Raw genomic sequence first — 46,851 nt, forward strand, 5'->3', positions numbered from 1 at the left:
CCGGATGAAAACGGCGAAACGGACGAACCGGGGTATGTTGCCCGCGAAGACGGTTCCATCCTGGTCGACGGTGCGTACAATGTGGATGATTTTATGGAAGAAATGGGCGTCGTGGCTTTCGACGATTTGCAGAAAGAGGACTTCAACACGTTGGGCGGACTGGCGATGTTTCTGCTGGGTCGCATCCCGGCCGAAAGAGATACATTCGATTACCGGAATCTCCATTTTGAAGTGGTGGATATGGACGCGAGCCGGGTGGACAAGCTGCTCGTCACCGTCGAAAAGCCGGCATAAAGACAAGGAGGAATGTTTCCAACATTCCTCCTTTCGTTCGCCAGCAAATTCTGATCCGTGCAGCCCAGCTTATAAATGGATCGCCTCCTCGTGCGAGGCCGCAGCCGCCTCCATAATCCCTTCCGACATCGTCGGGTGCGGGTGTATCGTCCGGATTATATCCTCCGCCGTGGTGCCGAGCGTCATACCTATCGACGGTTCCGCCACCATCTCCGTCACATTCAGCCCGAACAGGTGCGCCCCGAGCAGCTTGTCGGTATCCGCATCGAAAATCAGCTTTACCATTCCGTCCCGATTGCCCGCCGCCGTCGCCTTGCCGGAAGCCGTGTACGGGAATCGTCCGATCCGCAGCCGATAGCCCTGTTCCTTAGCCTGCGCCTCAGTCAGCCCGACCGACGACACCTCCGGCGTCGTGTAAATGCACGACGGAATCACCGCATAGTCCACCGCCTCCGGATTCCTACCTGCGATAAACTCCGCGCAATGAATCGCCTCCGCCGTCGCCACATGCGCCAGCGCAGCCGTCGGAATCATATCCCCGATGGCATAAATCCCCTCCGCCGAAGTCCGGTAATGCTCGTCCACCACCACCTTGCCCCGTTCGACCCGCACCCCGGCCGCCTCCAATCCGATCCCCTCGATATTGGCCGCAATCCCCACCGCCGACAGCACCACGTCCGCCTCCAAAACCTGCTCCCCTTTCTTCCCCGCCACCGTGACCAAACACTCTTTGTCCGTCGTTTCCGCTTTCTTGACCTCGGTACCCGTCATCACCGTGATTTTTGCCTTGCGGAACGAACGCTCCAGCAATTTGGAAATCTCCTCGTCTTCTAACGGCGCCAGCGCCGGCGCATATTCCACGATCGTGACCCGCGTCCCCAACGTGCTGAAAAACGTAGCGAACTCTGCGCCGATAGCCCCCGAGCCGATCACCACCATCGTCTCCGGCAACTCCGTCAAAGTCAAAGCCTGCCGCGAGGTAATGATCCGCTTCCCGTCCACCGGAATAAACGGAAATTCCCTCGGCCGCGCCCCCGTCGCCAGGATGATATGCTTCGCCTCGTACCGAGTCACAGTCCCGTCGGCAGCCGTAACGTCAACCGTATGCGGCACTTCGGTCAGCGATCCCGTTCCGATAATAACATCCACCTGATTCTTCTTCAGCAGGAAATCGATCCCTTTGCTCATCTGTTCCGCCACGCCGCGGCTCCGTTCTACCATGCGCGCCAAATCGGGCCGCACGGCCCCCTCTGCAATCTCCACTCCATAATCCGCCGCATGCGACGCATAGCGGTAAACCTCCGCACTTTTAAGCAGCGCTTTGGTCGGAATGCACCCCCAGTTCAGGCAAGTCCCGCCCAGTTCGGCCCGTTCGACCACCGCCGTGCGCAGCCCCAACTGCGCGCACCGTATCGCCGCCGCATATCCCCCCGGCCCGCTGCCGATCACCATGACATCGTATGACATATCTTTCTCGTTTTATGTAAATTATTTGGGCAGAATACTCTGTTCCGACCGCGGATTATAGAGCGGATTGACCTCGAACTTGCGTTTCTGCTTCGGCATTCCGTCCAGATAGTCCGGCCGCCGTTTGTAGACTTCGCTGTAATCGAAATAGTAGCCTTTGGCCCGTTTGGATCGCCCGTTCGTCGCCGCCTCCGGCATATTGTATACCGGAGCGTATTCCACCGTCCGGGACAGAATGATGAACTTGTTGTATTTCGCCCCGATCAGGTTCAGCACATCCTCCGCATCGCGCATATAGATCACATACCACGGCGCCTCCTCCCGCAGCCCCGTCCCCGTTGAACGGATCGCTTCCAGCACTCCGCTGATCTTAAACATCTGCACTGCCGCCCGCTCCGGCTCGTCGAGCATCTGGCAGGCGAAAGCCAATACGTTCAAGTCCCGCATACTGAACGGCTCTTCGCGCAGAATCTCGCGGGCGAACCCCGCGATCCGGCGATAATCGTCCGCCTCCAGTCGGGTTTTCTTGCCGAAAGCCATCTCCAGGCTGTCCGCATAAGGCGAGGTCAGCAAAGGCTTGTAATCCGGCTGTCCCGGATAACCGTAATAAAGATGCCGGAAATCGTCGAGAGTCAGTGTCGTATCCCCCCGTTCATACCGCGTCATCAGTTTCGGATAATAATACGGCGAGGCCGGATCCGCAACTTCGGTCGCAATCCGCGCATAATCCGGAGCCGACACGGAATCCGATCCGGGAACCGGTTCCTGCGCCTGTGCGCTAAAAAAGCTATGACAAAGAGCGGCGCAAACCGCCACGATGAATTTTCGCATATATCTGATCATGGAAAAACAAAAAGCCTGCTGCGCCGGAGCTGTGTGAAGCACCGTCCGCAACAGGACAAATATACGAACAAAATATCAGCCGAAAAATGCGAGGAATCACAACCCGTACCGGTCGATTTGGTACTTGAGTTTCGCCACCAATCCCTCGCTGGCCGGCACCAGCGGCAGCCGGAGGTTGTTGCCGATGATCCCTTTGATCGCCAGCGCCGCTTTCGCCCCCACCGGATTCCCTTCCGCAAACAGCAGGTCGGTCGCTTCGTGCAGATGCAGATTCAGCGGAGCCGCTTGTTGCGTGTTCCCCGCCAGCGCCGCATGGATCATGCAGCACATCGTATCCGGAAAAACATTGGCCGACACGGAGATCACCCCGTCGCCCCCCATAGCCACCATCGCCAAAGCCAGGTTATCCTCGCCCGACAAGACAAAGAAACCTTTCGGCCTGTCCCGCAGGATATAAGCGGCCTGCGACAGAATGCCCGATGCCTCTTTCACGGCGATCGCCCGGCCCGGAAAAGCATGCGCCAGCCGCAGCGTCGTTTCCGCCGTCATATTGACCCCCGTCCTGCCCGGAACATTGTACAGGATCACCGGCAGCGGCGCCGCCTCCAGCAGCGCACTGAAATGGGCGTACAATCCCGCCTGGTTCGGCTTATTGTAGTACGGCGTGACCGACAGGATCGCGCTCACTCCGGACAAGTCGAACGTCTGCATAGTCCGGATCACCTCCGCCGTATTGTTCCCGCCGATGCCCACGACGATCGGCAAATGGCGCGGATTGTGCGCCACGCAGTGCCGCACGACCTGATGCCGCTCCTCTGCCGTCATAGTGGCCGGTTCGCCCGTGGTACCCAGCACGACCATATAATCGACACCTCCCGCCGTGATATGGTCGATCAGCGAAGTCAGGGCAGGGTAGTCCACCTCCCCGCCGTCCGTGAACGGCGTTACTAAAGCGACGCCTACACCCCTAAGATTAATCGACATAGTCTATTGAGTTGGTTATTTATAACATTTCATTGAGCCTTGCGGGGAGTGCTGTTCGATACTCGAACCGATCGGTTTGCTTAGTAAAGCGGGTCGCCGCCAGCAGAAAGAGCAACGAGCTCCGCCGCAATTCGGAGCTACAACAACACATTTGAACTCTTTTGCGTGCCGAATGCCTCCTCCTATGCCGCCTCAAAAGTCTTCTTACATAGAAAACGGCAGTACCGCACGCGTAAAAAGAACAATGTCCGGCACAAACAAACCTTTACCGTGTGCAAAGGTACGGTTATTCCGTTCGGATGGCACCGGCGGGAAGCGATTTTACACTAAAACAACGTCTGTTGTTTAATTTCCAACACTTTCCCCGCGTTTTCCGTCCCCTCCCCCGCATCGTCAATCAGGTGCATGAAATCCGCCTCGGAAATAATCCGCACCCCGAGTTTCGTCGCCGTTTCGAGCTTTTTCGGCCCGATCCCCGCCCCCGCCAGCAAGTAGTCCGTCGTTTTCGAGACGCTGCTCTGATTCGTTCCCGAATGCAGCTCGATGAGTTCTTTCAGCTCCGGCCGCGAATGGTGCTCAAAAGTTCCCGAAATCACGATCTTTTTTCCTGCCAAAGCATCCGAAAGTTTCGCCCTCTGCACCGCTTCGAGTTGCACCCCCGCCCGCCGCAGCCGTTCGATGATGGCCACATTCCGCGGATCGGCGAAATAGGCGAGGATGCTGTCCGCAATCTTTTCCCCCACCTCCTCGACCTCCAGCAATTTCTCGCGCGGAGCCGCCATCAGCGCATCGACCGACGGAATGGCCGCCGCCAGCTTCTTGGCCGTCGTCTCGCCCACATACCGGATCCCGATCGCAAACAACACCCGCGCATAAGGCACCTCCAACGACCTGGCGATGCTGCCTATGATGTTCTCCGCCGACTTCTGTCCCAACCGTTCCAGCGGCACCAGATGTTCCACTTCCAGATCATATAAATTGGCAATATCGCCCAGCAAACCGTTATTATACAAGAGTTGCACCGTCTCGTCCCCCAACCCCTCGATATTCATCGCCTTGCGCGAGATGTAGTGGACGATCCGCCCCACGATCTGCGGCGGACAGCCCGTCGCGTTCGGACAATAGTGCTTCGCCTCGTCCGCCTCCTTCACCAACCCGGTGCCGCACTCCGGACAATGCGTGACGTAGCGGAACGGCACACTGTCCGCCGGCCGCCGGTCGAGATCGACCCCCACGATCTTCGGAATGATCTCGCCCCCCTTTTCGACCAGCACCGTGTCGCCGATCCGAATGTCCAGCAGCTCGATCTGTTCGGCGTTGTGCAGCGAAGCGCGCTTGACCGTCGTCCCGGCCAACCGCACCGGCTCCAAGTTGGCCACCGGCGTAATGGCCCCCGTCCGTCCGACTTGGAAATCGACCGACACGAGCCGCGTGGCCGCCTGCTCCGCTTTGAACTTATAGGCCACCGCCCACCGCGGAGCCTTGGCCGTCGCCCCCAGATCCCGCTGCAGTTTGATACTGTCCACCTTGATGACCGCTCCGTCCGTTTCGTAAGGCAGCTCGTGCCGCGCCGTATCCCAGTAATGGATATAATCCATAATCTCGCCCACCGAACGGCACAGCCGCACCGCCGACGAAGTCTTGAACCCCCATATTTTCAAACGCTGCAGCGTCTCGTAGTGCGACGCTGCCACCGGCTCGTCCGACTGCACGGCATACAGCACCGCATCCAGCCCCCGCTGCGCCACGACCGCCGAGTTCTGCTGCTTGAGCGTCCCGGCCGCCGCATTGCGCGGATTAGCGAACGGCTCCTCGCCGATGTCCGCCCGTTCGGCATTGAGCCGCTCGAAACTCTCGTGCGGCATGTAAATCTCGCCCCGCACCTCCATATACGCCGGCCACCCTTCGTCCTGCAAAGTCATCGGGATACTGCGGATCGTCCGCACATTGGCCGACACATCGTCCCCCACAGTCCCGTCTCCTCGTGTCACCGCCCGCACGAACCGCCCGTTTTCGTAGGTCAGGGAAATCGCCGTGCCGTCGAATTTCAGTTCGCAGCAGTAGCCTGCCGCCTGCGAAGCCTCCGCCTCTTTCTCGATCCGCGCCACGAACTCCCACACCTCCTCCTCCGAATAGGTGTTCCCTAACGAGAGCATCGGATAGCGGTGCCGTACCTGCTCGAACTCTTTGGTCAGGTCGCTGCCGACCCGCCGCGTGGGCGAATTGGGATCGGCAAACTCCGGATGGGCCGTTTCGAGCGCCGTCAGCTCGGCCATCAACCGGTCGTACTCCCTATCCTCAGCCGACGGAGCATTCAGTACGTAATAATTATAGTTCAGCCGGTCGATCACCCGGCGCAAATGGTCTATTTTTTGCTTTACCTCGTTCATGGACAGACATTCTGTTGTGTAGAGCCGCAGGGCGGCTCCCAAAGGTAAACAATAGCTTGCTCAAAGAAAAATGCGCCGACCTTTTGGAGCTTCTAATTTTTGCTTATACTTGCAGAAAATTTTAACGATAAGACCTTACGAAATCACATTATGACAAGCAAAGCGGCAAATGCAAAGAAGCGTGTGATAGTCAGCCATCTGAATCTGAGCCCTGAATTGCTCGAGGCGTTCAAGGCGACCTATCCGTCCGGCTACGGCGAGGCTTTGATCCGCATCGACAAACCGGGCGGCGATTTCTTCTATGCAGTGCCGTTCGAAACCGAACAGATCAGCTACTTGGTCAAGGTCGACGTCAAAATCGACACCAAACCGGAAGAGGAACTCGACAAGGACTATTACGCAGACGACGAAGACGAAATATCGGGTGCCGAGCAGATAGCAGACGACGCAGACGACGACGATGAATAGAAACCGGAAATACAGCAACGGAACCATTACTGTGGTATGGCAGCCTGCCGAATGTATCCATTCGGGGGAGTGTTTTACGTCGCTGCGCAAAGTGTTCGACCCGACCAAACGGCCGTGGGTGGATATGGAAAGGGCTTCGACCGAGGAGATCATCGACGTGGTGGAGCGCTGCCCGACCCGCGCACTGACCTTTTTCTGGAACGATCCCGCTGCCGTTATCGCGGAAAAGGAACATTCACCGAAATTATTCGACACCAGAACATTGGATAGCCTGTTTCCTGCGCCGACCGCTGAAAAAGAAGCCGCCGAAGCGAACGGAACGGCTCCTGCGGCCAAAATCACGTATCGTCTCGGAGGGCCGCTGGTCGTGGAAGGGCATTTTCATATTATCGGTCAGGACGGCCGTATGATCCAGTCGAAACTGACCATGGCCTCTTTGTGCCGGTGCGGGCTGTCCGACAATCAGCCGTTCTGCGACGGCGCGCATTTCAAAGCAGGATTCCGCCGATAATTGCCGACTCCGAACGGGGCTGCATCTTTTTCCTCTGCAATGCCTCGTCGATCTTTTTCCCTCACAACTTATTATTTCGTTATCGCTCGATAAACGACGGAACTCCGGCCGATCGCCGAAAAGCGTTTTTGGGGGAGGGAGGAATCCGAATCGAATACCCGCTGTCGCAATCGAACGAAAAACATTATCTTTGGACGTCGATCGGCAAAGGATACCGGTCGAATGAATCTTTTTTCGAGGGAAAACCGACTACACACACGTTATGGCAGTCACGAATAACACTATGATTCTGCGTCGTGAATTGCTCACGCGCATTGTCAAGTTGCTGAACGACAATACGCTGGAGGAGAATATCGACCGCATCCCGTACCTGATGCGGCCGAAAGGGTCTGCCGAGGTGTCGCGGTGCTGCATCTATAAAGACCGCGCGATGCTCAAATACCGGGCCATGGGGGTGCTCGGATTCGGGATCGACGAAGAGGAGGACGAGATGACCTCGCTGGCGGATTATGCGCGGATGGCCTTCGCCCGGGATCATGTGTCGGAAAATCCGCTGTCGGTGATGACCGACGCCTGCTCGGCATGCGTGAAAGTCAACTACGTGGTGACCAATATGTGCCGGGGTTGCGTGGCACGGCCGTGCGAAGTCAACTGCAACAAAGGAGCGATTCATTTCGTGAACGGACAGGCCAACATCGACTCGTCCCAATGCGTCAACTGCGGACTGTGCATGAAGAACTGCCCGTTCCATGCCATCGTTTACATTCCGGTGCCGTGCGAAGAGTCGTGTCCGGTAGGAGCTATCAGCAAGGACGAACACGGAAAGGAACACATCGATCCGGAAAAGTGCATATACTGCGGACGGTGTCTGTCGGCCTGCCCGTTCGGCGCGGTGGTCGAAAAGTCGCACTTGGTCGAGCTGTTCAAGGCATTTCGGTCGCCGCGGCCGGTGGTTGCGCTCGTGGCACCGGCGGTGGCGGGGCAGTTCAAGACTTCGCTGGAGAATATTATAGGGTCTATACGGAAACTGGGCTTCGACGACGTGATCGAAGTGGCGAAAGGGGCCGATGTGACCACGAAGAACGAAGCGGCGGAATTTGCGGAACGAGTTTTGGAACAGGGAGCTCCGTTTATGACGACATCGTGCTGCCCCTCATACTACAGGCTGGCCCATAAGCATATTCCGGAGGTGGCGCAGTTCGTGTCGCATACGCGCAGTCCGATGTACTATGCCGCGGAAATCGCGCGGCGGCAATATCCGGATGCGACGATCGTTTTCGTCGGGCCGTGCGTGGCAAAACGGAAGGAGGCCTACTATGATCCGAACGTGGATCTGATGCTGAGTTTCGAGGAGCTGGGAACGATGTTCGTGGCCATGGGCGTGGACGCCTTTACCAACGGGACGGCAGTCGCTTTGGACGAGGACATTATGCCGAGCAGCCGGGGATATGCGGCCAGCGAAGGGGTGATGGGCGCCGTGGCTGCGGCTTTGCCGGAGGAATGTAAAGACCGAATCAAACCGGTAGTCATCAACGGAATCGACCGGCAGGCCATCAAAGACCTGCGGAGCTATGCCAAAAGTTGTCCGGGGAATATGGTGGAGGTCATGGCGTGCGAGGGAGGATGTGTCAATGGCTGCAATGTCATCGCCAATCCGAAAGTCGCGGCGCGTCAGGTCAAAGAACTGGCCAAGTAAACACGAAGTAATTTCTATACTAACGATATGAACCTGAAAGTAAAAGTAACCGACCGGATTTACTGGTTGGGAGTCAACGACCGGCGTAAGGAACTGTTTGAAAATCTATGGCCGCTGCCGGACGGGGTGAACTACAATTCTTATCTGATTACGGACGAAAAGACCGCCTTGCTGGATACCATAGAAATGGGAACCGGCGGGGATTATGTGGGCTGGATCGAGCATCTGCTGGGCGAGCAGGGGCGGACGGATCTGGACTATCTGATTATAAACCACATGGAACCCGACCATTCGGGCGAGATCGGAGAGATCGTGCGGCGCTGGCCGAACGTGCGGATCGTGGGGAACGGGAAGACATTCAAGATATTGGAGGGATATTACGGCATCACCGAAAACCTGGTCGAAGTCAACGACGGAGAGACACTGGATTTGGGACACCATAAACTCCAGTTCGTGATGACCCCGTGGGTGCACTGGCCGGAAACCATGATGTCTTACGATACGACGGAACAGATTCTGTTTTCCGGCGACGCTTTCGGGACATTCGGGACATTGGACGGAGCGGTTTTCGACGATGAGATTCCGAACTTCGACGAAAAATATCTGAGCGAAATGCGGCGGTATTACTCCAATATCGTGGGGAAATACAGCAATATGGTGCAAAAAGCCTTCTGCAAACTCAACACGGTGCCGCTCCGTGTGATCTGCCCGCTCCACGGGCCGGTATGGCGGAGCAACCCGGGCAAGGTGATCGAACTGTACGACAAGTGGAGCCGGTACGAAGCGGAAGACGGAGTGGTGATTATTTACGGCTCGATGTACGGCAACAATGCCGCGACGGCGGACTATATCGCCCGGAAGTGCGCCGAGGCGGGCATTCGGAAAATCAAAGTGCACGATGCTTCTAAAACGCATCTTTCATACCTGATTAACGACATCTGGCGGTACCGGGGGGTGATTCTGGGGAGCTGTGCATATAATACCCACATGTTTCCGACCGTCGAACGCTTGACCACCGAACTGCTGCATATGGGCGTGAAGAATAAAGTATTGGGCCTGTTCGGTTCGTACAGCTGGAACGGCGGCGGAGTCAAGAACCTCAAGACTTTTGCAGAGGCCATCTGCTGGCCGCTGGTGGCGGAACCGGTGGACGTGTTCGGCACGCCGACCCCGGAAAAACTCGCGGCAGCGGATGCAATTGCCACGGGTATGGCAGAGGCGTTGAAACTTAAAGATTAGATTCTGATGCGGGAGATCATTGCGGGCACCTCGCACACGGCCTCTCTTACGGTTGCAGAGGCTCATACCGCCGTAGCCTTGGGCTCGGGGGATTTGCCGGTGCTGGGGACACCGGCCTTGGCTGCCCTGATGGAGAATGCGGCGATGAAGGCCATAGCTCCGTTCCTGGATCGTACGCCGGAAGCAATGAGCAGCGTGGGCATTGCACTGAACATCTCCCACGAGCGGGCGTCCTCAATTGGCGAACAGATTCGGGCTACGGCTACCGTGACAGCGGTCGACGGGCGGCGAGTCGATTTCGATATTCAGGCTTCGGACAGCTCCGGCCGTATTATCGGTCGGGGTACGCATACTCGATTTATCGTGAATACCGAAAAATTTATGGCCAAAATCCGATAAATAATCGTAAATTTGAAGATAGATTCCGGATGCGGAAACATAATTACTTAAAACCCAATACATAATGAGCGAAAAAAAATTTCCGGCAGGAGTTCTCACGGGAGACAAAGTAGGACAGTTGTTCGCCTATGCCAAAGAAAAAGGATTTGCCATTCCGGCGGTGAACGTGACCGGCACCGACACGATCAATGCGGTGCTCGAAGCCGCTGCAACGATCAATTCTCCGGTAATTATCCAAATCTCGAACGGCGGCGCGGCTTTCGTTGCAGGGAAAGGATTGAAATTGGAAGGGCAGGAGGCACAGGTGCTGGGGGCTATCGCTGCGGCCAAACACGTGCACACGGTGGCTAAGGCATACGGGGTGCCGGTGATTCTGCACACCGACCATGCGGCCAAGAAATTGCTGCCGTGGATCGACGGCTTGTTGGATGCCAGCGAAAAACACTTTGCGGAAACGGGAACGCCGCTCTTCAGCTCCCACATGCTCGACCTGAGCGAAGAACCGATCAACGAAAACCTCGAAATCTGCTCGAAATACCTGACCCGGATGTCCAAGATGGGGATGACCCTCGAAATCGAACTCGGGATTACCGGCGGGGAAGAGGATGGGGTGGACAACTCGCACGTCGATTCGTCGAAACTCTACACCCAGCCGGAAGACGTTTGCAAGGCTTACGAAACCTTGATGAAAATCAGTCCGAACTTTACCATCGCCGCTTCGTTCGGGAACGTACACGGGGTTTACAAACCGGGGAACGTGGTGCTCGAACCGAAGATTCTGCGCGACTCGCAGGCATATATCCACAAGACCTTGAAGACGGCGACGGACAAACCGGTGAACTTCGTCTTCCACGGCGGCTCGGGCTCGGAACCGGAAAAAATCGCCGAAGCCATTACCTACGGGGTCATCAAGATGAACATCGACACCGACACCCAATGGGCATTCTGGAACGGAATCCGCCAGTTCTACAAAAAGAACGAGGCTTACCTGCAAGGACAGCTCGGCAATCCGGAAGGACCGGACAAACCCAATAAAAAATACTACGATCCGCGGAACTGGCTGCGGGCAGGGGAAACGTCGATTATCGAACGCCTGAAAATCGCGTTTGAAAACTTGAACTGCGTCAATGTCCTGTCATAATATCGACTGCTCTTCACACCAACCATGAAGCGACACGGAACAGCCCTTGACTTATCCTGCATAAGTCGTACAGGGCTGTTTCTGTTATGATTCCGCCTACACGATTTTTTCACGAAATTCACTCAAATTCATTCCAACCGTTTTCAACCATGAAAAATGCAGTAGCCATACTTTGCGCCGGAGGTCCTGCACCGGGCATCAACACCGTCATCAGCGCCGTGACCAAGATTTTCAGTCAGAACGGCTATCAAGTCATCGGACTCAACGGCGGATACAAAAGTCTGGTGAGCGACGAACCGGATTTCGTCTACCTCGATTTCGAGACCGCCGACACCATTTACTGTCGGGGAGGGTCGGCCTTGGTGATGAGCCGGTACAAACCGACCGACAAAGAATTCCGCACCGACTTTTTTGAACGGTACAACGTCAAAGTGCTGGTCACGATCGGCGGAGACGACACGGCATCGACCGCCAACCGGCTGACCAAATTCCTCAAGCAGAAAGGGGTCGATGTGGCCAGCATCCATGTGCCGAAGACCATTGACAACGACCTGCCGCTGCCGGCCGGGTATCCGACCTTCGGGTATAATTCGGCGAAAGAAGAGGGGGTCAAGCTGGCCACGACCTTGTATGAAGATGCGCGGACCAGCGGAAACTGGTTCGTCGTGTCGGCCATGGGGCGCGAAGCGGGGCACTTGGCTTTCGGGATCGGAGCGGCCTGCCACTACCCGATGATCGTCATCCCGGAAATGTTTAACAAGACCCCGATCACGTTCGACAAGATCACGCGGCTCGTCATCTCGTCGATGGTGAAACGGCGCCTGATGGGGATTCCGTACGGGGTGGCAGTGATTTCGGAAGGAGTTTTCCACTTCATGAACGACGAAGAGGTGATCAACACCGGCGTGCAGTTTACCTACGACGAACACGGACATCCGGAGCTGGGTAATGTCAGCAAGTCGCACATCTTCAACATGCTCGTACAGCAGAAACTCAAGACGCTGCGCATCAAGGTAAAGAGCCGGCCGAACGAGATGGGGTACGAACTGCGCTGCTGCCGGCCGATCGCTTATGACTTGTCTTATGCGACACAGTTGGGGCTGGGGGTTTACGAGTTGTATCAGGCGGGGCATAGCGGCTGCATGGTCACCGTCGGACGCGACGGCTCGGTCGAACCGCTCTTCATGGACAGCGTGGCGGACAAGGACGGAAAGATCATGCCGCGGCTCGTGGACGTGAACTCGCGGAAAATCCAGCAGATTATCCAGAACAACCTGCACTATATCACGCCGGAAGATTACAAAGGGGCGTCGAAGTACGTCGATAATCCGGAAGAGTACGACTTCATGAAGATTCTCGAATGGGATAAATAGCTTCCTCTTTTTTCGAGGATCTTTGTTGTTATGAAGAAAAAGCCTTTCCTGCGAGTTGCGGGAAAGGCTTTATTGTATATTTATTTCAGGTGCGCTGCAATGCGTCCGAAAATCCGTTCCGGAGGCAAATCGTTCAGACAAGCGTAATCGCCGCGCCAACACTCCTTGTGTCCGTACACCGAGCAAGGCCGGCACGGCATGTCCAGCCCCACCGCATCCGCCAACGATTGTCCCAACCCTAAGAAACCCGCATACGGATGCGTCGCTCCCCACACCGATACCACCGGCACCCCCACAAGCGACGCCATGTGCATCGCCGAAGAGTCCATCGACACCATCAAGTCCAGATTGGCCATCAGATCGATCTCTTCCCGCAGGCTGAACCTCCCGACAACCGATACGAAACGTCCCGTGGAATCTTCCGCCACAATCGCTCGAGCCAGTTCGCGCTCTTCTTCTCCGCCTCCGAAAATGAACACCCTTGCCGACGGATACCGCTCGACCAGCATCAGCGCCAAAGCCTGCATCTTTTCGACCGGATACACTTTCCCTTTATGCTGAGCGAACGGCGCAAAGCCGATCCAATATTCACCCGGTTCCCGTTTCAGTCCCAATCCCGCCGGAATCGGCCGCGACTGACGATATGCTGCGAGATCCGTCCCGATAACCGGAATGTCGAAACCCGCCGCACGGAATACGTCCGCATACCTTTCGATGCTCGTCCGCAACGGACGGAGCACTTTCCCCTGGCCGGGCATCGCCGTCAACGCTTTCTTTCCGGCGCGTCCCTTGTCGATATGATGATAAGATTTCCCGCTCGCCAGCCGGTAAAGTTTCCGCAGCAGCTTGGAATAGATTTTATCCTGAAGGTCGATCACCTGCTCGACATCCGGATGGGCTTCGCGCAGTTCCCGGAAAAGCCGTATCAACCCTTTGAGCCCCCGGTGATAATGGGCCAAGTCGATATTATGCAGTTTCAGATTCGGAATCCCGTCGAAAAAAGGCTCGTAAAACCTGCGGGTCAACAGCACGATCTCGGTCTGCGGATAACGACGCATCACCTCGGCAATCACCGGAGCGGTCATTGCCACATCCCCCATCGCAGAGGAACGGATCACCAATATTTTATTCGGCGCAGCCTTCACCTCAACGTGTAAAGAATTCTATTTTCGGGCATACAACACCGGATTCAAAGCCGGATCGTTGTACATCTTCATCTGTTTATAAAGTTTCATATATTTCCGCCCCGCCTCGATGTCGGCCAGCAGTTCCTCGATCGCCTGCGACAGATCGGTACGCTGGGTCACCAGCACAGCCAGTTTCGTCCGGCAGGACGAACGGTGTTCGTCGGAAACATCCGTCCGCTCCGTTTCCTGCTGCATGTGGTAAATCTTCAGAGCCAAAATCGAAAGTCTGTCCACCGCCCATGCCGGGGTCTCCGTATTGATCGTCGCTCCGGCAAGCGGCACAACCGTTTTGTATTTATCCAGGAAATAGCCGTCGATATATTCGACCAGATCGGTCCGCTCCTGGTTCGAGGCATCGATCCGCCGTTTGATCGCCAGTGCCGCCACAGGATCGATCTCCGGGTCGCGGATGATGTCTTCAAGATGCCACTGCACCGTATCGATCCAGTTCTTGTGATAGAGCAGGTGTTCGACACTTCCGGCCGGATAAGGGTTTGCTATCGGGGTATCCACGTTGTCTTGCCGGTGGTAGTCCCCGATGGAACGTTGAAAAATCTGGTTACAAAGTGCAGTGAAAATCATAGTTTTTCGTTTGCCGCCATTTGCCGCGCAAAGAAAGTGGCAAGCAGAGTGCGCTCCGGACCAGTCCCGAGCGCCGAGGCCCAGTCTATTCCAGCCGGCGCATGTCGGCTGCAAAGATAAAACAATTTTGACGGAAAGCCCCTTATTTTCTATTTTTGCCAAGCACCCGAACCGAATGATCTTCATGAACCGAATCATCCTGTACATCTTCTTCCTGCTGTTGCCAGCCGTATGCCGGGCACAGTACAAAATGACAGCGCAGGAATACATTGACACCTATAAATACATGGCTGTGCGATCCATGAAAGAGTTCGGCATTCCGGCCAGCATCACACTGGCGCAAGGGCTGCTCGAATCGGGCAATGGCGGCAGCCGGTTGGCTGTGGAGGGGAACAATCACTTCGGGATCAAATGCAAAGGGTCGTGGACGGGTGCCAAGATTTATCACGACGACGATGCGAAAGGGGAGTGTTTCCGCAAATACCGCAACGCCGAGCAATCCTACCGCGACCACTCCAAATTTCTGACCGAATCGCCTCGGTATGCCGCTCTGTTCAAGCTCGACGCGACGGACTACAAAGGGTGGGCCTATGGTCTGAAAGCAGCCGGATACGCTACCAATCCGAAGTATCCGCAGCTGCTGATCGACATCATCGAAAGAAACAGGCTTTACCAGCTCGATCGGCCGGCCGGAGCAGGCGGCTTGCTGTCGCGGCGCGCAAACCGCAGGGAAGCGAAAGCGGAACTCAACGAACCGTTGAAACCGAAGCATGCGGTCGAGAGAAATAACGGCGTGCGGTATATCGTTTCGCAGGAAGGCGAGAGTTTCGCTTCGGTGGCGGCTCAATACCACATGCCGGTCAAACGGCTGCTCAAGATCAACGATCTGAAAAGCGCCTTTCCGCTGCCTGCGGGAACCGCGCTTTATGTCGAGCCTAAACGGGCGCGGTCTTCTTCGGCAAGAAGCCACACGATAGCGAGCGGCGAGTCGTACCACTCCGTCGCGCAGCAGTACGGGATCAAACTGAAAAAACTCCAGAAAATGAATCCCATCATCCGCCGGTTCCCGCCCCGGGTGGGTCAGGAGTTGCGGTTGCGGTAATCGGCAGGAAGACAAATGAAAAGCGTCCGCATGCTCAGCGGACGCACCGATAACAACCGAACGGAAGTCGGGAAACTATTTCCCGTAATGGAAAATCACGGTCTGTTTCAGATCCGGATGCAGCGAATTGGCCACCGGACACTCATGCGCAGCAGCCTCCAGAATCTTCTTCACCTTCGGCTCGTAATCCGACGGGAAAGTCAACTCCACGACCACCTCCACAATCCGCCGCGGAGCAGTGCCCATGATTTTGGAAATATTCACCTCCGTGCCGTCGATATCGAACCCGTGCACCTGGGCGGCTTTCCCCATGATCGTCAGCATGCAGCTGCCCAGCGCCGTAGCCAAAAGGTCGGTCGGCGAGAAAAATGCCCCCTTGCCCCCGTTATCCGTCGGCGCATCCGTCATGATCTTCGTCCCCGACTGCAAATGTTCCGCCTCGGTGTGCAGCCCGCCGAGGTAGCGCGTATGAACCGTAATAGCCATAATGCTTTGAATTTATTGATTTTTCAATACAAAGGTAAAATCTATTTTCCTATCTTTGCAACCCTTTTTCGCCTACAAGTCCGATGATCACCTACACCAACCGCAATATTTGGCACGTGGCCTTTCCGATCCTGCTCAGTCTGCTGATGGAGCACCTGATCGGACTGACCGACACCGCCTTTCTGGGACGTCTCGGCGGCCATAACGGGGAGATCGCCCTCGGCGCATCGTCGCTGGGAGGTGTGTACTATATAGCCGTCTTCATGCTCGGTTTCGGATTCAGCGTCGGAGCGCAAATCCTCATGGCCCGCCGCAACGGCGAGGAACGCTACCGGGAGATCGGGCCGGTATTCCAACAGAGCGCTCTGTTCCTGCTGTTCTTGGCGACCGTCGTATTCGCCTTTTCCAAATTTTTCGCCCCGCAGATCCTCGACCGCCTGATCTCGTCGACGGAAATTTACCAAGCCACGCTGGAATATCTGAACTGGCGCATATACGGCTTTTTCTTCATTTTCCTCGCCGTGATTTTCCGGGCCTATTATGTCGCTATCACCCGGACGAAAATCCTGACGATCAACTCGATCGTGATGGTTCTGAGCAATGTCGTGCTGAACTACGGCTTGATTTTCGGCCGTTTCGGATTGCCGACTATGGGCATTGCGGGCGCCGCTGTCGCATCTGCGGTGGCCGAACTCGTTTCCCTGCTCTTTTTCATCGTTTACACCTCGAAAAAGATCGACTGGCGCAAATACGGCCTTTTTCGACGCACACGACTGAATATCAAAGAATTGGGACACATACTGCGCCTCTCTTCCTGGACTATGGTGCAACAGTTTGTGGCTGTCGGCACCTGGTTCCTGTTTTTCGTCGCCGTGGAACATCTCGGCGAACAGCCGCTGGCCGTCACGACTATCGTGCGGAGCGTCTCGTCGCTGCTGTTCATTATCGCCAGTTCGTTCGCCACGACAAGCAGTTCGCTGGTCAGCAATATGATGGGAGCGGAGCAGAGCCGCGACGTGATGTCCACCGTGTGGCGGATCATTCGGATGTGCTACATGCTGATCGTGCCGCTGCTGGCTGTCATTCTGCTTTTCCCCCGGCAAGTGCTTCGCATCTATACCGACAACCCCGCCCTGATCGCCGCTTCGGTTCCTGCCCTGTTAGTCATGGCCTCGGCTTACCTGATCCAGACCTCGGCATTTATCTGGTTCAACACCGTATCCGGAACCGGAAACACGCGGGCCGCTTTCACGCTCGAAATGACCGCGATCGCAACCTATGCCCTGTATGTTTATTTCGTCGTCATCCACCTGCGCGCCGACGTCGCCTGGTGCTGGACGACGGAACACTTGTACGGCGTGGTCGTGTTCGCGCTGGCCTATCTGTATATGCGGAAGGCCGACTGGCAAAGCAAAAAAATTTAACTATTTTAGCCCCATGAATATAGCATCCGCAACATTCGTGTGCAGCAGCCAGAAGCTGTCGCAGTGTCCGACGGGCGACATGTGCGAATTCGCTTTTATCGGCCGCTCGAACGTCGGCAAATCGTCGCTCATCAACATGCTCACCCGGCGGACGGGACTGGCCAAAGTATCGGGCACGCCGGGAAAAACCCGGCTGATCAACCATTTTGTCATTAACGACACGTGGGCCTTGGTCGATTTGCCGGGCTACGGGTATGCCAAAGTGTCGCGCAGGGAGCGGAGCGGATTCTCGTCGTTGATCACGGATTACGTTTTGAACCGCGAACAGCTGTACTACCTGTTCGTTTTGGTCGATGCGCGACACGAACCGCTGCGGATCGACATGGAATTTGTCCGGTTTCTCGGGGAGCACGGCGTGCCGTTCGGCATCGTTTTCACCAAAACGGACAAGCTCTCGCAGGCGCAGCTGAACCGCAATACCGACCTCTATCGGCGACAGTTGGCGGAGGAGTGGGAAGAACTGCCCCGGATGTTCGTCATCTCGTCGGAGAAGGGCACGGGTCGGGACGAAATTCTGGATTTTATCGAAAATTGTTTAGAACAGAGTTAAAAAAAAGCTACCTTTGCGGCTGTCAAAAACAACTTCTGTTCACATACAAACATCCGAATCGCAATCATGGGCGAACCTCAGAAAATTAAATTTTTCACCTGCCGGAACTCGCGTTACCTGGCCGAAAAGATCGCGAAACACTATGGTTCGGAGCTGGGAGACTCCGTCGTGCTGGAATTCAGCGACGGCGAATTTCAGCCGGCTTACAACGAGAGTATCCGCGGATGCACCGTATTCGTCGTTTGTTCGACTTTTCCGCCGGCGGACAATATGATGGAACTGCTGCTGATGGTGGACGCCGCCAAACGGGCTTCGGCCAAGCGGGTGGTGGCGATCATGCCCTATTTCGGATGGGCGCGGCAGGATCGGAAAGACCGGCCGCGGGTGTCGATCGGGGCGAAATTGGTGGCCAACCTGCTGCATGCGGCGGGGGTGGACCGGATCATGACCATGGATCTGCATGCGGATCAGATTCAGGGATTTTTCGACGTGCCGGTGGATCATTTGTATGCCAGCGGGGTTTTCGTACCGTATATCAAGAGCCTCTGTATCGATAATCTGACCGTGGCGACGCCGGACATCGGGGGGTCCAAACGGGCGAATGCTTATGCACAGTACCTGGGGGCGCCGATGGTCATCTGCCACAAGCACCGCTCGAAACCGAACGTGGTCAGTGAAATGACCGCGATCGGGGAGGTCAAGGGGAGGAATGTCATTCTGTTCGACGACATGATCGACACGGCGGGGACGATTACCAAGGCGGCGGATATGATGAAGAATATGGGCGCCTTGTCGGTGCGGGCGGTGGTGACCCATCCGGTGCTTTCGGGGCCGGCATACGAACGGATTGCGGAAAGTGCGCTGGACGAGATTATCACGACCGATACGATTCCGCTCAAGGAGGGAAAAGACATTTCCAAATTTAAGGTATTGACCGTTGCCGATATCTTTGCGGATGTGGTGGAACGAGTGTATAACTACAAGGAAATCAGCTCGATGTTTATTTTCTAAACATCCGGGACTTTCCTGTTGACGATAACTGCGATTTTTCCCGCCGACACACACTTTCGATTTGCGCGCCCCCACTTTGCGAATCGGAAGGTCAGCGGGATTTTTTATACTCGAAAGACTTTATGGTAGAAGTACTTTACGAAGACAATCACCTCATCGTGGTGAACAAACGGCCCGGGGAGTTGGTGCAACCTGACGCTGCGGGCGAGGGGCCGGCTTTGGAGGAGACTGTAAAGGCTTATATCAAAGCGAAATACGCCAAGCCGGGAGCGGTGTTTCTGGGTGTCGTGCACCGGATCGACCGTCCGGTGGGAGGGGCTGTGCTGCTGGCGCGGACATCCAAAGCGCTGGTGCGGCTCAACGAACAACTCAAACAGCGCCGGTTCCGGAAAATCTATTGGGCGATCGTCGAAAACAAACCGGCTGCTGCCATTTCGGGGCAAAACAGCTCATCGGCGGGGATGGAAACCGGGACATTGCGCCATTTCATCGTCCGGAACGGGAAAACCAACAAATCGACAGCTTACGATACGATAACGGCTGTGCCGGAACGTTTGCGTTCCGAGGCGAAAGAGGCGGCGCTCAATTACCGATTATTGGCTTCCGGTGATCGGTACCACCTGCTGGAGATCGAACTGCTGACCGGACGGCACCACCAGATCCGGTGCCAGTTGTCGAAAATCGGATGCCCGATCAAAGGCGACCTGAAGTACGGAGCGAAACGATCCAATCGGGACGGTAGTATCTCTTTGTGGGCCAGGAGATTAACCTTTGAACATCCGGTCACACACGAAATGATCACGGTAGAGGCGCCTACACCGCAACACACGGACAAACTGTGGGCCTTTTTCGAGACGACCGTCGCAACCGGGGCGGCGGCGGAATAGCCCCGATATGATATACCAATGAAGAAAAAACGTCATTTCCCGTGAAACTCGAACGCCCAAGGCAATAACTCCGTCGCCATCGCCTCCCGCACCGTTGTTCCGGTGCGATCGGCCATAATCACCTTTATATCCCGTCCCGCTTGCGCCCGCACCGCTTCCATCAAGACCTCGCGACAGCCGCCGCAGGGCGATACCGGTACCTCCGAATCCGGAGAAACGATCGCAACGGCGACGATAGGCAGGGCAGGGTAGGCGGCCCGTGCATAATTCACCGCCACCCGTTCCGCGCAACTGCCCAACGGATAAGCCCGATTCTCCTGATTATTGCCGCACACGACCGTCCCATCCTCCAACAGCACCGCCGCACCGACCCGAAATCCGGAGTAGGGCGCCCACGCCTTTTCTGCCGCCTCGAATGCTCGTTCAATCAATTGTTTATCTCTCATAATCCAAACGATTACTTCATTGGTTTGACAGCCCGTACCATGTGCCGTTTTCCCAACGCCCCCGGCAGCCGGAAGACCTCGAAACCGACCGCCCGCAACGCCTGTTTGACTATGCCCTTGGCCGAATAAGTGACCCATATGCCCCCCGGCCTGAGAATGGCAAACATCTGTCGCATAATCGTTTCCGACCACAGTTCCGGTTGCGCGTCCGGCGCGAAAGCATCGAAATACACAACATCGAACCGCCCGACTAACGGCGAAAAATCGAATGCCGATAAATCCGCCTTGTATTTTGCAAGCGTAAATACCTGATCCCTATCTATTTCATGGACTATTCCATCCCATGGCACAGCATGTAGCCGCATGAAAACCGGATCCGCCGTATAGTTCAACTGCGCGACAGTCTCCGGCGCCAACGGATAGAGATCGATCGCCGCATAATCGACCCGCCGATGCTCCCGAACAGCTCGCCAATAGGTTAAGTAACAGTTTAGCCCCGTCCCGAAACCAACCTCAAAAACAGCTGTTTCCTCTTTTTTAGGTATAGCGTCGAACCCTGCGCGGATATAGACATGTTCCGCCTCCCCGACAGCTCCGCGATCCGAATGGTAAAGCTCACCGAGCACCTCATGCCGCAAGGTCAGCGAACCGTCATCCGTTTTCAGAAATTCCATAACGAACTGAAAAAACGATATTAACGTCGTACCAGCTGAACTACATTTTCGACATGGTGCGTATGAGGGAACATATCCACCGGCTGTACCTTCGTCACCCGGTACGCCTCGTCGAAAATCGCCAAATCCCTCGCCTGCGTCGCCGGATTGCAGCTTACATAAACGATTCGTTCAGGTGCAGCGGCCAGAATCGTCGTCGCCACATCGCCGTGAATCCCTGCCCGCGGCGGATCCAAAATAATGACCTCCGGCCGTCCGTATCGCTCGATAAACGCCCCGTTCAGCACATCTTTCATATCCCCCGCAAAGAACAGTGTGTTGTCGATCCCGTTCAAGGCCGAATTTCGTTTGGCATCCTCGATCGCCTCCGGCACATATTCGATCCCCACGACCCGCTTGGCCCGCGCCGCCACGAAATTGGCGATCGTCCCCGTCCCCGTATAGAGGTCATACACCACCTCGCCGCCCGTCAGCTCCGCAAAGTCGCGCGCCACCTTATACAAGTTGTATGCCTGCTCCGAATTGGTCTGGTAGAATGACTTCGGATTGATCCGGAAAGTCAGCCCCTCCATCCGTTCTTCCATATACGGTTTCCCGGCGAAACAAAAAGCCTCCAAATCACCGATCGAATCATTGAGCTTGTTGTTTATTATGTAGTTAAGCGACGTTATCTGAGGAAACTGTTCAACTAAAAAATTGAGCAGTTTTTCGCGTTTCGGATCGTCGTCGGCAAAAACCACCGTAACCATCACTTCCCCCGTACTTGAAGTGCGGATGACGATGTTCCGCAGAAACCCCCGATGTTCCAGCAAGTTATAAAATTCAAATCCGTTTTCTTCGGCAAAACGTTTCACCGCCAACCGGATCGCATTCGACGGCTCCTCTTGCAGATGACACCACTCCACATCCAACACCTTGTCGAACATCCCCGGAATATGGAACCCCAGCGCATTCCCATCGCCCGCAGCCGCCCCTGCTGCCACCTCCGAACGGGGCACCCACCGTTTGTCCGAAAAGGTAAATTCCAGCTTGTTACGATAGTATTCGCTTTTCGCCGCCCCGATGATCGGCGAAATCTCCGGCAGTTCGATCCCGCCCAACCGCCGCAGCTGTTCCTCCACCTGCCGCTGCTTGTATTCCAGCTGCATCGGGTAGGGAAGCGCCTGCCACTTGCACCCCCCGCACTCTCCATAATGCTTGCAGAAAGGCTCGACCCGGATCGGAGAATACTTCACGAAATCAAGGACATACCCTTCCATGAACCGCCGCCGTTTCCGATTGATCTGCACATCGACCACATCGCCCGGCACCGTATGAGGCACAAAAACCACCACGTCGTTGTATTTTCCTAACGATTTCCCCTCCGCGGCTATATCGGTAATTTCCAGCCCTTCGATCTGCGGATATTTGTTCTTTCTCGGCTTCATAAATGATGATTCATCGTTCGGATACGGACAAAGATACAGGTAAAATTCGTAAATTTGGAACCGGACAACCATACATCGCCCCTGCTATGATCAAACTGGCCACACTCACTTTCAACCCGTTCGGCGAGAACACCTATATCCTGTTCGACGAGACCAGAAAATGCGTGATTGTCGACGCCGGATGCAACTCCGACAAAGAGCGGCAGGCGCTCGCCTCGTTTATCGAGAAGAATGAATTGCAGCCGGTACTGGCGCTCAATACGCACGGACACGTGGATCATATCTGCGGCGTGGAATTCGTCAAGCGGAAATGGGGAGTTCCATTCGCCTTGCATCGGAACGAAAAGCCGATCATGGAGATGGCACACTGTTATGCCGATATGGGTTTCGACGTCGATCCGATTCCGTCTCCGGACATCGATTTGGCAGAAACTCAAACCCTATCCGTGGGCAACAGCACGCTGCATATCCTGCAAACACCGGGGCATTCGCCGGGGCATGTGGCGATCCACGCGCCGGAAGCGGAACTGCTGCTGACCGGAGATTTGCTTTTCAAGGAGAGCATCGGGCGAACCGATTTGCCGGGCGGCAGCTACCCGACCTTGATGGACAGCATCATCGAACGGGTGATTCCGCTGGGCGGCAATACTCGGATTTTTCCGGGGCATGGGGCGCAGAGCACCATTGCGCACGAGGTGATGTTCAATCCGTTCATCGTCGAGGCGCTGCGGGGCGATGTGAACTACAAAGAGGACACCGCTAAGCATGAGAATTGACATTATCACCTTGCTGCCCAAGCTGTTGGACGGCGCGCTGAGCGAATCAATCATCAAACGGGCGCAGGACAAAGGGCTGGTCGAGATTCACATCCACAACCTGCGGGAGTATTGCGAGGACAAGCATCGGACGGCGGACGACTATCCTTTCGGGGGGGAGGCGGGGATGGTGATGAAGGTCGAGCCGATCTACAAAATCATTACGCACTTGAAATCCCAGCGGGAATACGACGAGGTGATCTATACCTCGCCGGACGGGATCACCTATAATCAGCAGGAGGCCAACCGGTTGTCCACGTTGAACAACCTGATGATCCTCTGCGGGCATTACAAGGGGGTGGATTATCGGGTGCGCGAGCATTTGATTACGCGGGAAATTTCGATCGGGGACTATGTCTTGACGGGGGGCGAGCTGGCGGCGGCGATTATTACGGATAGTGTGGTTCGGATTCTGCCGGGGGCGATCGGCGACGAGTGTTCGGCCTTGACAGACAGCTTTCAGGACAATTTACTTGCACCGCCGGTTTACACGCGTCCGGCGGAGTTCAACGGGTGGCGGGTGCCGGACGTATTGTTGTCGGGGAATTTCGCCGAAATTTCGCGTTGGCAGGAGGATCAGGCTTACGAGCGGACACAGAGGCTAAGACCTGATTTATTGGAAATTAAATAGAATGATATGAAGTATTACATCATAGCAGGTGAAGCGTCGGGCGACCTGCACGGATCGAACCTCATCAAGGGCCTGCTGGCAGCCGATCCGGAGGCGGAGATTCGGTTCTGGGGCGGCGACAAGATGATTGCGGCGGCGGGAATGTACGGGACATTGGTGAAGCATTACAAGGAGGCTTCGATCATGGGCTTCTGGGAAGTGCTCAAGAACCTGCGGCGGATCGGACAGCAGATGCGGTTCTGCCGGGAGGACATCGCGGCTTATCGGCCGGATGCCTTGATTCTGATCGACTACCCGGGCTTTAATCTTCGGATGGCGAAATTTGCCAGAACTTATTTAGGATCAGGGAATAACACATCACGACCTAAAGTATTTTATTACATTGCTCCGAAGGTATGGGCATGGAAGGAAAAACGGGTCGTCCGGATTCGGAGGTATGTGGATAAGTTGTTCATTATCTTTCCGTTCGAGATCGAATATTTCCGGCGGCACGGGATCGAGGCTTTCTATGCGGGCAATCCGATCATGGATTCGGTGACGGAACGGCCGGCGGTTACGGCGGAGAGTGCAGCGGCTTTCCGGCAAGCGAACGGCTTGGACGAACGCCCGATCATTTCGTTGGTGGCGGGAAGCCGGAGTTCGGAAATACGGTATAACCTGCCGTATATGGTGGCTGTTGCGCACTCGATGCCGGAGTACCAGTTCGTGGTGACGGGGGTCTCGTGGCTCGATCGGTCGCTGTATGACAAATATTTGGCGGGGAGCGGGGTACGGTTCGTCTGCGACAAGACATACGAGACGATCGCTCAGTCGGCGGCGGCGCTGGTTACCTCGGGGACGGCGACGCTCGAAACGGCATTGCTGAATGTGCCGGAGGTGGTCTGCTTCCGCAGCTCGGCGATCAGCATCTGGGTGGCGAAACGGTTGGTGAAACTGCGTTTTATCTCGTTGGTCAACCTGATTTTAGACAAAGAAGCGGTTCGGGAACTGATCCAGGAGGAATTTACTCCCGAAATCGCGGCGGAAGAGCTGAAGGCTGTATTGCCAGGAGGGGATAAACACGGGCCTATGATGCAGGATTTCAGAGAATTGCACAATGCTTTGGGGGCACCGGGGGCGTCGCGACGGGTGGCGGAAGAGATGGTACGATTATTACAGTAAGTTATTCGGGATGAAGATTATCTGCATCGGCATGAACTATGCGGAACACGTCCGGGAGCTGCCGTCCGTCTGGGACGGGAAAGAACAGGCGATTCCGCAGGAACCGGTTTTCTTTATCAAACCGGACACGGCGCTGCTCAGGAACAACGATCCGTTTTATATCCCCGATTTTTCGGAAGATGTGCAATACGAGTGCGAATTGGTGGTGCGGATCAACCGGTTGTGCAAGGGGATCGAGGAGCGGTTTGCCCACCGTTGCTACGAGGAGGTGGGATTGGGGATCGACTTCACGGCCAGAGACTTGCAACGCGAATGCAAAGCGAAAGGGCGGCCGTGGGAGATCGCCAAAGGGTTCGACCATTCGGCGGCCGTTGCGCCGGCTTTCATTCCCAAAACAGAACTGCCCGACGTGCAGAACCTCCGTTTTTCCATGGATTTGAACGGCGAACGCAAACAAACCGGCTATACCGGAGATATGATTTTCAGCATCGACCGGATCATCGCCTATGTTTCGCGATTCGTTACCTTGCGGATCGGCGATCTGCTCTTTACCGGGACGCCGGTGGGGGTGGGGCAGGTGCATATCGGCGACCGGATTACGGCGGAATTGGAGGGGCGGACAATGTTGGATTTCGACATTAAATAGCCCATGCAAATGCGGTAAATATCAATATGATACCGGATTATATAAAGATTATCTTAGCCAGCGGATCACCGCGGCGGCGGGAGTTGTTGGCGGGGATGGGGATTCCGTTCGACACGGCCCGGCCGTATCCGGTCGATGAACGTTATCCGGAATCTTTGGCGCCGCATGACGTGCCGGCTTATCTGGCGGAGTTGAAATCGAGGGCCTATCCGAACGCATTGACGGATAATCAGATACTGATTACGGCAGATACGGTGGTGATTCATGGCGGGCGGGTGATCGGCAAACCGAAGGGGCGGGAGGACGCGATCGAAATCCTCGGTTCTTTGTTGGGCTCGACGCATGAAGTGACCACGGGAATTGCGATCCGGAACCGTTCGGCACAGAAAGTTTTATCGGAGACTGCGCGGGTGGTTTTCGGCCCTTTATCGCCGGCGGAAATCGAATATTACGTGGACAACTTCCGGCCATACGACAAGGCGGGGGCCTACGGGATTCAGGAATGGATCGGCTACGTGGGGATTGAACGGATCGAAGGGTCGTTTTATAACGTCATGGGGCTGCCTACGCGGCTTTTATACACCGGTTTGACCGAATTCATCAAAACGCATTACACAGAGACAATCCATAAACAGACATGAGAAAGCCCGTTTTTTTTACGCTGACCCTCGCTTTACTGTTCACCGTCGTATTCGCCCGTGCCGACGAAGGGATGTGGCTGCCGAGCCTGATCGGCCAGGGACGTATCCAAGACATGCGTTCCAAAGGATTCCGGCTCACGGCGCAGGACTTGTACGCCGTTAACCAAGCCAGTTTGAAAGATGCGATCGTGCGGTTCGGGAGCGGATGCACCGGCGAACTCATCTCCGACCAAGGGCTGCTGATTACCAACCACCACTGCGGATACGGACAGATTCAGCAGCACAGCTCGGTGGAACACGATTATCTGACCCACGGGTTTGCGGCGATGAACCGATCTGAAGAACTACCCAACCCAGGGCTGGTAGTTAGCTTTTTGGTTGAGATGCGGGACGTTACCGATCAGGTACTCAAAGGGATAACGCCATCGACGAACGAAACGGAACGGATGCGGATCATCGATGCCAATATAAAGACTGTCGTCAAAAAGGCGACCAAGGGCAATCATTACCACGCTTCGGTAGAGGCATTGTATTATGGGAATCAATACTTTCTGTTCGTTTACGAAGTGTTCGAGGATGTCCGGTTAGTGTTTGCTCCGCCGTCGGCGGTGGGGAAATTCGGCGGGGATACGGATAACTGGATGTGGCCGCGGCATACGGGCGACTTCTCGATCTTCCGGGTTTATGCGGGAAAAGACAACAAACCGGCGCCGTATTCGCCGGACAACGTGCCGTATGTGCCGAAAAAATCGTTCACCATCTCGCTGAAAGGGATTCGGGAGGGGAATTTCACCTTCGTCTACGGTTTTCCGGGGCGGACTTACCAGTACTTGCACTCCGAGGCGGTGCGGTATACGCAGGAAATGGGAGATCCGCATAAGGTGAAGCTGCGGACGTTGCGGCTCGATATTATGAACCGGGCGCAGGCGGCCGATCCGGCGGTGCGGATCCAGTATGCGGCCAAGAATGCTAATGTGTCGAACGCTTGGAAGAAATGGCAGGGAGAAATGAAAGGATTGAAACGTTTGGGGACGGTGGCCAAGAAACAGGCGTTTGAACGGCGTTTCGAGGCATGGGCGGCGGACAAGCCGGAGTATGCGGGAGTTACGACCCGGTTGGCGGCGCTGTACGATTCGCTGGAACCGTACGCTTTGGCGCGCGATTATCATACGGAGGCGGTGCTGGCGATCGAGCTGCTCAAATTTGCCGGGCAGTTTGCCGATGCCCGAGACCTCGAACCGGAGACGATCGACCGACTGCGGGTGGCGGCGGAGAAATTCTACAAAGATTATGTGCCGGCGATCGACCGGGAGACGGCGCAGGCATTGCTGGCGGAATACGTGCGGAATATACCGGAACGATTCCGGCCGGCGGGGATTGATGTGGAGGCGGTTTTCGACTCTACGCTTTTCGCCGATTCGGTGCAGGTCGGGCGGCTGCTGGCGTCGGGCGATACGACGGCCATTCGCGGGGCAATCGATCGGGATGCGGCGGTACGGGCTTATCGGGCCTTTATGAAAGCATATAAAACCGCTATCGAACCGGAATACACGGCTTTGAACAAGCGGATCGACCGCTTGTACCGCACTTATGTCCGGGGGAGGATGGAGATGCAGCGGGGCGAACGGGAGTTCTATCCGGACGCCAACTCGACGCTGCGGATCGCTTACGGCCGGGTGGAGGGCTATCGGCCTGCGGATGCGGTTGTGTATGAGCCGGTTTCGACACTCGAGGGGGTGATGCAGAAGGACAATCCGGCGATTTACGACTACGATGTTCCGGAACGGCTGCGACAATTGTACGAGGCGAAAGACTACGGCCGGTGGGCGGTGAACGGGACGGTGCCGGTGGCGTTCATCGCGACGAACCACACGACGGGCGGGAACTCGGGCAGTCCGGTGCTCAACGGCCGCGGCGAGTTGATCGGGGTCAATTTCGACCGCTGCTGGGAGGGGACGATGTCCGACTTGGAGTACGATCCGGTCGCCTGCCGGAATATCGCATTGGATATTCGTTACGCGCTGTTCCTGATCGACCGGGTCGGCGGAGCGGGGTATCTGCTGGATGAAATGAAATTTGCGGAATAACGATGATTTGGAAACGATTGGAAAAACTGCGGGGCTGGATGCGGGAACAGAGGGTGGGGGCGTTTATCGTGCCTTCCAACGACCCGCACTTCAGCGAATATGTGGCGCCGCATTGGGGATGCCGGGCGTGGATCAGCGGCTTCGACGGCTCGGCGGGGACGGTGGCGGTTACGGCGGACGGACGGGCGGCGTTGTGGACCGATTCGCGCTATTTCCTGCAAGCCGAAACGCAGTTGACAGGGACGGGAATCGAGTTGCAGCGGATGGGGTTGGCAGGGACGCCTTCCCTGACCGATTGGCTAAGCGCTTGCGGGATCAGTCGGGTCGGTGTGGACGGGCGGTTGTTCAGTCGGACGACGTTCGAGGGATTGAAAGGGAATTTGGCGGCGGTCGGGATCGAACTAACGGCTGTCGGCGACCCGTTCGCGACGATTTGGGACGGTCGGCCGGCATTGCCGGATGCGCGGGCGATGGTGTTGGACGCGGCATACAGCGGCGAGGCGGCGATCGGCAAGCTCGGACGTATTCGGGCGGCGATGTCGGATGGGGCGGTGCGGATTGTGGCCGTGCTGGACGAAATCGCTTGGGCACTCAATATACGGGGTGGGGATATTGCCTATAATCCGGTGGTTGTCAGTTATCTGGCTATCGAACCGGAACGGGCGATCCTGTTCGTCGATCGGGACAAGTTTACGCCGGACGACCGGGAACGGCTCCGCGGGGAGGCCCGTGTCGAGATGCGCCCTTACCACACTTTCAGCGACTATCTGGGAACATGGGGCGGAAAAACCGTGATCGTCGATCCGAACGGGTTGGATCAATACCACTACACCCTGCTGGAGACTGCGGGGGCCCGCATCGTGAAAGAGGCGACGCCTTATGGAATGATCTCGGCGATGAAAGCCGTCAAAAACCCGACGGAGATCGCGGGGTTCCGGCGGGCGATGGAGGTGGATGGGGCGGCTTTGGTGCGGTTCGAGATGTGGCTCGAAAAAATCGTAAAAGCAGGAGAATGCCCTACAGAATTGGAGATTGCAGCCAAACTGCATGAATTTCGGCAGGCGGCTGCTGCGAAAGAGGGGTTTCGCGGCGAGAGTTTCGAGACCATTGCGGGATATGGCGATCATGGAGCGATCGTACATTACGAGGCGACGCCGGAGAGCGACATACCGGTCGGAACGGACAGTTTTCTGTTGATCGACAGCGGAGGGCAGTATCTGTACGGGACGACGGACATTACGCGGACTTACCATTTCGGAACGCCCACAGCGGAACAGAGGCAGGATTATACGGCGGTTCTGCGGGGGATGATCGACCTGAGTGCAGCCCGGTTCCCGGTCGGGACGCGGGGGGCGCAGTTGGATGTTTTGGCCCGGCGGCACTTGTGGAACAGAGGACAGAACTACCTGCACGGGACTGGGCATGGGGTAGGGCACTTCCTGTGCGTGCACGAGGGGCCGCAGTCGATCCGGATGAACGAAAATCCGGTGGTATTGGAACCGGGGATGGTGCAGAGCTGCGAGCCGGGGCTGTACCTCGCGGGGCGGTACGGGATACGGATCGAAAACCTGACTTTAGTGACGGCTGAGGGATGTCCGGAGGGATTCCTGCGGTTCGAGCCGCTGACCTTGTGCCCCATCTCGTTGCGCGCCGTCGATACGGCCGTGCTGGACGCCGACCAGCGGGAGTGGCTGAACGACTATCATGCGAAGGTCTACGAACGGCTGGCCCCTTTGTTAAACACGGACGAAAAACAGTGGCTGCGCGACAGGACGCGACCGGTGTAACGAACGCGGAGGGATTCGTTCGGCACAATTATTGACTATTCCATCATCGAGTTATCCTATTAAAAAACACGATTATGGAATACGATCCGATTCAAAATTTCGATCTGAAAAAGTATTTGGGCAAATGGTACGAAATCGCCCGCTTCGATTTTCGTTTTGAACGCGACATGCACTCCGTAACGGCAGAGTATATGATGCGGCCGGACGGAAAGGTGCGCGTCGTCAATAGCGGCCGCAAAGAGAAGCCGGGCAGCCGGTTGTCCGTGGCGGAGGGGAAGGCGAAACTGGGGGCGCCGGACGATCCGACGCGGCCGGGATTTCTGAAAGTCTCGTTCTTCGGGCCTTTCTATTCGCCGTACTACATTCTGGCGCTCGATCCGGACTACCGGTATGCGCTGGTGGGAGGGAAAAAGAGAAAATACCTGTGGATACTCTCCCGGACGCCGAAGCTGCCGCAAAAAACGATCCGGCAGTTGATCGACCGGGCAGACCAACTGGGCTTCGACACGTCGAAACTCGTCTTCACCCGGCAGAGCGAATGAAACAGCCGAATGAATAACAAGAGCGGATGGCCGTCATTCCAATGATCGGACCACCCGCTCATCTACGAAAAATAGGCTTCGACACGTTCAAAATGCCTTTTCCCGAAAAACTTGTCACGGATTATAGAGGTCGAAATTCCGAAAGTTGAAAATCGCCTGCGCCATTTCCCACATTTGCCGCGCCGCAGTATGTCCGGGATCGAGCTCCAACGCCCGATTGAAATCGTTGATCGCCTCGCCGAAATCGTTGTTCCGATAATGCAGCCGCCCCCGTTCAAAATAATACTCCGCCTCCTTCGGATGCCGCTCGATCATCTTCGTCCAGTATTCAATCGTCCCGCTGCTGTCCATAGCCGTACAGTTTTTTGTCCCTGATATAGTCCAAGACCGGTTCCGGTATCACATCAGCCCCAATAGGAATCCCCGTCGCCAATGCCGCCCGGATCGAAGTCGAATCGACCCCGTAAACCGGCGCCTGCGCCATCTCCGGCGACGCCGTCCCCCCGTTGCGCGGATAAATCAAAAACCGAACCATGCGCCGCAACTCCTCCGCCCGGTACCACCGGGGCAGCTGATCGGCAATATCGCTGCCGGCCAGAATGATAAACTGCGTACCCGGATATAGATTTTGCAAATGCCGGATTGTATTGAATGTGTAGGAAGGCCGGGGCAGGGAAGCCTCCGCATCGCAAACCCCGAGCCTGTTGTCGCCGATCTCCTCCAACGCCAGCCGCACCATCTCCATACGATCCGCAAAAGAAGCCAGTTCCGCCGGGTCTTTCAGCGGATTCTGCGGCGACACCACGAGCCACACCTCGTCCGCCAGCCCCCGCGCCAAGACATACCGGGCCACCGCCAGATGCCCGCAGTGAACCGGATTGAACGATCCCATCAGCAACGCCACCCGTTTCCGCATCCTTTCCATGAACCCCGCCGATATTTACTTGGCTGCCAGAAAATCCCCGACCACTTGTCTCGCCTCGGCATAAGCCGTTTCGAGATCGTCATTGACGATCACCCGGTCGAACCGCGGCGCGTACCCGATCTCCTGTTCCGCTTTCGCCAGCCGTCGTTCGATCGCCTCCGGCGAGTCCGTTCCGCGCCCTTCCAACCGCCCCCGCAGCGCCTCCACCGACGGCGGCATAATGAAAATCGAGAGGGCGCGGTCGCCGAACAGTTTCTTGATATTCAGCGCCCCCATCACATCCACGTCGAACACCACCACATGCCCCCGATCCCAAATCCGTTCGATTTCGGCCCTGAGCGTCCCATAGCACGTCCCCGCATAGACCTCCTCCCACTCGACGAATTCCCCCTCTTCGACCCGCGCCGCAAACTCCGCCGCATCCATGAAATAGTAGTCCACCCCGTCCCGCTCCTCGCCCCGCGGCGCCCGCGACGTGGCCGAAATGGAGAACTCCAGTTCCGGAAAACGCGCCAGCAGATGTTTGACGATCGTCGTTTTGCCCGAACCCGACGGCGCCGAGAATATCAATACCTTGCCCATAAGCCGAACGTTTTATAAAAGGTTGAGTAACTGTTCCTTGATTTTCTCCAGCTCGTCCTTCATTCGCACCACGATCTTCTGTATCCCCGCATGATTGGCTTTCGACCCCGTGGTATTGATCTCGCGGCCGATCTCCTGCGCAATGAAGCCTAACTTGCGTCCCACCCCCTCCGACTCGCCCGCCACAGTGCGGAAATAGTTGCAGTGCTGCTTGAGCCGCACCTTTTCCTCCGTGATGTCGAACTTTTCGAGGTAATAGATGATCTCCTGCTCGAAACGGTTGTTGTCCACATGCACCTGCAAGGCCTTGAGGTTCTCCATGAGCCGTGCGCGCACCGTTTCGATCCGTTCCTCCTCCAGCGGCACGATCTGGGCCGCCAACTCCTCGATCGTGTCGATCCGTTTCAACAGATCGGCGATCAGCACCGCCCCCTCCTGCGCACGGAACCGGTTCAGATTTTCCACCGCCTCGTCCACCGCCTCCGAAAGCGCGGCCCATTCCTCATCGCTGATCGCCACCGCCTCGGTCTGCATCACATCCGGCAAACGAAGCACCGTTGTAATCAGCGGCTCCGCCGTGTTCGTGTCGCCCAATTCTTTCTGCAACTCGGCCAGTTGCGAATAATATGCCTTGAACAATTCGATATTGATCGAACCGGCATTGGTTTTCGCTCCCCCGATATTCTCGACCGACACGAACAAGTCTACTTTACCCCGTCCCAGCGCCTTGCCCACGGTATTTCGTATTTCATACTCCTTCTCCCGGTAAATGGAGGGGATGCGGGCCGACAAATCCAGCTGCTTGCTGTTCAGACTTTTGATTTCCACAATGATTTTGCGTTGGTCGGTATGCCTTTCGGCACGTCCGTAACCGGTCATCGATTTTATCATAATGCAGATTCTGGTTTCTTCTTATTTTTAGCAAAGATAGAGTGATTTTCCCATTTCCCGCTCTTGTAATATCCGTAAGCGATCGCCAGCCCGACACTCCAGCCGATCGGCACCGACCACCAGATACCCTGCTCGCCCATCAGCCGGGAAAGCCACATCGCCGCAGGAATACGCACTGCCCACAGCGAAACCAACGTGGAAAACATCGGAAAAATGACCGCCCCGGCCCCCCGCAGCATCCCGTTGATAACGAACATGGCGCTGAAAATCAGATAAAACAGGCTGACAATCACTAAATATTCCGTCCCCACCCGGATCACGTCCGGATCGACGGTGAAAATCCTCAAGATGTCCGCCCCGAACAGCACAATCACCGCCGTAATCGCCACACAGGTCAGGGACGAAAAAATCATCGTCATTTTCAACCCTTTATGCACGCGATCCAGGTGTCCGGCCCCCACGTTCTGTCCCGTGAAACTGGTCAGCGCCATAGCGAAATTCATCGACGGGATCACCGCTAAATGATCCACCCGGATCGCCGCGCTGTAGCCTGCGATCACATCCGTCCCCCATCCGTTGACGATCCCCATCAGGGCCACCATCCCGAAAGCCACGAACGCCTGCTGCACTCCCGTCGGCAGCCCGTAATTGATGCACTGCCGGAAAATCGTCCGGTCGAACCGCAATTTCAGCAGATCGATCCGGAAAATCGATTTCCCCGCATTGATATACCACACGGCCGTAAAATAAGCCGCCCCCTGCGCCGCGACGGTCGCCCAGGCTGCCCCGGCCACACCCCAACCGAACACTAAGATGAAAAGCAGATCCAATCCCACATTGAGAATCGCCGACAGAAGCAGAAAATAAAGCGGTGTTTTCGAGTCGCCCACTCCCCGCAGAACAGCCGCCACCGTATTGAATCCGAACAGCAGAAAGATACCGCCTAAATAAATACGCAAATAATCCGCAGCTAAAGGAATGAGTTCCTGAGGTAAACCGATAAGCCGGAAAATGCCCTCACTGAAAAAAATCCCCACCAGCGCGACGACCAGCCCCGACCCGACCAGAAAAACATGCAGCGTATCGCTGGTCAGCCTGACTTTATCGTACTGTCTGGCTCCGTAATACTGCGACAATACGACGCTCGCTCCGCTGCCGACCCCGATCACCAATGCGATTACGGCGAACACTACCGGCGTGCTGGCTCCGACCGCCGCCAGCGCCTCTTTGCCCAGATAGCGTCCCACGATGGCGCTGTCCACGATCTGGTAAAGCTGCATGACGAAATTGCCCATGATGATGGGCAGCGAAAAAAGCAGAATCTGCCGCCCGACAGGGCCGGAGGTGAAATCTTTCATAGAGGTGTTGGCTGAACAAAATTCGCAAAAAATTTCATTATCGGAGAATATTTCCGATATTTGATAGCCGTTTTTGCACCAGACCAGGCTTTGCGCTGCATCGACGACGAATCAAACATTCCGAAATATGAAAAAACATAATTTCTCCGCAGGGCCTTCGATCCTGCCCCGCGCAGCGGTCGAAAACGCCGCCCAAGCTGTTTTGGACCTCAATGGCATCGGTCTTTCGGTGCTCGAAATATCGCACCGCACCAAGGACTTCGAGGAGGTGCTGGACGAAGCGGTAGCGTTGCTCAAAGAGCTGCTGAACATTCCGGAGGGGTACAGCGTGCTGTTTCTCGGCGGGGGGGCGAGCATGCAGTTCTGCATGGTGCCGTTCAACCTGCTGGAACGGAAAGCGGGGTACGTCAATACCGGAGTGTGGGCCAGAAAAGCGATGAAAGAAGCCAAACTGTTCGGCGACGTGGTGGCGGTGGCATCGTCGGAAGACAGGAATTTCTCCTATATTCCGAAAGGATACGCGATCCCGGCCGACCTGGACTACCTCCACATCACGACCAACAATACGATCTTCGGGACGGAGTACAAAACCGACCTCGACTCGCCGGTGACATTGGTGGCGGACATGTCGTCGGACATCCTTTCGCGGCCGGTGGACGTGTCGAAATACGGACTGATCTACGGCGGGGCGCAGAAAAACTTAGGGCCGGCGGGGGTGACGTTCGTCATCGTGCGCAACGATATTCTGGGCAAGGTTTCGCGGCCGATTCCGACGATGCTGGACTACCGGACGCATGTCGAGGGGGGATCGATGTTCAACACGCCGCCGGTATTCCCGATCTACGTGGTGCGCGAAACGCTGCGGTGGCTCAAGTCGATCGGCGGGGTGCCGGCCATTCAGAAGCTCAACGCGGAAAAGGCGGCGCTCTTGTACGACGAAATCGACCGCAACTCGATGTTCGTCGGCACGGCGGCGCGCGAAGACCGGTCACTGATGAATGTCTGCTTCGTCTACAGCGATGCGCACAAGGATTTGGAACCGACGGCATTCCTCGATTTCGCGAAAGCGCGCGGCATGGTGGGGGTCAAGGGACATCGCTTGGTGGGCGGTTTCCGCGCTTCGATCTACAATGCGATGCCCAAGGAGAGCGTACAGGCGTTGGTAGACTGCATGCAGGAGTTTGAAAAACAATACATTTAATCCGCCTCAAGCCGGCGGGGGCTTCTACTTTCTTTGCCAGCAAAGAAAGTAGACAAAGAAACTGCCTCCAGCCGGTTTCGCCTTGTCGGGTGTCCGCGCGTCCTGCGCGGCCCCCTCAAGGCAAAACACGACGCTTCCGGAAGGGCTTTCGCGTGCGGAATATTTCAATTGTCAGAGGTTCGTTACGTACCAACGACATCTGCGGGCGGCAGTTTGAAAAAAAGAATGGATAAAGACTAAAAATTATGAAAATATTAATAGCAACCGAGAAACCCTTTTCCAAGCAAGCCACGGACGGTATGGCAGCCATTGCGCGCGAAGCGGGATTGGAATGCGCTTTGTTGGAAAAATACGCATCGGTCGATGTGTTGAAAGCGGCGGTGGCCGATGCCGATGCGTTGATCGTGCGGTCGGACAAGGTGACGGCAGACGTGATCGGCGCGGCACCGAAACTCCGGATCGTGGTGCGGGCGGGAGCAGGGTACGACAACCTCGACTTGGCCGCTTGCACTGCGCGGGGGATCGTGGCCATGAACACGCCGGGACAGAACTCCAATGCCGTGGCCGAACTCGCGATCTCGATGATGATCTTCATGGCCCGCAACCAGTTTACGCCGGGGACAGGGCATGAAATCAGCGGAAAACGGCTGGGGATTCACGCCTATGGGAACGTGGGGCGGATCGTAGCGCGATACGGGCGGGCGCTGGGGATGGAGGTGAGTGCTTATGATCCGTTCGTTACCGATCCGGCGATTTTCGCCGGGGACGGGGTACGGATGGCTTCTTCCGCAGCGGAACTCTATGCGAACAGCGATTACGTGTCGCTGCACATTCCGACGACGGCTGAAACAAAGGGTTCTATTGGATATGAGCTCTTGATGTCGATGCCGCAAGGGGCGACGCTGGTCAATACCGCACGCAAGGAGGTGATCGACGAGGCGGGATTGATGCGCGCGCTCGACGAACGCACAGACTTGAAATACATTACCGACATCGCACCGGATACGGCGGCAGAGCTGGCGGAAAAATTCGGCAAACGCTTCTTCGCCACGCCGAAAAAGATGGGGGCGGAAACGGCGGAGGCCAATGTCAATGCGGGATTGGCGGCGGTGCGGCAGATCGTGGCGTTTTTCAAGGAAGGGGTCACCAAATTTCAGGTCAATCGCTAAAACAGCCTTATTATGGTGAAAATCAAACCGTTCAAAGGGATTCGGCCGCCGCGGGAGCTGGCCAAAGAGGTGGCCTCGCGGCCGTACGACGTGCTGAACTCTGCGGAGGCGAAAGCGGAGGCGGGAGAAAAGTCGCTGCTGCATATCATTAAGCCGGAGATCGACTTCGACCCGATCATCGACGAACACTCCGATGCCGCTTACGAGCGCGCCGTGGCCAACTTCAAACGGTGGAAGGACAACGGGTGGCTTATAGCTGATAGGGAAGAGCATTACTATGTCTATGCCCAGACGATGGAGGGGCGGACACAGTATGGGTTGGTGGCGGCTTGCCACTTTCAGGATTACGTGGAGGGGCGGATCAAGAAGCACGAGTTGACGCGGCCGGACAAGGAGGAGGATCGGATGATCCACGTGCGGAACCAGAATGCCAATATCGAACCGGTCTTTTTCGCATATCCGGCGAATGCGGAGATGGATGCGATTGTCCGTCAGGTTGTTACGACAAAGGCGCCGGAATACGATTTCGTGGCCGACGGGGACGGATTCGGACACCGCTTCTGGGTAATCGACGACCGGGATACGATTGCGCGGATTACGGAAATTTTCGCCAAGATACCGGCCTTGTATGTGGCGGACGGACACCACCGGACAGCGGCGGCGGCACGGGTGGGACTGGAAAAGAAAGAGGCTGTTCTCAAAGCCGGCGGACAATATACGGGCGAGGAGGAATTCAACTACTTTCTGACGGTGATTTTTCCGGACAACCAGCTGAAAATCATCGACTACAATCGGGTGGTGCGCGATTTGAACGGGCTTGCGCCGACGGAGCTCGTGGCTGCTTTGGAAAAAGACTTTACGGTTACGAAAAAAGGGAAGGGGATCTACAAACCGGCTGAATTACATGACTTTGCCATGTATTTGGGAGGGGAGTGGTATGAACTGAAAGCCAAAGAGGGGACTTATGACGATAACGACCCGATCGGAGTACTGGATGTGACGATCCTGTCGAACTTGGTACTGGACAAGATACTTGGCATCAAGGATTTGCGGACGGACAAGCGGATCGACTTCGTAGGCGGGATTCGGGGCTTGGGCGAATTGCAGAGGCGGGTGGACAGCGGGGAGATGGCAGTGGCATTCGCCTTGTATCCGGTGTCGATGAAACAGCTGATCGACATTGCCGACACGGGGAATATCATGCCGCCGAAAACCACGTGGTTCGAGCCGAAATTACGATCCGGGTTAGTCATCCATTCTCTGGAAGAGTAATCGGTTGGACACACGAACATAGCTGTACATAAGAAAAGGAGTAACAATACGTTACTCCTTTTCTTATTCAATTTGGACACCGTATGAAATTCCAAAATATCGCCTTTTCTTAATAAACCATTCCGATACCTTTGCACTGCGATTATCGAAGAATACACGGAGAACGCACACATTATGGCAAAGATAAAAGGGAGAATCGTGGTAGACATCGAACGCTGCAAAGGGTGCAGCGTCTGCATCGAAGCCTGCCCGACGCAAACCATCGGCCTGAGCCCTCAGGTGAACTCGAAAGGATACAACTACTGCTACATGGCCCACCCGGAGGCCTGCATCGGATGCGCCGGGTGTGCGGTGGTGTGTCCGGACAGTTGCATCGTCGTTTACAGAGAGAAAAAACAAGCGTAAAAGCATGGAAGATATTAAATTGATGAAAGGAAACGAAGTGCTGGCCCATGCTGCGGTAAGATGCGGCGTGGACGGCTACTTCGGGTACCCCATCACCCCGCAGTCGGAGGTTTTGGAGACTTTGTCCGAGCTGCGGCCGTGGAAGACCACCGGAATGGTGGTTTTGCAGGCGGAAAGCGAGGTGGCTTCGATCAATATGGTGTACGGCGGGGCGTCGGTGGGGAAACGGGTGATGACCTCGACCTCGAGCCCGGGGCTGTCGTTGATGTGCGAAGGGCTTTCGTATTTAGCGGGGGCGGAACTGCCTTGCGTGGTGATCGACGTCTCGCGCGGGGGGCCGGGCTTGGGAACGATACAGGCGTCGCAGGCCGACTACTTTCAGGTTGTCAAGGGAGGGGGACACGGGGACTACCGGATGCCGGTGCTGGCCCCCAATTCGGTGCAGGAAATGAACGACTTCGTCGACTTGGCTTTCGAGCTGGCTTTCAAATACCTGAACCCGGTGGTGATCTTGGCCGACGGGGTGATCGGACAGATGATGGAAAAAGTGCGGCTCAGCCCGCAGAAACCGCGGCGGACCGAAGCGCAAATCAGAGAGGAGTGTCCGTGGGCGGCGCTGGGGAAAGGTTCCGGGCCGATGCAGCGCAAGGAGCGGAATATCGTCACGTCGTGCTATATCGATCCGGAAACGATGGAACGCCACAACCATAAGCTGCAGGAGAAATACGACCGGATGGAACGCGACGAAGTGCGGGTCGAAGAGATGGAGACTGCGGATGCGGAATATATTTTGGTGGCTTACGGGGCCTCGTCGCGCATCTGCGCCAAAGTGGTCGAAGATGCCAGGGCCGAAGGGTTGCGCGTGGGGCTGATCCGGCCGATCACGCTCTTTCCCTTCCCGGCGGCAACGATCCGGCGGGCGGCGGAACATGCCAAAGGATTCTTGTCCGTCGAACTGAGCATGGGGCAGATGATCGAAGACGTGCGGATGGCGATCGGGAATGCGGCCATGCCGGTGCGGCACTTCGGCCGAACCGGAGGGATCATCCACTCGCCGCGCGAAGTGTACGACGCACTCAAACAATTGATGACCGAAACCGGAGGACTGCAATGATGACGGAAGAGACTGCCATACTCGAAACGACGGGGACAGAGACCGAAAAAGTTTACGACCGGCCGAGGCTGCTGTTGGATACGACAATGCACTACTGTCCGGGATGTTCGCACGGGACGGTGCACAAGTTAGTGGCCGAAGCGATCGACGAACTCGGCGCCGAGGATCGGGCGATCGGGATTACGCCGGTGGGCTGTGCGGCTTTCCTGTACAACTACATCGACATCGACTGGATCCAGGCTTCACACGGGCGGGCGCCGGCGGTGGCTACAGCGGCGAAACGCCTGTGTCCTGACAAACTCGTCTTCACCTATCAGGGGGACGGGGACTTGGCGGCGATCGGGACAGCCGAAGCGATCCATGCGGCCAATCGAGGGGATAATATTGCGATCATCTTCATCAACAACGCGATTTACGGGATGACGGGAGGGCAGATGGCACCGACGACACTGCTCGGGATGAAGACCGCCACGACGCCGATGGGGCGGGATGCGGCCTTGAACGGCTATCCGTTCAAAGTGGCCGATATGCTGACTTTGTTGGACGGGGTGACTTATGTGACGCGGCAGAGCGTCAATACGCCGGCCAACGTGCGGAGAGCCAAAAAGGCGATCAAGAAAGCATTCGAGAACTCGATCCAGAACCGGGGATTTTCATTCGTCGAGATCGTGGCGACTTGCAATTCGGGATGGAAGCTGTCGCCGGTGGCGGCAAACCGGTGGATGGAAGAAAATATGCACGCCACCTATCCGTTGGGGGACTTGAAAGACCTCTCCGCACAAGCGGCCGCGACCGAGAAATAACGACACAGATACAGGAGTTTACGTATGAAAGAAGAGATCATTATAGCCGGATTCGGCGGGCAGGGGGTTTTGTCGATGGGAAAAATTCTGGCCTATTCGGGGGTGATGCAGGGGCAGGAGGTGAGCTGGATTCCGTCTTACGGGCCGGAGATGCGGGGCGGAACAGCCAATGTGACGGTGATTCTGAGCGACCGCAAGATCAGTTCGCCGGTGCTGCAGGAGTTCGACACGGGGATCGTGCTGAACCAGCAGTCGCTGGACAAGTTCGAGGATTCCATTAAGGCGGGGGGGACACTGCTGTACGATCCGAACGGGATTACTCATCCGCCGCACAGGACGGACTTGGACATCTATACCATTGATGCGGCGGTCGAAGCGGCGCGGAGCGGGAATGCGAAGGTGTTCAACATGTTTGTCCTGGGGGCTTTTCTGCGGATCAAACCGTTGGTCACGATCGAGAATGTGATCGAGGGTCTCAGGCATTCGCTGCCGGAACGGGCGCACAAGATGATTCCGGCGAATGAAGCGGCGTTGCGGCGAGGGATGGAGCTGGTCCGGAAGTCAGAGCAGCACGGATAAACTGCCAAGCCCAAGGGCGGTGATTCTCAGACATCACCGCCCTTTTATATATTCCATCACCGCCGGACGATACTTACGCGAAATGTCGATCCGGATACCCCGGACGTAAACCGCCGCTTCATCGTATCGTTCTATCAGGCCGGCATTGACCAGAAATGAACGGTGGGTTCTTAAAAAAGGCCTCCCCAATTCCCGTTCCCAGTGAGAAATATTCGTTTTATTGCGGTATGCCCGGCCATCATCGGTATGCAGCCAAACCTCGTCGTCATTGGACTCTATATAAGCGATCCGCCCGACCTCTACGGAAATCCGTTTCCGGTCCGAAATAAACTCGACGAACCGCTTCGCATCAGCCTCCGTCTTCCCGGTCAAATAGTACTCGATCAGTTTCAACGGCGCCAAATAAACGAACAGCACCAGCCACACGAAAACCGGATTCAGCAAAACGCCGGGCAGGCGGGTCGCAGGCGACTCGAAAAACAAGGCATGGGCGAGCAACAGGATCAGATACTGCGTAAACAGCACCCCGAACGCAAACCAGACCAGATCGAACAGGCGACGGAACGACAATTGTCGGTAAAAATACTCGACCAACAGTACGCACGGCAAAAACGAAACCGAAACAAACAGCGCTTCAACCAGCGAATAACTGAAACTGACCAGCACCAAACCGACCAATACAATCATTCCGCTCCAATACAGAACTGCATACCCGCTTTTCATCTTCAAACAATTTTCTGTTTTTTCTCCCCTAAAATTACCCTTTCCCGGCCCAAATCCAGCTCCTGCAAGGCAAAGAAAGGGATTCGGCATCTCCACAACCGGATTCGACCCTACCATTCGATCCGATTACCTCTAACTTTGCCATAGGGAAATCCGGAAACCCCCAACCATTTTAGTCACCCTTTAAATTACACAAGTCATGATCGATTTATTCATCGAAGGCGGCATGGGCTGGATGTCACTGCTGACCATCGAACTGATTGCCCTTTTCTTCGCCGCATGGAAAGCCCCTACCTGGGTTCGGGAGATCGGTGCTATCGCACTCTCCACCGGCATACTCAGCACTTTCATAGGACTGTTCAACGCATTCGGCGCCATCGAAATGGCCGGCGATATCAGCATGAGCCTGCTATGCGGCGGCCTGCGACTGGCCATTATTCCCATATGCTACGGGATACTGATCTTCATCGCCTCGCTGGTCATCCGTATCGTCCAGAAACCGAGGATGTAACGACAAAGCGGGCAGGGGAGTACCTCTGCCCGCTTATTATAGTTCATACCGCCGTATCCGCCCCTATGTACGCGGATCAGATTCTAAAAAACTGTCGGTTTGTCATCGGATATACGTTTGAGATTCACTTTCCGAATCAACGCATAAAAATATTCCGGAACGCCTCGCCGACCTCGTCGAGCACAAAACGCCACCGCGTGGCGATCCCGATCGCCAACGCCGCGATCAGTACATACATCAATTTCTCATTCCAGGACGCTCCTGTCCACCAGCGTTTAAATCGGTTCGGCATACTGCAGATATTTATTGAAACGCGACGAGACTCACCGCCATGACCGCCATGCCGATAATCAACCCCCAGATCGCCACATGATGTTTCCCGTACTCATGTGCAGCCGGGAGCAGTTCGTCCAGCGAGATATAGACCATGATCCCCGCAATCGCCGCAAAGATATAGCCCAGCATCGCCGGCGAAAGGAACGGCAAGAGAATCAGGTAACCGACCACAGCTCCCACCGGCTCTGCCAGTCCCGACAAGAACGAAAACTTGAACGCCTTTTTCCGGCTGCCGGTGGCATAATAAACCGGCACCGACACCGCAATCCCTTCCGGTATATTGTGAATAGCGATGGCCGCGGCAATGGCGATCCCCATCTGCGGATCCTCTAAGGCTGTCATGAACGTGGCGATGCCCTCCGGAAAGTTGTGGATGCCGATCACCAATGCCGTCATAATCCCCATCCGCATCATGTGTTTGGAATGGACGGGTTTTCCTCCCAGCGTTTTGACCTCCACCCGCATGCTTTCCACGCTTCTCATCTCGTGGGGATTATCGACCGAAGGCACCAATCTGTCGATCAGGGCGATAAATAAAATACCTCCGAAAAAAGAAACGACCGCAGCGATCTGTCCCCAGCGTGGGCCATAGTCTGTCGACAAAATATCCGCCGATTGGGCGAAAAGTTCCACGAACGAGATATAGATCATCACTCCGGCCGACAATCCGAGCGAAAAAGAGAGGAATGTACGGTTCGTGCGCTTGGCAAAAAAAGCGATCAGACTCCCGATTCCAGTCGAAAGACCCGCCAGGAGGGTCAATATCAAAGCATAAATAACATTCTGCTCCATAAGTTACGGATGGATGGGGCACAAAAAACCGCCCTGCTGCAAGTAGGACGGTTTCAAATATAGCAAATTCCGGGCAAAAGTTTTCCGGCCCTAACCGATCCGGTTTTTGAACTGCACAGCCTCCAGCTCCCGATTGGCCTGCGCGATCTTATCGGCCAACTCCGCCTTGAATTTCAGCATCTGCCGCTGCACCTCCGGTTCGCCCGTCGCGATGATCTGCATGGCCAGAATCGCCGCATTTTTGGCCCCGTCCAGCGCCACCGTAGCCACCGGAATGCCCGACGGCATCTGCAACATCGACAGGATACTGTCCCAGCCGTCGATCGAGTTGGACGACTTGATCGGCACCCCCACCACCGGCAGCGGCGTCAGCGCAGCGATCACCCCCGGCAGATGGGCCGCTCCGCCCGCTCCGGCAATAATGACCTTCACCCCCCGCGCGTGGGCCTTTTTCGCGAAATCCAGCACCAATTCCGGTGTGCGATGCGCCGACAAAGCGTTGATCTCGAACGGGATATTCATTTCATCGAGAAATTTGGCCGCGGCGGACATAATATTCAGATCCGACGTGCTGCCCATGATGATCGAAACTTTCGGTTGCATAGGATAGGGTATTTTATTTAACTTTGCGAAGGTATAAACTTTTCGGCAAACACACTTTCTATTTCTTTTGAAACCGACCCTTACGATCCGCGACCGCCGTTTCGAGCCGTACATTCCGGCAGAGGCCATCCATGCCGCGATTTCCGATGTGGCGGGACGGATCAACCGCGATTATGCGAATGCCGCACGCCCGTTGCTTTTGGTGACCCTGAACGGAGCGTTTGTCTTCGCAGGAGAACTGTTCCGGCAGCTTACGGGCGATTTCGAGGTAGCCTTCGTCAAACTCTCGTCTTATGAAGGCCTCGGGAGCTCCGGAACCATTCAAATCGACGTGCCGCTGACGACCGATGTCCGGGGACGCGATGTGCTGATCGCCGAAGACGTGGTGGATACCGGCGCGACCATCCATAAACTGCAAGCCATGCTGGCGGAACAGGGGGCGCGGAGTGTTCGGGTGGCGACCTTGTTGCTGAAACCCGAGACATATTATCATCAGACAGAACGGCCCGAACCGCTGCCGATCGACTACGCGGCATTGGAGGCGGAACCGAAATTCATCATCGGCTACGGCATGGACTACGACGGGCTGGGGCGGAATTTAGGAGCGCTTTACGCCGTATGCGAGGACGAACTGACATGACGAACGATATATACGAACTGTTGGAGGGGGGGCGTCTGCTACCGCTGGTGGAGGATTTTTACACCATTCAGGGCGAGGGGTATCATGCGGGAAAGCCGGCCTATTTCATTCGGTTAGGGGGGTGCGACGTGGGGTGCCGGTGGTGCGACGCCAAGTTCACGTGGAACGCCCGGCTCTATCCACCGACGCCGATCACCGAAATTGTGGAACGGGCGGCGGCGCTGCCGGCACAGGCGATTGTGATTACGGGCGGCGAACCGACCTTGTATCCGCTGGAACCGCTGACCGCTTCGCTCAAGGCCAGGGGAGTGGAAATCTTTATCGAAACCTCGGGGACACATCCGCTGTCGGGCAGTATCGACTGGGTGTGTCTGTCGCCGAAACGGCAACAGCCGCCGCTGCCGGAGGTGCTGCGACGGGCAGACGAGTTGAAGGTCATTGTCGAGACGCCCGACGACATCGCTTGGGCCGAGGAGAATGCCGGTCGGGTTTCGCCGGATTGCAGGCTCTACCTGCAACCGGAGTGGAGCCGTTACCGGGAGGTGATTCCGGTATTGGTCGAGTATGCGAAGGCCAATCCACAGTGGAACATCTCGATCCAGAGCCACAAATTCATGCACATACCTTAACCCATATGTTTACCTTTCAGGAATTTTCGGAATTCGTTCGCTCTTTGACACCGGCCATTCGGGAAACCGTTCATCAATACATCGGCCGGGTGCACGTGGACTATAAAGCCGACGACTCGCCGGTGACGCAGGCCGACCGGGAGATCGAGCAGTATATCGTCGCACAGATCGAAAGTCGGTTTCCGGGCGGGGCGATCGTGGGGGAGGAGAGCGGCACCCATCCGGCTTCGGCCAGCAACTCTTTGATCGAGTGGATCGTGGACCCGATCGACGGAACGAAAAGTTTCATTCACGGGGTGCCGCTGTTCGCCACGCTCATCGGGGTATTGGCAGGGGGCAAGGCGGTTTACGGGGCGATTTACAATCCGATGCTGGACGATCTGATCATGGGAGACAACCGGGTGGCGTTGCGGAACGGGGTACAAACCCGGATGCGGGACTGCAATTCGCTGGGACAGGCGACATTGCTGACGACTGACATACTGGACGTGGCGAAACACCGGAATATTCACCCTTTCATGGCGTTGGCCGAACGGTGCCGGATACTGCGGACGTGGGGGGATGCTTATGGCTACTGCCTGCTGGCGACGGGTCGGGCGGACATTATGGTCGATCCGATCATGAGCCGTTGGGATATTGCCGCGTTGATTCCGGTGATTCGGGGGGCCGGAGGTGTCATTACGGATTATTACGGGGGGGAGCCGGAAACGGGAGATTCCATTGTCGCTTGCACGGCGGCTTTACACGGCGCGGTTTTGGCGGCACTGAACCGATAACCCGAATTTGGCCGCGGACGAAAAAAGGGTTACCTTTGCCGTATGTTCGGAATTTACGGGGTGTAGCGCAGTCCGGTTAGCGCACCTGCTTTGGGAGCAGGGGGTCGCTGGTTCGAATCCAGTCTCCCCGACAAAATCCAAGCGCCTTTAAAATCATCGTAAGTGATTGATTTTAAAGGCGCTTCTGTGTTTTCCGATAAGAATTGTAGTGGAAGTGCAGCCGATAAAGCCGATTGTAAGCTTTTCCCCTATCCCTATACAGACACCGCCACGGATTGGCTCCGGAAACATTACGCGATTACATACTTTATCTTACCGGTTCATCCCTTATCCCAATTTTTCGGTTCCGCCGCCCCCCGGCCGCGAAAAGCGGCCCCGGCGCAGAGCCGAACTCGAAAAAGAAGAAAAGTAGGTTTTATTGTACGTGTTCGGGATAGAACTGTTCTCTTTGTGAACAACCGACGCTGCCAGTGGTGCCGCTCGGCACTCGAACCGGGGCCTCTACCCTGAATAAGGTGAGCGGCGAGGAGGAACCGAGCAGCGTTCCGAGGGCAGAGACCACTTGTGGGCTATGCCGAGGTAGCGCGAGGA

General features: G+C 56.1%; 51 protein-coding genes and 1 tRNA gene. 33 read left to right on the forward strand and 19 right to left on the reverse strand.

Annotated elements, in window-relative coordinates; genetic code table 11:
• The coding region (locus Q0Z93_RS00445) for a transporter associated domain-containing protein (protein ID WP_298061439.1) at nucleotides 1–294 on the forward strand (294 nt) is incomplete at its 5' end.
• A gap of 69 nt (nucleotides 295–363) precedes the next feature.
• On the opposite strand, the gene lpdA is transcribed toward Q0Z93_RS00445, so the two are convergent.
• From lpdA to ligA, 4 genes are all read right to left on the reverse strand, one after another.
• Nucleotides 364–1,761 carry a dihydrolipoyl dehydrogenase gene (gene lpdA, locus Q0Z93_RS00450; RefSeq protein ID WP_298061443.1) on the reverse strand — a complete coding sequence of 466 codons (1,398 nt, stop codon included), beginning with the start codon at nucleotides 1,759–1,761 and terminating at the stop codon, nucleotides 364–366.
• Between the two features lie 21 nt (nucleotides 1,762–1,782).
• The gene (locus tag Q0Z93_RS00455; RefSeq protein WP_298061445.1) at nucleotides 1,783–2,592 is read right to left on the reverse strand and encodes a DUF4919 domain-containing protein; all 810 of its coding nucleotides are present in this window, start codon (nucleotides 2,590–2,592) and stop codon (nucleotides 1,783–1,785) included.
• Between the two features lie 108 nt (nucleotides 2,593–2,700).
• Nucleotides 2,701–3,588 (reverse strand): 4-hydroxy-tetrahydrodipicolinate synthase, encoded by an 888-nt coding sequence (gene dapA / locus Q0Z93_RS00460; RefSeq protein ID WP_298061449.1) that lies wholly within the window; start codon nucleotides 3,586–3,588, stop codon nucleotides 2,701–2,703.
• 326 nt (nucleotides 3,589–3,914) lie between these two features.
• Nucleotides 3,915–5,978 carry an NAD-dependent DNA ligase LigA gene (gene ligA / locus Q0Z93_RS00465; protein ID WP_298061451.1) on the reverse strand — a complete coding sequence of 688 codons (2,064 nt, stop codon included), beginning with the start codon at nucleotides 5,976–5,978 and terminating at the stop codon, nucleotides 3,915–3,917.
• Nucleotides 5,979–6,128: 150 nt separating this feature from the next.
• Here ligA and Q0Z93_RS00470 point away from each other — a divergent pair, with 150 nt between their 5' ends.
• The 7 genes from Q0Z93_RS00470 (at nucleotide 6,129) to Q0Z93_RS00500 (ending at nucleotide 12,805) form a co-directional block, all read left to right on the forward strand.
• Nucleotides 6,129–6,446 carry a hypothetical protein gene (locus tag Q0Z93_RS00470; protein WP_298061452.1) on the forward strand — a complete coding sequence of 106 codons (318 nt, stop codon included), beginning with the start codon at nucleotides 6,129–6,131 and terminating at the stop codon, nucleotides 6,444–6,446.
• On the forward strand, nucleotides 6,439–6,957 hold the full coding sequence (locus tag Q0Z93_RS00475; RefSeq protein WP_298061454.1) for a (4Fe-4S)-binding protein: 519 nt from the start codon (nucleotides 6,439–6,441) through the stop codon (nucleotides 6,955–6,957). Before Q0Z93_RS00470 ends, Q0Z93_RS00475 begins: the two co-directional genes overlap by 8 nt.
• 262 nt (nucleotides 6,958–7,219) lie before the next feature.
• On the forward strand, nucleotides 7,220–8,653 hold the full coding sequence (locus Q0Z93_RS00480) for a monomeric [FeFe] hydrogenase (RefSeq protein WP_298061455.1): 1,434 nt from the start codon (nucleotides 7,220–7,222) through the stop codon (nucleotides 8,651–8,653).
• Between the two features lie 27 nt (nucleotides 8,654–8,680).
• The gene (locus Q0Z93_RS00485) at nucleotides 8,681–9,892 is read left to right on the forward strand and encodes an FprA family A-type flavoprotein (protein WP_298061458.1); all 1,212 of its coding nucleotides are present in this window, start codon (nucleotides 8,681–8,683) and stop codon (nucleotides 9,890–9,892) included.
• 6 nt (nucleotides 9,893–9,898) lie between these two features.
• Nucleotides 9,899–10,291: a thioesterase family protein gene (locus tag Q0Z93_RS00490; protein ID WP_298061459.1), complete on the forward strand. Its 393-nt coding sequence runs from the start codon at nucleotides 9,899–9,901 to the stop codon at nucleotides 10,289–10,291.
• Nucleotides 10,292–10,355: 64 nt separating this feature from the next.
• A complete protein-coding gene (gene fbaA, locus Q0Z93_RS00495; RefSeq protein WP_298061461.1) occupies nucleotides 10,356–11,432 on the forward strand; it encodes a class II fructose-bisphosphate aldolase in 1,077 nt (358 codons plus the stop codon).
• 149 nt (nucleotides 11,433–11,581) lie between these two features.
• Nucleotides 11,582–12,805 carry a 6-phosphofructokinase gene (locus tag Q0Z93_RS00500; RefSeq protein WP_298061464.1) on the forward strand — a complete coding sequence of 408 codons (1,224 nt, stop codon included), beginning with the start codon at nucleotides 11,582–11,584 and terminating at the stop codon, nucleotides 12,803–12,805.
• Nucleotides 12,806–12,885: 80 nt separating this feature from the next.
• On the opposite strand, the gene Q0Z93_RS00505 is transcribed toward Q0Z93_RS00500, so the two are convergent.
• Nucleotides 12,886–13,923, reverse strand: a complete 1,038-nt coding sequence (locus tag Q0Z93_RS00505; protein ID WP_298061466.1) for a glycosyltransferase family 9 protein — start codon at nucleotides 13,921–13,923, stop codon at nucleotides 12,886–12,888.
• A gap of 45 nt (nucleotides 13,924–13,968) precedes the next feature.
• Nucleotides 13,969–14,574, reverse strand: a complete 606-nt coding sequence (locus Q0Z93_RS00510; RefSeq protein WP_298061469.1) for a DUF4254 domain-containing protein — start codon at nucleotides 14,572–14,574, stop codon at nucleotides 13,969–13,971.
• Nucleotides 14,575–14,758: 184 nt separating this feature from the next.
• On the opposite strand from Q0Z93_RS00510, the gene Q0Z93_RS00515 reads away from it, so the two are divergent.
• The gene (locus Q0Z93_RS00515) at nucleotides 14,759–15,676 is read left to right on the forward strand and encodes a glucosaminidase domain-containing protein (RefSeq protein ID WP_298061472.1); all 918 of its coding nucleotides are present in this window, start codon (nucleotides 14,759–14,761) and stop codon (nucleotides 15,674–15,676) included.
• A 75-nt stretch (nucleotides 15,677–15,751) separates the two neighbouring features.
• On the opposite strand, the gene Q0Z93_RS00520 is transcribed toward Q0Z93_RS00515, so the two are convergent.
• Nucleotides 15,752–16,162, reverse strand: coding sequence for an OsmC family protein (locus Q0Z93_RS00520; RefSeq protein WP_298061474.1), 411 nt, complete (start codon nucleotides 16,160–16,162; stop codon nucleotides 15,752–15,754).
• An 83-nt stretch (nucleotides 16,163–16,245) separates the two neighbouring features.
• Here Q0Z93_RS00520 and Q0Z93_RS00525 point away from each other — a divergent pair, with 83 nt between their 5' ends.
• From Q0Z93_RS00525 to Q0Z93_RS00540, 4 genes are all read left to right on the forward strand, one after another.
• Nucleotides 16,246–17,586, forward strand: a complete 1,341-nt coding sequence (locus Q0Z93_RS00525; protein WP_298061477.1) for an MATE family efflux transporter — start codon at nucleotides 16,246–16,248, stop codon at nucleotides 17,584–17,586.
• Between the two features lie 13 nt (nucleotides 17,587–17,599).
• A complete protein-coding gene (gene yihA / locus Q0Z93_RS00530; protein WP_298061479.1) occupies nucleotides 17,600–18,196 on the forward strand; it encodes a ribosome biogenesis GTP-binding protein YihA/YsxC in 597 nt (198 codons plus the stop codon).
• Between the two features lie 66 nt (nucleotides 18,197–18,262).
• Nucleotides 18,263–19,207, forward strand: a complete 945-nt coding sequence (locus Q0Z93_RS00535; RefSeq protein ID WP_298061482.1) for a ribose-phosphate pyrophosphokinase — start codon at nucleotides 18,263–18,265, stop codon at nucleotides 19,205–19,207.
• 122 nt (nucleotides 19,208–19,329) lie between these two features.
• On the forward strand, nucleotides 19,330–20,094 hold the full coding sequence (locus Q0Z93_RS00540) for an RNA pseudouridine synthase (RefSeq protein ID WP_298061484.1): 765 nt from the start codon (nucleotides 19,330–19,332) through the stop codon (nucleotides 20,092–20,094).
• Nucleotides 20,095–20,126: 32 nt separating this feature from the next.
• Here Q0Z93_RS00540 and Q0Z93_RS00545 read toward each other — a convergent pair whose 3' ends face one another.
• From Q0Z93_RS00545 to rlmD, 3 genes are read right to left on the reverse strand one after another with little or no spacing between them, the layout of a single operon-like run.
• Nucleotides 20,127–20,540 carry a cytidine deaminase gene (locus Q0Z93_RS00545; RefSeq protein ID WP_298061487.1) on the reverse strand — a complete coding sequence of 138 codons (414 nt, stop codon included), beginning with the start codon at nucleotides 20,538–20,540 and terminating at the stop codon, nucleotides 20,127–20,129.
• Nucleotides 20,541–20,551: 11 nt separating this feature from the next.
• Nucleotides 20,552–21,214: a tRNA (5-methylaminomethyl-2-thiouridine)(34)-methyltransferase MnmD gene (gene mnmD / locus Q0Z93_RS00550; protein ID WP_298061489.1), complete on the reverse strand. Its 663-nt coding sequence runs from the start codon at nucleotides 21,212–21,214 to the stop codon at nucleotides 20,552–20,554.
• Between the two features lie 20 nt (nucleotides 21,215–21,234).
• Nucleotides 21,235–22,641 (reverse strand): 23S rRNA (uracil(1939)-C(5))-methyltransferase RlmD, encoded by a 1,407-nt coding sequence (gene rlmD / locus Q0Z93_RS00555; protein WP_298061492.1) that lies wholly within the window; start codon nucleotides 22,639–22,641, stop codon nucleotides 21,235–21,237.
• 86 nt (nucleotides 22,642–22,727) lie between these two features.
• On the opposite strand from rlmD, the gene Q0Z93_RS00560 reads away from it, so the two are divergent.
• From Q0Z93_RS00560 to Q0Z93_RS00595, 8 genes are all read left to right on the forward strand, one after another.
• The gene (locus Q0Z93_RS00560) at nucleotides 22,728–23,417 is read left to right on the forward strand and encodes an MBL fold metallo-hydrolase (RefSeq protein WP_298061495.1); all 690 of its coding nucleotides are present in this window, start codon (nucleotides 22,728–22,730) and stop codon (nucleotides 23,415–23,417) included.
• Nucleotides 23,407–24,087 carry a tRNA (guanosine(37)-N1)-methyltransferase TrmD gene (gene trmD / locus Q0Z93_RS00565; RefSeq protein WP_298061500.1) on the forward strand — a complete coding sequence of 227 codons (681 nt, stop codon included), beginning with the start codon at nucleotides 23,407–23,409 and terminating at the stop codon, nucleotides 24,085–24,087. Before Q0Z93_RS00560 ends, trmD begins: the two co-directional genes overlap by 11 nt.
• A gap of 6 nt (nucleotides 24,088–24,093) precedes the next feature.
• Nucleotides 24,094–25,248, forward strand: a complete 1,155-nt coding sequence (gene lpxB / locus Q0Z93_RS00570) for a lipid-A-disaccharide synthase (protein ID WP_298061503.1) — start codon at nucleotides 24,094–24,096, stop codon at nucleotides 25,246–25,248.
• 10 nt (nucleotides 25,249–25,258) lie between these two features.
• The gene (locus Q0Z93_RS00575) at nucleotides 25,259–25,894 is read left to right on the forward strand and encodes a fumarylacetoacetate hydrolase family protein (RefSeq protein ID WP_298061506.1); all 636 of its coding nucleotides are present in this window, start codon (nucleotides 25,259–25,261) and stop codon (nucleotides 25,892–25,894) included.
• 26 nt (nucleotides 25,895–25,920) lie between these two features.
• Complete coding sequence (locus Q0Z93_RS00580) at nucleotides 25,921–26,535, forward strand: Maf family nucleotide pyrophosphatase (protein WP_298061508.1); 615 nt, start codon at nucleotides 25,921–25,923, stop codon at nucleotides 26,533–26,535.
• Complete coding sequence (locus Q0Z93_RS00585) at nucleotides 26,532–28,622, forward strand: S46 family peptidase (RefSeq protein ID WP_298061511.1); 2,091 nt, start codon at nucleotides 26,532–26,534, stop codon at nucleotides 28,620–28,622. The genes Q0Z93_RS00580 and Q0Z93_RS00585 overlap by 4 nt, the downstream gene beginning before the upstream one ends.
• Before the next feature lie 2 nt (nucleotides 28,623–28,624).
• Complete coding sequence (locus Q0Z93_RS00590) at nucleotides 28,625–30,409, forward strand: aminopeptidase P family protein (protein WP_298061514.1); 1,785 nt, start codon at nucleotides 28,625–28,627, stop codon at nucleotides 30,407–30,409.
• Between the two features lie 74 nt (nucleotides 30,410–30,483).
• Nucleotides 30,484–30,951, forward strand: a complete 468-nt coding sequence (locus Q0Z93_RS00595) for a lipocalin family protein (RefSeq protein ID WP_298061516.1) — start codon at nucleotides 30,484–30,486, stop codon at nucleotides 30,949–30,951.
• A gap of 114 nt (nucleotides 30,952–31,065) precedes the next feature.
• On the opposite strand, the gene Q0Z93_RS00600 is transcribed toward Q0Z93_RS00595, so the two are convergent.
• From Q0Z93_RS00600 to Q0Z93_RS00620, 5 genes are read right to left on the reverse strand one after another with little or no spacing between them, the layout of a single operon-like run.
• Complete coding sequence (locus Q0Z93_RS00600) at nucleotides 31,066–31,302, reverse strand: tetratricopeptide repeat protein (RefSeq protein WP_298061518.1); 237 nt, start codon at nucleotides 31,300–31,302, stop codon at nucleotides 31,066–31,068.
• Nucleotides 31,280–31,876 carry a nicotinate (nicotinamide) nucleotide adenylyltransferase gene (gene nadD, locus Q0Z93_RS00605; protein ID WP_298061520.1) on the reverse strand — a complete coding sequence of 199 codons (597 nt, stop codon included), beginning with the start codon at nucleotides 31,874–31,876 and terminating at the stop codon, nucleotides 31,280–31,282. The genes Q0Z93_RS00600 and nadD overlap by 23 nt, the downstream gene beginning before the upstream one ends.
• Before the next feature lie 15 nt (nucleotides 31,877–31,891).
• The gene (gene gmk / locus Q0Z93_RS00610; RefSeq protein ID WP_298061522.1) at nucleotides 31,892–32,458 is read right to left on the reverse strand and encodes a guanylate kinase; all 567 of its coding nucleotides are present in this window, start codon (nucleotides 32,456–32,458) and stop codon (nucleotides 31,892–31,894) included.
• A 12-nt stretch (nucleotides 32,459–32,470) separates the two neighbouring features.
• Complete coding sequence (locus tag Q0Z93_RS00615) at nucleotides 32,471–33,349, reverse strand: YicC/YloC family endoribonuclease (protein ID WP_298061524.1); 879 nt, start codon at nucleotides 33,347–33,349, stop codon at nucleotides 32,471–32,473.
• Nucleotides 33,346–34,707, reverse strand: a complete 1,362-nt coding sequence (locus tag Q0Z93_RS00620) for an MATE family efflux transporter (protein WP_298061527.1) — start codon at nucleotides 34,705–34,707, stop codon at nucleotides 33,346–33,348. The genes Q0Z93_RS00615 and Q0Z93_RS00620 overlap by 4 nt, the downstream gene beginning before the upstream one ends.
• 127 nt (nucleotides 34,708–34,834) lie before the next feature.
• Between Q0Z93_RS00620 and serC the strand changes: the two genes are divergently transcribed.
• The 7 genes from serC (at nucleotide 34,835) to Q0Z93_RS00655 (ending at nucleotide 41,250) form a co-directional block, all read left to right on the forward strand.
• A complete protein-coding gene (serC, locus tag Q0Z93_RS00625; protein ID WP_298061529.1) occupies nucleotides 34,835–35,908 on the forward strand; it encodes a 3-phosphoserine/phosphohydroxythreonine transaminase in 1,074 nt (357 codons plus the stop codon).
• A gap of 245 nt (nucleotides 35,909–36,153) precedes the next feature.
• A complete protein-coding gene (locus Q0Z93_RS00630; RefSeq protein WP_298061532.1) occupies nucleotides 36,154–37,077 on the forward strand; it encodes a 3-phosphoglycerate dehydrogenase in 924 nt (307 codons plus the stop codon).
• Between the two features lie 12 nt (nucleotides 37,078–37,089).
• Nucleotides 37,090–38,349, forward strand: a complete 1,260-nt coding sequence (locus Q0Z93_RS00635) for a DUF1015 domain-containing protein (protein ID WP_298061534.1) — start codon at nucleotides 37,090–37,092, stop codon at nucleotides 38,347–38,349.
• Between the two features lie 174 nt (nucleotides 38,350–38,523).
• Nucleotides 38,524–38,754 (forward strand): 4Fe-4S dicluster domain-containing protein, encoded by a 231-nt coding sequence (locus Q0Z93_RS00640; RefSeq protein ID WP_298061536.1) that lies wholly within the window; start codon nucleotides 38,524–38,526, stop codon nucleotides 38,752–38,754.
• A gap of 4 nt (nucleotides 38,755–38,758) precedes the next feature.
• On the forward strand, nucleotides 38,759–39,868 hold the full coding sequence (locus tag Q0Z93_RS00645; RefSeq protein ID WP_298061538.1) for a 3-methyl-2-oxobutanoate dehydrogenase subunit VorB: 1,110 nt from the start codon (nucleotides 38,759–38,761) through the stop codon (nucleotides 39,866–39,868).
• A complete protein-coding gene (locus Q0Z93_RS00650) occupies nucleotides 39,865–40,671 on the forward strand; it encodes a thiamine pyrophosphate-dependent enzyme (protein ID WP_298061540.1) in 807 nt (268 codons plus the stop codon). Before Q0Z93_RS00645 ends, Q0Z93_RS00650 begins: the two co-directional genes overlap by 4 nt.
• Before the next feature lie 24 nt (nucleotides 40,672–40,695).
• Nucleotides 40,696–41,250, forward strand: a complete 555-nt coding sequence (locus Q0Z93_RS00655) for a 2-oxoacid:acceptor oxidoreductase family protein (protein WP_298061542.1) — start codon at nucleotides 40,696–40,698, stop codon at nucleotides 41,248–41,250.
• A gap of 33 nt (nucleotides 41,251–41,283) precedes the next feature.
• Here the strand turns inward: Q0Z93_RS00655 and Q0Z93_RS00660 are convergent, their stop codons facing one another.
• A complete protein-coding gene (locus Q0Z93_RS00660) occupies nucleotides 41,284–41,973 on the reverse strand; it encodes a LytTR family DNA-binding domain-containing protein (RefSeq protein ID WP_298061546.1) in 690 nt (229 codons plus the stop codon).
• Nucleotides 41,974–42,172: 199 nt separating this feature from the next.
• Here Q0Z93_RS00660 and Q0Z93_RS00665 point away from each other — a divergent pair, with 199 nt between their 5' ends.
• A complete protein-coding gene (locus Q0Z93_RS00665) occupies nucleotides 42,173–42,484 on the forward strand; it encodes a MotA/TolQ/ExbB proton channel family protein (RefSeq protein WP_298061548.1) in 312 nt (103 codons plus the stop codon).
• Nucleotides 42,485–42,620: 136 nt separating this feature from the next.
• On the opposite strand, the gene Q0Z93_RS00670 is transcribed toward Q0Z93_RS00665, so the two are convergent.
• The 3 genes from Q0Z93_RS00670 to purE form a co-directional block, all read right to left on the reverse strand.
• On the reverse strand, nucleotides 42,621–42,776 hold the full coding sequence (locus Q0Z93_RS00670; RefSeq protein ID WP_298061550.1) for a hypothetical protein: 156 nt from the start codon (nucleotides 42,774–42,776) through the stop codon (nucleotides 42,621–42,623).
• An 11-nt stretch (nucleotides 42,777–42,787) separates the two neighbouring features.
• Entirely contained in the window at nucleotides 42,788–43,612 is an 825-nt protein-coding gene (gene zupT / locus Q0Z93_RS00675; RefSeq protein WP_298061552.1) for a zinc transporter ZupT, read from the reverse strand.
• A gap of 90 nt (nucleotides 43,613–43,702) precedes the next feature.
• Nucleotides 43,703–44,215, reverse strand: coding sequence for a 5-(carboxyamino)imidazole ribonucleotide mutase (gene purE / locus Q0Z93_RS00680; RefSeq protein WP_298061554.1), 513 nt, complete (start codon nucleotides 44,213–44,215; stop codon nucleotides 43,703–43,705).
• A 67-nt stretch (nucleotides 44,216–44,282) separates the two neighbouring features.
• On the opposite strand from purE, the gene Q0Z93_RS00685 reads away from it, so the two are divergent.
• The 4 genes from Q0Z93_RS00685 to Q0Z93_RS00700 all read left to right on the forward strand — a co-directional run bounded on the left by Q0Z93_RS00685 (nucleotide 44,283) and on the right by Q0Z93_RS00700 (nucleotide 46,391).
• Nucleotides 44,283–44,855, forward strand: a complete 573-nt coding sequence (locus Q0Z93_RS00685) for a phosphoribosyltransferase family protein (protein ID WP_298061556.1) — start codon at nucleotides 44,283–44,285, stop codon at nucleotides 44,853–44,855.
• A complete protein-coding gene (locus Q0Z93_RS00690) occupies nucleotides 44,852–45,484 on the forward strand; it encodes a 7-carboxy-7-deazaguanine synthase QueE (protein ID WP_298061558.1) in 633 nt (210 codons plus the stop codon). The genes Q0Z93_RS00685 and Q0Z93_RS00690 overlap by 4 nt, the downstream gene beginning before the upstream one ends.
• A 5-nt stretch (nucleotides 45,485–45,489) precedes the next feature.
• On the forward strand, nucleotides 45,490–46,260 hold the full coding sequence (locus Q0Z93_RS00695) for an inositol monophosphatase family protein (RefSeq protein WP_298061560.1): 771 nt from the start codon (nucleotides 45,490–45,492) through the stop codon (nucleotides 46,258–46,260).
• A gap of 56 nt (nucleotides 46,261–46,316) precedes the next feature.
• Nucleotides 46,317–46,391 (forward strand) — tRNA-Pro (locus tag Q0Z93_RS00700).
• Nucleotides 46,392–46,851 lie beyond the last annotated feature (460 nt).

Source organism: uncultured Rikenella sp. (assembly GCF_947628055.1).
Taxonomy (GTDB): domain Bacteria; phylum Bacteroidota; class Bacteroidia; order Bacteroidales; family Rikenellaceae; genus Rikenella.

Excerpts from the sequence above, each read along its gene's own strand:
- lpxB (WP_298061503.1), top strand. The coding sequence starts at position 24,094 with ATGAAGTATTACATCATAGCAGGTGAAGCGTCGGGCGACCTGCACGGA.
- Q0Z93_RS00645 (WP_298061538.1), top strand. The coding sequence starts at position 38,759 with ATGGAAGATATTAAATTGATGAAAGGAAACGAAGTGCTGGCCCATGCT.
- trmD (WP_298061500.1), top strand. The coding sequence starts at position 23,407 with ATGAGAATTGACATTATCACCTTGCTGCCCAAGCTGTTGGACGGCGCG.
- Q0Z93_RS00545 (WP_298061487.1), bottom strand. The coding sequence starts at position 20,540 with ATGAGAGATAAACAATTGATTGAACGAGCATTCGAGGCGGCAGAAAAG.
- Q0Z93_RS00485 (WP_298061458.1), top strand. The coding sequence starts at position 8,681 with ATGAACCTGAAAGTAAAAGTAACCGACCGGATTTACTGGTTGGGAGTC.
- Q0Z93_RS00500 (WP_298061464.1), top strand. The coding sequence starts at position 11,582 with ATGAAAAATGCAGTAGCCATACTTTGCGCCGGAGGTCCTGCACCGGGC.
- Q0Z93_RS00650 (WP_298061540.1), top strand. The coding sequence starts at position 39,865 with ATGATGACGGAAGAGACTGCCATACTCGAAACGACGGGGACAGAGACC.
- Q0Z93_RS00490 (WP_298061459.1), top strand. The coding sequence starts at position 9,899 with ATGCGGGAGATCATTGCGGGCACCTCGCACACGGCCTCTCTTACGGTT.
- Q0Z93_RS00540 (WP_298061484.1), top strand. The coding sequence starts at position 19,330 with ATGGTAGAAGTACTTTACGAAGACAATCACCTCATCGTGGTGAACAAA.
- Q0Z93_RS00640 (WP_298061536.1), top strand. The coding sequence starts at position 38,524 with ATGGCAAAGATAAAAGGGAGAATCGTGGTAGACATCGAACGCTGCAAA.
- lpdA (WP_298061443.1), bottom strand. The coding sequence starts at position 1,761 with ATGTCATACGATGTCATGGTGATCGGCAGCGGGCCGGGGGGATATGCG.
- Q0Z93_RS00590 (WP_298061514.1), top strand. The coding sequence starts at position 28,625 with ATGATTTGGAAACGATTGGAAAAACTGCGGGGCTGGATGCGGGAACAG.
- Q0Z93_RS00520 (WP_298061474.1), bottom strand. The coding sequence starts at position 16,162 with ATGGCTATTACGGTTCATACGCGCTACCTCGGCGGGCTGCACACCGAG.
- Q0Z93_RS00635 (WP_298061534.1), top strand. The coding sequence starts at position 37,090 with ATGGTGAAAATCAAACCGTTCAAAGGGATTCGGCCGCCGCGGGAGCTG.
- Q0Z93_RS00515 (WP_298061472.1), top strand. The coding sequence starts at position 14,759 with ATGAACCGAATCATCCTGTACATCTTCTTCCTGCTGTTGCCAGCCGTA.
- Q0Z93_RS00660 (WP_298061546.1), bottom strand. The coding sequence starts at position 41,973 with ATGAAAAGCGGGTATGCAGTTCTGTATTGGAGCGGAATGATTGTATTG.
- Q0Z93_RS00580 (WP_298061508.1), top strand. The coding sequence starts at position 25,921 with ATGATACCGGATTATATAAAGATTATCTTAGCCAGCGGATCACCGCGG.
- yihA (WP_298061479.1), top strand. The coding sequence starts at position 17,600 with ATGAATATAGCATCCGCAACATTCGTGTGCAGCAGCCAGAAGCTGTCG.
- Q0Z93_RS00535 (WP_298061482.1), top strand. The coding sequence starts at position 18,263 with ATGGGCGAACCTCAGAAAATTAAATTTTTCACCTGCCGGAACTCGCGT.
- ligA (WP_298061451.1), bottom strand. The coding sequence starts at position 5,978 with ATGAACGAGGTAAAGCAAAAAATAGACCATTTGCGCCGGGTGATCGAC.
- Q0Z93_RS00695 (WP_298061560.1), top strand. The coding sequence starts at position 45,490 with ATGTTTACCTTTCAGGAATTTTCGGAATTCGTTCGCTCTTTGACACCG.
- fbaA (WP_298061461.1), top strand. The coding sequence starts at position 10,356 with ATGAGCGAAAAAAAATTTCCGGCAGGAGTTCTCACGGGAGACAAAGTA.
- Q0Z93_RS00525 (WP_298061477.1), top strand. The coding sequence starts at position 16,246 with ATGATCACCTACACCAACCGCAATATTTGGCACGTGGCCTTTCCGATC.
- serC (WP_298061529.1), top strand. The coding sequence starts at position 34,835 with ATGAAAAAACATAATTTCTCCGCAGGGCCTTCGATCCTGCCCCGCGCA.
- Q0Z93_RS00620 (WP_298061527.1), bottom strand. The coding sequence starts at position 34,707 with ATGAAAGATTTCACCTCCGGCCCTGTCGGGCGGCAGATTCTGCTTTTT.
- Q0Z93_RS00470 (WP_298061452.1), top strand. The coding sequence starts at position 6,129 with ATGACAAGCAAAGCGGCAAATGCAAAGAAGCGTGTGATAGTCAGCCAT.
- mnmD (WP_298061489.1), bottom strand. The coding sequence starts at position 21,214 with ATGGAATTTCTGAAAACGGATGACGGTTCGCTGACCTTGCGGCATGAG.
- Q0Z93_RS00575 (WP_298061506.1), top strand. The coding sequence starts at position 25,259 with ATGAAGATTATCTGCATCGGCATGAACTATGCGGAACACGTCCGGGAG.
- Q0Z93_RS00585 (WP_298061511.1), top strand. The coding sequence starts at position 26,532 with ATGAGAAAGCCCGTTTTTTTTACGCTGACCCTCGCTTTACTGTTCACC.
- Q0Z93_RS00615 (WP_298061524.1), bottom strand. The coding sequence starts at position 33,349 with ATGATAAAATCGATGACCGGTTACGGACGTGCCGAAAGGCATACCGAC.
- Q0Z93_RS00690 (WP_298061558.1), top strand. The coding sequence starts at position 44,852 with ATGACGAACGATATATACGAACTGTTGGAGGGGGGGCGTCTGCTACCG.
- Q0Z93_RS00560 (WP_298061495.1), top strand. The coding sequence starts at position 22,728 with ATGATCAAACTGGCCACACTCACTTTCAACCCGTTCGGCGAGAACACC.
- Q0Z93_RS00455 (WP_298061445.1), bottom strand. The coding sequence starts at position 2,592 with ATGCGAAAATTCATCGTGGCGGTTTGCGCCGCTCTTTGTCATAGCTTT.
- zupT (WP_298061552.1), bottom strand. The coding sequence starts at position 43,612 with ATGGAGCAGAATGTTATTTATGCTTTGATATTGACCCTCCTGGCGGGT.
- Q0Z93_RS00600 (WP_298061518.1), bottom strand. The coding sequence starts at position 31,302 with ATGGACAGCAGCGGGACGATTGAATACTGGACGAAGATGATCGAGCGG.
- Q0Z93_RS00655 (WP_298061542.1), top strand. The coding sequence starts at position 40,696 with ATGAAAGAAGAGATCATTATAGCCGGATTCGGCGGGCAGGGGGTTTTG.
- Q0Z93_RS00630 (WP_298061532.1), top strand. The coding sequence starts at position 36,154 with ATGAAAATATTAATAGCAACCGAGAAACCCTTTTCCAAGCAAGCCACG.
- rlmD (WP_298061492.1), bottom strand. The coding sequence starts at position 22,641 with ATGAAGCCGAGAAAGAACAAATATCCGCAGATCGAAGGGCTGGAAATT.
- Q0Z93_RS00595 (WP_298061516.1), top strand. The coding sequence starts at position 30,484 with ATGGAATACGATCCGATTCAAAATTTCGATCTGAAAAAGTATTTGGGC.
- purE (WP_298061554.1), bottom strand. The coding sequence starts at position 44,215 with ATGCAACCGAAAGTTTCGATCATCATGGGCAGCACGTCGGATCTGAAT.
- gmk (WP_298061522.1), bottom strand. The coding sequence starts at position 32,458 with ATGGGCAAGGTATTGATATTCTCGGCGCCGTCGGGTTCGGGCAAAACG.
- nadD (WP_298061520.1), bottom strand. The coding sequence starts at position 31,876 with ATGGAAAGGATGCGGAAACGGGTGGCGTTGCTGATGGGATCGTTCAAT.
- Q0Z93_RS00510 (WP_298061469.1), bottom strand. The coding sequence starts at position 14,574 with ATGATTTTCACTGCACTTTGTAACCAGATTTTTCAACGTTCCATCGGG.
- Q0Z93_RS00480 (WP_298061455.1), top strand. The coding sequence starts at position 7,220 with ATGGCAGTCACGAATAACACTATGATTCTGCGTCGTGAATTGCTCACG.
- dapA (WP_298061449.1), bottom strand. The coding sequence starts at position 3,588 with ATGTCGATTAATCTTAGGGGTGTAGGCGTCGCTTTAGTAACGCCGTTC.
- Q0Z93_RS00670 (WP_298061550.1), bottom strand. The coding sequence starts at position 42,776 with ATGCCGAACCGATTTAAACGCTGGTGGACAGGAGCGTCCTGGAATGAG.
- Q0Z93_RS00475 (WP_298061454.1), top strand. The coding sequence starts at position 6,439 with ATGAATAGAAACCGGAAATACAGCAACGGAACCATTACTGTGGTATGG.
- Q0Z93_RS00665 (WP_298061548.1), top strand. The coding sequence starts at position 42,173 with ATGATCGATTTATTCATCGAAGGCGGCATGGGCTGGATGTCACTGCTG.